55 protein-coding genes and 5 tRNA genes (2 of these 60 only partly in view) are annotated in these 57,671 nt (G+C 36.8%); 28 read left to right on the top strand and 32 right to left on the bottom strand.

Annotated elements, in window-relative coordinates:
* The 9 genes from CGC47_RS10025 to rpsA all read right to left on the bottom strand — a co-directional run.
* On the bottom strand, nt 1–102 hold the 5' portion of the coding sequence (locus tag CGC47_RS10025; protein WP_041999759.1) for an OmpA family protein. The gene continues 1,077 nt to the left of window position 1, outside the view; 102 of the gene's 1,179 nt are visible here — the first part of the coding sequence; the start codon lies at nt 100–102; its stop codon lies off the left edge, out of view.
* Between the two features lie 94 nt (nt 103–196).
* Nucleotides 197–487: a ribosome hibernation-promoting factor, HPF/YfiA family gene (gene hpf, locus CGC47_RS10020; protein WP_013996748.1), complete on the bottom strand. Its 291-nt coding sequence runs from the start codon at nt 485–487 to the stop codon at nt 197–199.
* A 30-nt stretch (nt 488–517) separates the two neighbouring features.
* A complete protein-coding gene (locus tag CGC47_RS10015; RefSeq protein WP_095900306.1) occupies nt 518–1,423 on the bottom strand; it encodes a tyrosine-type recombinase/integrase in 906 nt (301 codons plus the stop codon).
* Nucleotides 1,424–1,461: 38 nt separating this feature from the next.
* Nucleotides 1,462–1,593, bottom strand: a complete 132-nt coding sequence (locus CGC47_RS10955) for a hypothetical protein (RefSeq protein ID WP_255317779.1) — start codon at nt 1,591–1,593, stop codon at nt 1,462–1,464.
* Nucleotides 1,594–1,728: 135 nt separating this feature from the next.
* Nucleotides 1,729–2,445 (bottom strand): RluA family pseudouridine synthase, encoded by a 717-nt coding sequence (locus CGC47_RS10010; RefSeq protein ID WP_041999756.1) that lies wholly within the window; start codon nt 2,443–2,445, stop codon nt 1,729–1,731.
* Nucleotides 2,402–3,172, bottom strand: coding sequence for a YoaK family protein (locus CGC47_RS10005; RefSeq protein ID WP_013996745.1), 771 nt, complete (start codon nt 3,170–3,172; stop codon nt 2,402–2,404). The genes CGC47_RS10010 and CGC47_RS10005 overlap by 44 nt, the downstream gene beginning before the upstream one ends.
* A gap of 65 nt (nt 3,173–3,237) precedes the next feature.
* Nucleotides 3,238–4,056: a 3-methyl-2-oxobutanoate hydroxymethyltransferase gene (gene panB / locus CGC47_RS10000; protein WP_041913786.1), complete on the bottom strand. Its 819-nt coding sequence runs from the start codon at nt 4,054–4,056 to the stop codon at nt 3,238–3,240.
* 69 nt (nt 4,057–4,125) lie between these two features.
* Nucleotides 4,126–4,599, bottom strand: coding sequence for a DUF6495 family protein (locus CGC47_RS09995; RefSeq protein WP_041913785.1), 474 nt, complete (start codon nt 4,597–4,599; stop codon nt 4,126–4,128).
* A gap of 85 nt (nt 4,600–4,684) precedes the next feature.
* Nucleotides 4,685–6,442: a 30S ribosomal protein S1 gene (rpsA, locus tag CGC47_RS09990; RefSeq protein ID WP_041999753.1), complete on the bottom strand. Its 1,758-nt coding sequence runs from the start codon at nt 6,440–6,442 to the stop codon at nt 4,685–4,687.
* A 262-nt stretch (nt 6,443–6,704) separates the two neighbouring features.
* On the opposite strand from rpsA, the gene bshC reads away from it, so the two are divergent.
* Complete coding sequence (bshC, locus tag CGC47_RS09985) at nt 6,705–8,306, top strand: bacillithiol biosynthesis cysteine-adding enzyme BshC (RefSeq protein ID WP_041999750.1); 1,602 nt, start codon at nt 6,705–6,707, stop codon at nt 8,304–8,306.
* Between the two features lie 66 nt (nt 8,307–8,372).
* On the opposite strand, the gene CGC47_RS09980 is transcribed toward bshC, so the two are convergent.
* The 3 genes from CGC47_RS09980 to CGC47_RS09970 form a co-directional block, all read right to left on the bottom strand.
* Nucleotides 8,373–8,456, bottom strand: a tRNA-Leu gene (locus CGC47_RS09980).
* 50 nt (nt 8,457–8,506) lie between these two features.
* Nucleotides 8,507–8,579: transfer RNA gene (locus CGC47_RS09975), tRNA-Lys, on the bottom strand.
* 25 nt (nt 8,580–8,604) lie between these two features.
* Nucleotides 8,605–8,677 (bottom strand) — tRNA-Lys (locus CGC47_RS09970).
* A 126-nt stretch (nt 8,678–8,803) separates the two neighbouring features.
* On the opposite strand from CGC47_RS09970, the gene CGC47_RS09965 reads away from it, so the two are divergent.
* Nucleotides 8,804–9,322 (top strand): shikimate kinase, encoded by a 519-nt coding sequence (locus CGC47_RS09965; protein WP_095900305.1) that lies wholly within the window; start codon nt 8,804–8,806, stop codon nt 9,320–9,322.
* Nucleotides 9,323–9,380: 58 nt separating this feature from the next.
* Nucleotides 9,381–10,523: a 3,4-dihydroxy-2-butanone-4-phosphate synthase gene (ribB, locus tag CGC47_RS09960; RefSeq protein ID WP_042001519.1), complete on the top strand. Its 1,143-nt coding sequence runs from the start codon at nt 9,381–9,383 to the stop codon at nt 10,521–10,523.
* Between the two features lie 83 nt (nt 10,524–10,606).
* On the opposite strand, the gene CGC47_RS09955 is transcribed toward ribB, so the two are convergent.
* A complete protein-coding gene (locus CGC47_RS09955; protein ID WP_095900304.1) occupies nt 10,607–13,114 on the bottom strand; it encodes a DUF5686 and carboxypeptidase-like regulatory domain-containing protein in 2,508 nt (835 codons plus the stop codon).
* 99 nt (nt 13,115–13,213) lie between these two features.
* The gene (locus CGC47_RS09950) at nt 13,214–14,191 is read right to left on the bottom strand and encodes a pyruvate dehydrogenase complex E1 component subunit beta (RefSeq protein WP_041988164.1); all 978 of its coding nucleotides are present in this window, start codon (nt 14,189–14,191) and stop codon (nt 13,214–13,216) included.
* A 305-nt stretch (nt 14,192–14,496) separates the two neighbouring features.
* Between CGC47_RS09950 and CGC47_RS09945 the strand changes: the two genes are divergently transcribed.
* The 5 genes from CGC47_RS09945 to CGC47_RS09925 all read left to right on the top strand — a co-directional run bounded on the left by CGC47_RS09945 (nt 14,497) and on the right by CGC47_RS09925 (nt 19,126).
* Nucleotides 14,497–15,243 carry an electron transfer flavoprotein subunit beta/FixA family protein gene (locus tag CGC47_RS09945; protein WP_095900303.1) on the top strand — a complete coding sequence of 249 codons (747 nt, stop codon included), beginning with the start codon at nt 14,497–14,499 and terminating at the stop codon, nt 15,241–15,243.
* Nucleotides 15,244–15,258: 15 nt separating this feature from the next.
* Nucleotides 15,259–16,224, top strand: a complete 966-nt coding sequence (locus CGC47_RS09940; protein WP_042001516.1) for an electron transfer flavoprotein subunit alpha/FixB family protein — start codon at nt 15,259–15,261, stop codon at nt 16,222–16,224.
* A 12-nt stretch (nt 16,225–16,236) separates the two neighbouring features.
* Nucleotides 16,237–17,646 (top strand): 23S rRNA (uracil(1939)-C(5))-methyltransferase RlmD, encoded by a 1,410-nt coding sequence (gene rlmD, locus CGC47_RS09935; protein ID WP_041988172.1) that lies wholly within the window; start codon nt 16,237–16,239, stop codon nt 17,644–17,646.
* 249 nt (nt 17,647–17,895) lie between these two features.
* The gene (locus CGC47_RS09930) at nt 17,896–18,411 is read left to right on the top strand and encodes a DUF6452 family protein (RefSeq protein ID WP_042001513.1); all 516 of its coding nucleotides are present in this window, start codon (nt 17,896–17,898) and stop codon (nt 18,409–18,411) included.
* A complete protein-coding gene (locus CGC47_RS09925; protein WP_095900302.1) occupies nt 18,377–19,126 on the top strand; it encodes a DUF6048 family protein in 750 nt (249 codons plus the stop codon). The genes CGC47_RS09930 and CGC47_RS09925 overlap by 35 nt, the downstream gene beginning before the upstream one ends.
* 4 nt (nt 19,127–19,130) lie before the next feature.
* Here CGC47_RS09925 and CGC47_RS09920 read toward each other — a convergent pair whose 3' ends face one another.
* From CGC47_RS09920 to CGC47_RS09905, 4 genes are all read right to left on the bottom strand, one after another.
* A complete protein-coding gene (locus CGC47_RS09920; protein ID WP_013996720.1) occupies nt 19,131–19,361 on the bottom strand; it encodes a hypothetical protein in 231 nt (76 codons plus the stop codon).
* A gap of 10 nt (nt 19,362–19,371) precedes the next feature.
* Entirely contained in the window at nt 19,372–19,938 is a 567-nt protein-coding gene (locus CGC47_RS09915; protein WP_042001537.1) for a phosphatase PAP2 family protein, read from the bottom strand.
* A complete protein-coding gene (locus CGC47_RS09910; RefSeq protein ID WP_041988180.1) occupies nt 19,938–20,210 on the bottom strand; it encodes a Sec-independent protein translocase subunit TatA/TatB in 273 nt (90 codons plus the stop codon). Before CGC47_RS09910 ends, CGC47_RS09915 begins: the two co-directional genes overlap by 1 nt.
* Nucleotides 20,211–20,335: 125 nt before the next feature.
* Complete coding sequence (locus CGC47_RS09905; RefSeq protein ID WP_052456171.1) at nt 20,336–21,517, bottom strand: porin; 1,182 nt, start codon at nt 21,515–21,517, stop codon at nt 20,336–20,338.
* A gap of 161 nt (nt 21,518–21,678) precedes the next feature.
* Here CGC47_RS09905 and argS point away from each other — a divergent pair, with 161 nt between their 5' ends.
* The 8 genes from argS to ilvA all read left to right on the top strand — a co-directional run bounded on the left by argS (nt 21,679) and on the right by ilvA (nt 31,421).
* Nucleotides 21,679–23,466 (top strand): arginine--tRNA ligase, encoded by a 1,788-nt coding sequence (gene argS, locus CGC47_RS09900; protein ID WP_095900399.1) that lies wholly within the window; start codon nt 21,679–21,681, stop codon nt 23,464–23,466.
* A gap of 120 nt (nt 23,467–23,586) precedes the next feature.
* Nucleotides 23,587–23,659: transfer RNA gene (locus tag CGC47_RS09895), tRNA-Gly, on the top strand.
* 21 nt (nt 23,660–23,680) lie between these two features.
* A tRNA-Leu gene (locus CGC47_RS09890) sits at nt 23,681–23,766 on the top strand.
* A gap of 421 nt (nt 23,767–24,187) precedes the next feature.
* Nucleotides 24,188–25,870 (top strand): dihydroxy-acid dehydratase, encoded by a 1,683-nt coding sequence (ilvD, locus tag CGC47_RS09885; protein WP_042001507.1) that lies wholly within the window; start codon nt 24,188–24,190, stop codon nt 25,868–25,870.
* Between the two features lie 182 nt (nt 25,871–26,052).
* The gene (gene ilvB / locus CGC47_RS09880) at nt 26,053–27,735 is read left to right on the top strand and encodes a biosynthetic-type acetolactate synthase large subunit (protein WP_042001504.1); all 1,683 of its coding nucleotides are present in this window, start codon (nt 26,053–26,055) and stop codon (nt 27,733–27,735) included.
* Nucleotides 27,736–27,813: 78 nt separating this feature from the next.
* Nucleotides 27,814–28,353, top strand: a complete 540-nt coding sequence (gene ilvN, locus CGC47_RS09875) for an acetolactate synthase small subunit (RefSeq protein ID WP_042001501.1) — start codon at nt 27,814–27,816, stop codon at nt 28,351–28,353.
* Between the two features lie 154 nt (nt 28,354–28,507).
* The gene (gene ilvC / locus CGC47_RS09870) at nt 28,508–29,977 is read left to right on the top strand and encodes a ketol-acid reductoisomerase (RefSeq protein ID WP_042001498.1); all 1,470 of its coding nucleotides are present in this window, start codon (nt 28,508–28,510) and stop codon (nt 29,975–29,977) included.
* 184 nt (nt 29,978–30,161) lie between these two features.
* Nucleotides 30,162–31,421, top strand: coding sequence for a threonine ammonia-lyase IlvA (gene ilvA / locus CGC47_RS09865; protein ID WP_095900398.1), 1,260 nt, complete (start codon nt 30,162–30,164; stop codon nt 31,419–31,421).
* 41 nt (nt 31,422–31,462) lie between these two features.
* Here the strand turns inward: ilvA and CGC47_RS09860 are convergent, their stop codons facing one another.
* The 7 genes from CGC47_RS09860 to CGC47_RS09830 form a co-directional block, all read right to left on the bottom strand.
* Complete coding sequence (locus tag CGC47_RS09860; protein ID WP_042001496.1) at nt 31,463–32,716, bottom strand: M56 family metallopeptidase; 1,254 nt, start codon at nt 32,714–32,716, stop codon at nt 31,463–31,465.
* A gap of 32 nt (nt 32,717–32,748) precedes the next feature.
* A complete protein-coding gene (locus tag CGC47_RS09855; protein WP_018278204.1) occupies nt 32,749–33,120 on the bottom strand; it encodes a BlaI/MecI/CopY family transcriptional regulator in 372 nt (123 codons plus the stop codon).
* Nucleotides 33,121–33,380: 260 nt separating this feature from the next.
* Nucleotides 33,381–33,725 carry a DUF2853 family protein gene (locus CGC47_RS09850; protein ID WP_013996705.1) on the bottom strand — a complete coding sequence of 115 codons (345 nt, stop codon included), beginning with the start codon at nt 33,723–33,725 and terminating at the stop codon, nt 33,381–33,383.
* 38 nt (nt 33,726–33,763) lie between these two features.
* Nucleotides 33,764–35,437: a 2-succinyl-5-enolpyruvyl-6-hydroxy-3-cyclohexene-1-carboxylic-acid synthase gene (menD, locus tag CGC47_RS09845; RefSeq protein ID WP_095900301.1), complete on the bottom strand. Its 1,674-nt coding sequence runs from the start codon at nt 35,435–35,437 to the stop codon at nt 33,764–33,766.
* A gap of 136 nt (nt 35,438–35,573) precedes the next feature.
* Nucleotides 35,574–36,083: a DUF4252 domain-containing protein gene (locus tag CGC47_RS09840; RefSeq protein ID WP_013996703.1), complete on the bottom strand. Its 510-nt coding sequence runs from the start codon at nt 36,081–36,083 to the stop codon at nt 35,574–35,576.
* Between the two features lie 15 nt (nt 36,084–36,098).
* Nucleotides 36,099–36,560, bottom strand: coding sequence for a hypothetical protein (locus CGC47_RS09835; RefSeq protein ID WP_042001493.1), 462 nt, complete (start codon nt 36,558–36,560; stop codon nt 36,099–36,101).
* A 73-nt stretch (nt 36,561–36,633) separates the two neighbouring features.
* Complete coding sequence (locus CGC47_RS09830; RefSeq protein ID WP_042001490.1) at nt 36,634–37,137, bottom strand: RNA polymerase sigma factor; 504 nt, start codon at nt 37,135–37,137, stop codon at nt 36,634–36,636.
* A gap of 86 nt (nt 37,138–37,223) precedes the next feature.
* On the opposite strand from CGC47_RS09830, the gene CGC47_RS09825 reads away from it, so the two are divergent.
* Both CGC47_RS09825 and CGC47_RS09820 read left to right on the top strand, forming a co-directional pair.
* A complete protein-coding gene (locus CGC47_RS09825) occupies nt 37,224–38,729 on the top strand; it encodes a S41 family peptidase (RefSeq protein ID WP_042001488.1) in 1,506 nt (501 codons plus the stop codon).
* Nucleotides 38,730–38,936, top strand: a complete 207-nt coding sequence (locus tag CGC47_RS09820; RefSeq protein ID WP_042001485.1) for a DUF6095 family protein — start codon at nt 38,730–38,732, stop codon at nt 38,934–38,936. It begins immediately after the preceding gene.
* A gap of 201 nt (nt 38,937–39,137) precedes the next feature.
* Here CGC47_RS09820 and CGC47_RS09815 read toward each other — a convergent pair whose 3' ends face one another.
* The 4 genes from CGC47_RS09815 to CGC47_RS09800 all read right to left on the bottom strand — a co-directional run bounded on the left by CGC47_RS09815 (nt 39,138) and on the right by CGC47_RS09800 (nt 41,541).
* Nucleotides 39,138–39,335 carry a pepsin/retropepsin-like aspartic protease family protein gene (locus CGC47_RS09815; RefSeq protein WP_095900300.1) on the bottom strand — a complete coding sequence of 66 codons (198 nt, stop codon included), beginning with the start codon at nt 39,333–39,335 and terminating at the stop codon, nt 39,138–39,140.
* Between the two features lie 77 nt (nt 39,336–39,412).
* Nucleotides 39,413–39,904, bottom strand: a complete 492-nt coding sequence (locus CGC47_RS09810) for a DUF4252 domain-containing protein (protein WP_082025341.1) — start codon at nt 39,902–39,904, stop codon at nt 39,413–39,415.
* An 87-nt stretch (nt 39,905–39,991) separates the two neighbouring features.
* Entirely contained in the window at nt 39,992–40,645 is a 654-nt protein-coding gene (fsa, locus tag CGC47_RS09805) for a fructose-6-phosphate aldolase (protein ID WP_042001479.1), read from the bottom strand.
* 92 nt (nt 40,646–40,737) lie between these two features.
* Nucleotides 40,738–41,541, bottom strand: coding sequence for an SDR family oxidoreductase (locus CGC47_RS09800; RefSeq protein ID WP_042001476.1), 804 nt, complete (start codon nt 41,539–41,541; stop codon nt 40,738–40,740).
* Nucleotides 41,542–41,867: 326 nt separating this feature from the next.
* Between CGC47_RS09800 and CGC47_RS09790 the strand changes: the two genes are divergently transcribed.
* The 9 genes from CGC47_RS09790 (at nt 41,868) to CGC47_RS09750 (ending at nt 51,105) form a co-directional block, all read left to right on the top strand.
* A complete protein-coding gene (locus CGC47_RS09790) occupies nt 41,868–42,707 on the top strand; it encodes a 1,4-dihydroxy-2-naphthoyl-CoA synthase (protein WP_042001472.1) in 840 nt (279 codons plus the stop codon).
* Between the two features lie 18 nt (nt 42,708–42,725).
* On the top strand, nt 42,726–43,865 hold the full coding sequence (locus tag CGC47_RS09785) for a hypothetical protein (protein WP_042001470.1): 1,140 nt from the start codon (nt 42,726–42,728) through the stop codon (nt 43,863–43,865).
* 269 nt (nt 43,866–44,134) lie between these two features.
* A complete protein-coding gene (locus tag CGC47_RS09780) occupies nt 44,135–44,809 on the top strand; it encodes a hypothetical protein (protein ID WP_013996680.1) in 675 nt (224 codons plus the stop codon).
* Between the two features lie 108 nt (nt 44,810–44,917).
* On the top strand, nt 44,918–45,817 hold the full coding sequence (locus CGC47_RS09775) for a 1,4-dihydroxy-2-naphthoate polyprenyltransferase (protein WP_042001469.1): 900 nt from the start codon (nt 44,918–44,920) through the stop codon (nt 45,815–45,817).
* A 126-nt stretch (nt 45,818–45,943) separates the two neighbouring features.
* Entirely contained in the window at nt 45,944–46,621 is a 678-nt protein-coding gene (locus CGC47_RS09770) for a metal-dependent hydrolase (RefSeq protein ID WP_042001468.1), read from the top strand.
* 172 nt (nt 46,622–46,793) lie between these two features.
* Entirely contained in the window at nt 46,794–47,282 is a 489-nt protein-coding gene (locus tag CGC47_RS09765) for a SixA phosphatase family protein (RefSeq protein ID WP_013996677.1), read from the top strand.
* Nucleotides 47,279–49,390, top strand: coding sequence for a polyphosphate kinase 1 (gene ppk1 / locus CGC47_RS09760; protein WP_042001467.1), 2,112 nt, complete (start codon nt 47,279–47,281; stop codon nt 49,388–49,390). Before CGC47_RS09765 ends, ppk1 begins: the two co-directional genes overlap by 4 nt.
* On the top strand, nt 49,387–50,271 hold the full coding sequence (locus tag CGC47_RS09755; RefSeq protein WP_095900299.1) for a Ppx/GppA phosphatase family protein: 885 nt from the start codon (nt 49,387–49,389) through the stop codon (nt 50,269–50,271). The genes ppk1 and CGC47_RS09755 overlap by 4 nt, the downstream gene beginning before the upstream one ends.
* Before the next feature lie 240 nt (nt 50,272–50,511).
* Nucleotides 50,512–51,105 carry a hypothetical protein gene (locus tag CGC47_RS09750; protein WP_013996674.1) on the top strand — a complete coding sequence of 198 codons (594 nt, stop codon included), beginning with the start codon at nt 50,512–50,514 and terminating at the stop codon, nt 51,103–51,105.
* Nucleotides 51,106–51,402: 297 nt separating this feature from the next.
* On the opposite strand, the gene CGC47_RS09745 is transcribed toward CGC47_RS09750, so the two are convergent.
* Nucleotides 51,403–53,436 carry a protein-disulfide reductase DsbD family protein gene (locus CGC47_RS09745; RefSeq protein ID WP_095900298.1) on the bottom strand — a complete coding sequence of 678 codons (2,034 nt, stop codon included), beginning with the start codon at nt 53,434–53,436 and terminating at the stop codon, nt 51,403–51,405.
* 96 nt (nt 53,437–53,532) lie between these two features.
* Nucleotides 53,533–54,243, bottom strand: a complete 711-nt coding sequence (locus CGC47_RS09740; protein ID WP_041984899.1) for an AAA family ATPase — start codon at nt 54,241–54,243, stop codon at nt 53,533–53,535.
* A 126-nt stretch (nt 54,244–54,369) separates the two neighbouring features.
* Here CGC47_RS09740 and CGC47_RS09735 point away from each other — a divergent pair, with 126 nt between their 5' ends.
* On the top strand, nt 54,370–56,784 hold the full coding sequence (locus CGC47_RS09735) for an alpha-ketoacid dehydrogenase subunit alpha/beta (protein WP_095900397.1): 2,415 nt from the start codon (nt 54,370–54,372) through the stop codon (nt 56,782–56,784).
* 118 nt (nt 56,785–56,902) lie between these two features.
* On the opposite strand, the gene CGC47_RS09730 is transcribed toward CGC47_RS09735, so the two are convergent.
* On the bottom strand, nt 56,903–57,671 hold the 3' portion of the coding sequence (locus tag CGC47_RS09730) for a RagB/SusD family nutrient uptake outer membrane protein (RefSeq protein ID WP_042001464.1). The gene runs 542 nt beyond the window's last position; 769 of the gene's 1,311 nt are visible here — the last part of the coding sequence; its start codon lies off the right edge, out of view — the gene reads right to left on this strand; it ends in the stop codon at nt 56,903–56,905.

Genomic DNA, 57,671 nt, shown 5'->3' with positions numbered 1-57,671 from the left:
GTTTACTCCGCCTCCTAACTCTACTGTCCATTTGTTGTATTCTTGTGCTTGAGTTACTCCAAAAGCGGTAATTGCCACTAGGGCTAAAAAGTGTTTTTTCATACGTTTCCTTTTTTAATTTACTCTTTTTCTGTTAAAACTGGGGCTAATGTATAAAAAAACACTTTATCCTCAAAATTTTTTGCATTTAATTAACTTATTTCTTATCTTTATACTTAAGTAACATACGCTCTAAAGGAGTAATTGAAGAATCAATCCCTTCTTCAAAAGTTTTATATTGTTTTTTGACTACCAGCACCTCACCAGGCACGTGAATCTTTATTTCAACTATTTTATTTTCTTTAGCGCTAGTGTTTTCTAACTTTAAGTGTACATCGGCTTCAATGATGCGGTCATAAAAATTATCCAACTTGTCTAATTTCTTCTGAATAAAATCTACTAATTTTTGATCTACTGTAAAATCAACGGGGTGTACGTGAACTTTCATAATCTAATCTTTTATATATTAAACAATAATTTATAAATCATCTGTTTTATTAGCTCTGGGGTGAGCCATTGCATATTGTTGTTTTAGTTGCTTTAAACTACTATGGGTGTAAACCTGAGTTGCCGCTAAACTAGAATGCCCCAAAAATTCTTTAACCGTGTTCAAGTCAGCTCCCTCATCAAGCATATGAGTGGCAAATGAATGGCGTAAAATATGCGGACTTTTATCAACACGAGTTGTTACAGCACTAAAGTACGTATTTATTATCTTATATACAAGCGAAGGATATATTTTCTCTCCACTTTTAACTAAAAATAAATATTCAATATCATTTGTTTTAACAATTTGCTGCCTTTTTACTAAATATTTTTTTAGTGCATCAATTACTTGCGGAAGCATCGGTAAAATACGTTCTTTATTGCGTTTACCTAATACTTTTAATTGTCGATTTAGAAAATCAACATCTTGTAACTTTAACTGCATAAGTTCTGACCGACGAATTCCTGTGCCATAAAAAAGCTCAATGATGGCTCTGTTACGTACAGCTTCAAAATCATCATCTTCTTCAAATTGAGACAACACTTCTTGTATTTCTTCCTTAGTGAAAGGGAGCTTAACGTTTTTCTGTGTTTTTAAAGCCACTATTTTACGAAACGGATTTTCTGTAATTTGTTCCGATTTCTGCAAATACCCATAAAAGGTTTTTAACGCAGAAAGTTTTCTGTTGATTGTTTTAAAATTGATATGTTGTTGCGAAAGAAAAGCAATCCACGACTTAATCTGTTGTGTTTTTACCAAAAGTAGCCCTTCTTCTCTAAAAACTCCCTGGTACAAATATTCCTCAAAAGCGCGTATGTCTTTCTCATAGGCAATCGCCGTGTGCTGAGAATATTTCTTTTCAATCAACAAATAATTTATAAATGAACGGACTATCATTTTACCTGAGTTTAATAAACACTAGCGATATCATCTGCCTAAGGGGTTAGCCCTCCTTCAAGCATACCATCAGTACGTTCCTGAATTCCCCTATTTCGAAGGCTTCTTGTTTGGTACTGAGTAAATAATACGACCAGCATTACAAATAATAAAGATATTTTTCTTATCATTTTCAATTTTCTATCAACATTTGAAAACAATACGAAAATAATATCTACGAATGTAGCCTTTTAAAATTTATCTGACAAACATTTTAGCAATTTTAGGTAAAAAATAACAAGATACGCTGGTCTTTACTCCTTTTATTATAGTTCACCATTTAACTGGTTATACGTGGATTGCCACAAAACATCATTAGGAATAGGCGCCTGAATTTCAATGCGTTCCTTTTTTACTGGATGAATAAAAGACAACTTCCGAGCGTGTAAATGAATACTTCCATCAGAATTAGAGCGCTTAGCGCCATATTTCAAATCACCTTTAATGGTACACCCTTCTGCAGCCAATTGTGCCCGAATTTGATGATGCCTACCTGTCATCAACTGAATTTCAATCAAATGATAATTATTCATCTTTAGCAACAACCGATATTTTAGCAATGCTCTTTTACTATTTTTTATCTCCTTTTTGTGTGCTGTCGATTTATTTTTTTCGGTGTTTCGGGTCATCCAGTGTTGCAATTCTCCTTCTGTAGGCATAGGAACCCTATCGGTCATTGCCCAATAGGTTTTGGTAACCGATTCTTTTTCAGAAAAAAGCATATTAAGCCGAGAAAGTGCTTTAGAGGTCTTGGCGAAAACCACTATTCCAGTGGTTGGGCGGTCTAAACGATGTACTACTCCCAAAAAAACTTCACCAGATTTATGATATTTCTCTTTGAGATATTGCTTGACTATTTCACTTAAGGGCATATCGCCAGTTTTATCTCCTTGAACAATATCTCCGGCACGTTTGTTAATAACTATCAAATGATTATCTTCATACAGCACCTGCAGATTTTCTGTACTTGACTTTATTTTCATATTTTCTTTTTTTAGTCAGATATACAAAACGGAAATCATCATAAAACAATCCTAAAAGCAAAACCAAAATAGGAATAAGTAACGTTTTTAACTGCATCTGCATCTTTATGAAGAAAAAACCACCACTAAGTCCGCCTAAAAAGAAGAAAGCGATGATGAATAAACGTAATTTTATCCTTGACTTTACTTCTTTAAGCTGATTTTTTAAATCCGTCTTTTTCAAATAAATCCACTGAGAAAGTTCAATACCTAAATCGGTAAAAAGTCCCGTAAGATGCGTAGTTCTTACCACAGAATTAGAAATTTTAGTTACAAAAGAATTTTGTACTCCCATAGCAAAAAGTAACATACAGGCCGTGATATTTATAGGAAAATCTGAAATTAAAACATTAACTATCAAAGCACTAAATAACACAAAACACTCCACTAAGGTAGGAGCAACAAAAATATTATGCTTTTGGTAATAATTTGCTGTTTCTATCAACCACCCAGAAGTAAAAGAACCTATTAAAAAAGAAAAGATGTATAAGAAATAAATAGTCCCTTTCCAAAATTCCATAATGGAAACATCATAAACAAAGAGGGCAAAATGTCCAGTTACATTGGTTGTCAACTTCCCTAAGAACAAAAAGCCAACAACGTTGACAATCCCCGCTACAAACGACAATACCACAGCAATTTGTAAATTGTTCTTTGCAGTTCTGTTCTTTCCCTGATGTCGAAACATTCTCTTTGTTGAGTGTTAAAAAAGTTTCAAATTAGGAAAAGACCTAATCTGAAACTATGATAATTTTAATATGATTCTTCCTTACTTGGGAAATCTACGTTTTTAACATCCTCTACATAGCGTGATACCGAAGAGGTAATTTCCTCATACAAATTGGCATAACGTCTCAAAAAACGCGGATGAAATTCGTGGGTCATTCCGAGCATATCGTGAAGTACCAATACTTGTCCGTCCACGCCACTACCCGCACCAATTCCAATTACAGGAATGGTAAGACTTTCGGCTACTTCTTGAGCTAATTTTGCAGGTACCTTTTCCAAAACAATAGCAAAACATCCCAATTTTTGTAACAGAAGAGCGTCCTCTTTAAGTTTCTGAGCCTCTGCTTCTTCTTTAGCTCGAACCGTGTAGGTACCAAACTTATAAATAGATTGCGGAGTGAGCCCCAAATGCCCCATTACTGGAATTCCCGCTTTGATTATTCTTTTTACGCTATCTTTTATTTCTTTTCCACCTTCAAGTTTAAGAGCGTGTCCACCACTTTCTTTCATAATTCGGATGGCGGAACGAAGTGCTTGTTTCGAATCGGATTGATAAGTTCCGAAGGGTAAATCTACTACCACCAGCGCCCTTGAAGCCGCACGTACCACTGAAGCTGCGTGATAAATCATTTGTTCCAAGGTGATGGGTAAGGTAGTTTCGTGCCCTGCCATAACGTTACTCGCTGAATCGCCTACCAAAATAACATCTATTCCAGCGGCATCAATAATTTTTGCCAAAGTATAATCGTAAGCGGTAAGCATCGAAATTTTTTCACCACTTGCCTTCATTGTAACCAATGAATTAGTAGTCACCCTTTTATATTCTTTTTTTGCTACTGACATATTTTCATTTTTAAGCGACCAAAGGTAGTGAAAAATCACGTACATTCTGCCGTTTTTACAAATTTTAAGCTATTGTTTCAACATCTGGGAAAGACTTCGGAACAAATCTCCTTCACAAATAACCGCTCCTTGTAAAATGAGCTCAAAAATCTCCATATTACGCTCCTGCGAAAAAGCCTTATTGCCTTGATACATTTGGACTGATTCATCATTAAAATGACGTGTTAGCCACAGCATTCCTTCTAAGGTGGTTAAATCAACCTCTGGGTTTATCACCCTAACCGATAGCATCTGAATTTGCGTTTGTTCTACCTCAAAACAAAAAATGGACTGAGGTTCTATTTTTTCAAGAAATTTTACCTTTTGAAGACTTCTCTCCCAAACCAAATCACTAAATATATCTAACTCCTGTTCAGCTACTTCTGGCTTTTGTTCTTTTATTTGTTGCCATTCTTCAGCTGTGATTTGCTGTGCGGCTAAAAAACGAGCAAAATCGTGGTGCAGCGCCTCAAGTTGTTGTTTTGTTAATCGAGTATATTTCATCATTATACATAAAAAGGCAAAAAGGCCGTTGCTTCCCAGCGACAGCCTTTTCTCATTAAAACAAAAAATTATGAAAAAAACTAAATTACTTCCCTTTTTCCATTTTATCTTTCAACTCTTGAAGAATGTCCAAATCTCCTAAAGTTGATTTTTCAACCGTTGAATTTGAAGCAGTTGCTTCTTTTACAATTTTCTCTTCTTCTTCTCTGAAAATTGCTGTATGAGAAGCTACCACACGCTTAAATTCTTTGTTGAATTCGATAATTTTAAATTCAGCAGTATCTCCTTTACCTAATTTTTTACCGTCTTCTTTCTCTAAGTGACGTGTAGGAACAAAAGCTATTACATCTTCGTTGAACTCAACAGTTGCCCCTTTATCCACCATTTTAGAGATTTCTCCTGAATGAATAGTTCCTACGGCAAAAGCATCTTCATACTTATCCCAAGGATTTTCAGTAGTTTGCTTATGACCTAATGACAACTTACGTGATTCAACATCTAACTCTAAAACAACAACATCTAACTTGTCGCCTACGCTTACAAACTCAGACGGATGTTTGATTTTCTTAGTCCAAGACAGGTCAGAGATATAGATAAGTCCATCAATACCTTCTTCTAGCTCAACAAACACTCCGAAGTTAGTAAAGTTACGAACTACACCTACGTGTTTTGAACCTACTGGATATTTTGCAGTAATATCTGTCCAAGGATCTGGCGTTAATTGTTTGATTCCTAAAGACATTTTACGCTCTTCTCTATCTAAAGTAAGAATAACCGCCTCAACTTCATCTCCAATATTTACGAAATCTTGAGCTGAACGCAAGTGTGTACTCCAAGACATTTCTGAAACGTGAATCAATCCTTCAACTCCTTCAGCTACTTCAATGAACGCACCATAGTCTGCAATTACAACTACTTTTCCTTTTACTTTATCACCAACATTCAATTCAGCGCTTAAAGCTTCCCAAGGATGTTTTTGTAATTGTTTCAATCCTAATTGGATACGCGATTTATTATCATCGAAATCAAGGATAACCACGTTCAATTTTTGATCTAATTCTACCACTTCGCTCGGATGATTGATTCTTGACCAAGAAAGATCAGTGATGTGGATAAGTCCGTCCACACCTCCTAAATCAATGAATACTCCGTATGAAGTAATGTTTTTAACCACACCTTCCAATACTTGACCTTTTTCAAGCTGTCCGATGATTTCTTTTTTCTGCTCTTCAATATCCGCCTCAATAAGCGCTTTGTGAGATACCACCACATTTTTGAATTCGTGATTGATTTTAACCACTTTGAATTCCATAGTTTTATTCACAAATTGATCGTAGTCGCGAATAGGCTTAACATCAATTTGAGAACCTGGCAAGAATGCTTCAATACCGAATACATCAACAATCATACCTCCTTTGGTTCTGCATTTCACGAAACCATTTACAATTTCGCCATTTTCGTGAGCCGCATTTACACGATCCCACGCTTTTATAGTACGAGCCTTACGATGAGATAGTACCAACTGACCTGTTCTATCTTCACGAACATCAATTAATACCTCTACTTTATCCCCAACTTTTAAATTTGGGTTGTAACGGAACTCGTTAAGAGAAATAACCCCTTCTGACTTAGCATTGATATCGATAATCGCCTCTCTGTCAGTAATGTGAACCACTACACCTTCAACCACTTCATTGTCTTGTGTGTCAACAAAGTTAGTCTCAACTAATTGTTCAAATTCTTTAAGTTTCTCTTCTTCTACTTGGTCAATACCTTCCTGATATCGACTCCAGTTAAATTCTTTTAAAAACTCCTCAGGAGTAACTTGTTTTTGTTCAGCCATTTGCTGATTATTAAATTTGTATTCTTTCTGAAACCCAAGAGCTTAGCAAAGTTTCATCCAGAAGATTTTACATTAGTTATAAATCCTTTCTTGCTCTTTACTGCCTACAAAAGGTGGGCAATATTACAACTTTTTTTATATCTGGCAAAATTTTTAAAACAATAAATTTGTTTTTTAACATTCAGGAAACCACTTCTGAAATGTTTTTATTTTGTTTTTTATTTAATACTTTTGGCGTCATCAAAAAAGTAGCCGATTTATTATGACCACAACTCATATCCCTTTTGAAGAAATTCGCTTTTTTTCGTCATTTATTTCTGATTACATATTGGAAAAGAAAACATTGAGAAATTTATATCATCGTTTCCCTACCTTAGACAATTTTAAAAGTCAAATCAAAGAAAAACACGAAAATTATTCAAACGAACATCGTAAAGTTTTGGTTAGCGCCTTAGAAAAGCAATATCAAGGTATTCCGACCTCAAATGAAGTACTCGAAAATATAAATCTTTTAGCAAAAAGCAACACTTTTACCGTTACTACAGGACATCAATTAAGCCTTTTCACAGGTCCTTTGTACTTCATTTACAAGATAATATCTACCATTAACACGGCTAAACTTCTCTCACAAACTTATCCTGATTATCACTTTGTACCCGTTTATTGGGAAGCAACAGAAGACCACGATTTTGAAGAAATAAATCATTTTCATTTGGAAAATAAAAAAATCGTTTGGAATAGTAAACAAACGGGAATGACAGGGAATTTCAACACACAATCCCTAGAAAAAGTTTACTCTGTTTTAAAACAAGAGTTCGGTTTAGGTAAATACGCCGAAGAGCTGAATAGCTTATTCAAAAAAAGTTATTTAGAACATTCTTCATTGGCTTTAGCTACCCGATTTTTAGTAAATTCTCTTTTCAAAACGTATGGACTGGTGGTGGTTGACGGCAATTGCTCGGAGTTAAAAAATTTATTTGCACCTTATATGGAACGTGAGCTTTTTGAGAAAACAGCTCAAAAAAATGTAAGTCAAAGCGTTCAAGAAATACAAAATATTAACTCCTCTTACCCTATACAAGTTAATCCACGAGAAATCAACTTGTTTTATTTAACCCCCAATGGAAGAAACCGAATCGTAAATAATGAAAAGCACTTTGAAGTTTTAAACACTAACTTACAATTTACAGAGCTGGAAATCAGGAAAGAATTACAAGAATTCCCTGAACGATTCTCTCCCAACGTAATTATGCGTCCGCTTTATCAAGAAGTAATACTGCCCAATTTGTGTTATATCGGTGGAGGGGGAGAAATTGCTTATTGGTTACAGTTGAAACGCTTTTTCGAGGCAGAAAAAATTTCTTTTCCGATGTTGATGCTTCGTAACTCTGTACTAATAACTACACAAAAACAAACTAAAAAAATCAATAAATTAGGTATTCCAATTAAGGATTTCTTTTTAAAAAGAAATGATTTACAAAACAAAATAACTAAAAAATGGAGTGAATTTCCTATTGATTTTACTAAGCAAAAAACACAACTCCAAAAACAATTTGTCTATTTATATGAATTAGCAGAAAAAACAGACACAACTTTCTTAAATGCAGTTAAAGCTCAAGAAATTAAACAATTAAAAGGACTAAATCAGTTAGAGAAACGTTTACTAAAAGCCCAAAAAAGAAAATTCGAAGACGAGATTCGACGAGTAATTCAATTGCAAGAAGAACTCTTTCCAAATGGCTCATTACAGGAACGTTTCAATAATTTTTCACTTTTCTATCAAGAAGAAGGATATGACTTTATTGAAATGCTTATTAAAGAACTGAATCCGTTCGATTTTCGATTTTTAGTTATAAATCAATAATCTGAAAATTCAAAATAATTACAAAAAAATAACTCCTTGTTAAACAAGGAGTTATTTTTCATTCTGTGCCCACGACCGGATTCGAACCAGCACGTCTGTAAAGACACCACCCCCTCAAGATGGCGAGTCTACCAATTTCTCCACGTGGGCAAAATTCAAGGCTATACAAAAAAAGTTAAGCCTAAAAACTTAACTTCTTGTGACCTGGCTGGGGCTCGAACCCAGGACCCCAACATTAAAAGTGTTGTGCTCTACCAACTGAGCTACCAAGTCTAAAAAAATCTCAAAAACCTTAAAGTGACCTGGCTGGGGCTCGAACCCAGGACCCCAACATTAAAAGTGTTGTGCTCTACCAACTGAGCTACCAAGTCTCCATTCCTTAACTGAATGCGGGTGCAAATATAATACCTTTTATTTATTTTTCAACAAAAAAATCATATAAATTTGCACCTAAAAGAAAAAAAATAATCAACAAGCTATAAAACAATATTTTAGAAATGAAGATTTTTTTATTAGGATATATGGGAAGCGGAAAATCAACCTTAGCAAAGGCTTTATCTACACAAAAAAAACTCCCCTTTATTGATTTAGACCATTACATTGAGCAAAAAGAAGGACAATCCGTTACCGAAATTTTCAAAAAGAAAGGCGAAATTTATTTCCGAAAACAAGAAATTACCTATTTAAACGAACTTTTAAATTCGGAAAAAAGTTTTGTACTAGCCTTAGGTGGTGGTACGCCTTGTTATGGAACAAATATGCAAAATATCTTAAAGGCTTCAAAAAATGTATTTTACTTAAAATACCAGCCCCAAACTTTAGCCGAAAGATTAGAGTTTCAAAAGCAAAATCGTCCTTTAATCGCTCATCTAGGCAATGAAGAGTTGCTTGACTTTGTTCGAAAGCACCTCTTTGACAGAAATCCGTATTATAGCCAAGCCACACACATCATCACAATGGATAATTTAAGTGAAAAACAAGCCCTAGAAACCATACTCTCGTTAATTTCTGACTAACCTATTTTACATTCCTACTTATTTATATTACTTTTGCGAACCATTAAAGAAGTTTGATATGCAAATTGATAAAACAAAAGAAATACAGCTAAATACTATTGAAGAAGCTATTGAAGATATTCAAAAAGGAAAAGTAATTATTGTGGTTGATGATGAAAATCGGGAAAATGAAGGCGATTTTGTAGCCGCTGCTGAAAAAGCAACTCCTGAGATGATCAATTTTATGGTTACGCACGGACGAGGACTGGTTTGCGCTCCGCTTACCGAAAAACGATGTGCCGAGTTAGACTTACCAATGATGGTACAGAACAATACCGTATTGCACGAAACACAGTTTACCGTATCGGTGGACTTAAAAGGACAAGGCTGCACTACTGGAATTTCAACACACGACAGAGCCAAAACCATTCTCTCCTTGGTTGACCCTCAAACCAAGCCCTTCGATTTGGGGCGTCCGGGGCATATTTTTCCGCTTCGTGCCAAAGAAGGCGGAGTTTTACGTCGCACAGGGCATACCGAAGCCGCAGTAGATTTAGCTCGATTAGCTGGACTATATCCCGCAGGTATTTTGGTAGAAATTCTCAATGAAGATGGTTCTATGGCAAGACTTCCGCAACTGATGGAGGTGGCAAAAAAATTTGATTTGAAAATCATTTCCATAGAAGATTTGATTGCCTACCGAATGCGTAAAGACAGCCTCATTATTAAAAAAGAAGATTTTTACCTGCAAACCTCTTATGGCAAGTTTAGGCTTAGAGCCTACGAGCAAACCACTAACGGACAAATTCACTTGGCCTTTACCAAAGGAAGTTGGCAAACCGATGAACCTGTACTTACACGCGTTCACGCTTCTTTTATCAGCAACGATATTTTGGAAGTTTTAGCAAACCATAAAGACAATCCGCTGGAAAAAATCTTTAAGAAAATTAACGATGAAGGTAAAGGTGCCGTTATTGTAATCAACAAAGAGGGATATTCACAGAATTTGCTCAAACGAATTACTGAAATTAAGGTACGTCAAGAAAAAAATCCAATTTTAAAATCTGAAAATCAGAATGATACAAAAGATATTGGAATGGGCTCTCAAATACTACACGACTTGAATATCAGTAAATTACGCTTACTTACCAATTCCAAACCCTCAAACTATGTAGGAATGTCTGGCTACGGACTGGAAATTACAGAATACGTAAATTATTAAAAAACAATACATACAATAAAGCCCTTGAAAAAATTCAAGGGCTTTTTTTGTTCACACTAATAAATAGTAGCATCATTAAATCATTAAAAAGTAGGCAATATTCCTACACGAATACCAAATTTAGGATTTCGTACTCCATTTACGTCATTAAAATCATTACGCCACACAAAATCAACACGGATAAATCGGAAGTTTCCGACACCTATATTTTCTATACCAAAACCATATTCCCAATACAGGCGTTCAGGGGCGTTGTAATTTATGATGTTAGAGAAATTAGCAAGTCTGTTTTCATCGGAAAGCGTACCGTATGCAAATCGGGCAAAAGCTAAGCTACGCAACCCTGCTTTCTTAATAAAAGGTATTCGGTTAAATATAAATCCGTCAAAATGATGTTCAAAATATCCGTTTATGTAAGTATCTGTAATAAAATCATAATAATCCAGCAAAGCAAATGCTTGAGGCGTTAGTGTATATGCTTGATTAACAGGAGTGGGTGTAAGTACAGTAAGGGGTGCTGCTCCAAATATTTTCCCCGCTTTAAGTGTAGAACGCAGCGTACCTATCTTCCATATCGGGGTAGGACGACTTACCAATAACTGTACCTTGTCGTAATCAAACTGGCTTTTAATTACTCCTTGCGTACCTCTGGTATATTTTAGGCTGTAAGTGGAATACAACTTCGTACCGTAACGCTGTTCCACCCCAAAACCATAAACATTTCTCTTGGGGGTATAGGTAAAAATAAATCCAGATTGAAAATCACTATACTGATGAAGCACCTCAGCAGTAGGAGTTTTCTGGTAGGCAATAGAAAAATGCTCTGGAGCAGCTGGACGTGAATTCTGATATATTCCAAATAAAGAAAGTTCTAAATTTTTATGAGGATTATACGAAAAAACTCCTTGTATGCGCTGATTTTTAGTCAAGTAGTAATTCTTCCCTCGAGAAAGCATAAAATTAGAAGGATTTACAAAATTCAACTGGGCATCATTATGCTGTATGACTCCGCCTAATTGCAAATTATCATTCTGATAGGCGGCTCCTACAACTATACGAGGTTTGTGAAGCAATAAATATTTTGCGCTTACCCCATATTTGAAATCATTATCTTTTGTTCCGTAAGCGCCATAGAAATAGGAACGGAATCGGTCTTCAGTGGAGTTGAAAGTTCTAAAACCAGTACGGATACGAAGCCCTTCCACATCATTGGTTGTCAAGGTTTGCCAAAAAGCACCAAACTGTAAGTGTTTACCCATCGGGATATATCCTGAGCCGATAATATCAACAACATCACTCACTCGCCTAATTCTCTTATTATTACCTATTTCTTGTATCAAAGCGCGAGTTTTTAGTAAATTGACTGAAGTAAGCTCATTTTTCTTCCAATAGTCTTCATCTTTCTCATATTGAAAACGGCGTGTCTGCTCCTTTATCTGGTCATAAAAATTAGCATCTTTAGGTTGGTTTAGCAATACATCGGAAAATTCAGTGGTTCTCCGAATGTACATTCCTTTTTCGCTATCATCTTTACTGAAAACCGTAAAATCGCCTTCATTAATTTCACGATACGGAAGATAAACACTATCGTTTATGATTTTGAAATGTTTCTGAAAAAATAAATCACGCACCAAATTTACATTGGTCTTCGGGGTAGTTTTCATTTCTATTGTTTTGATAATAAAACTTTTACTATCTACCAAAAAACTTCCCTCCAAAGCCAAATCTTGGTCTTCTCTAGGAAAGAAATACACTTTGTAAAATTTTCTATTTTCTTCGATAATAGAATCATTTAAAACATAATGATATACTCCGTAGCCAAATTCCGAAAGCGGACTAATGAAAGGACGATTCAGTATAATATACGAATTTTCGTAGATGTTAAAATCATCGAAAGCGTTGCCGATGCGTTCCAATCCGTAACCATTTTGCACCACCCCCTGAGAACGTTCAGCATAGGTGTCAGTACGTGTTTTGTTTAATTCATTATTTCCGTACACAAACTCTATCTTTTCTTTCAAATACATTGGAACGGTAAATTTCTCTTTGTATTTTTTTTCAGAGAGTATTTTTCGGATAGTATCATAATCTTTCTGTAGCGCTCTTTTCAAAAACACGGTATCCAAATTATTGATTCCTAATTCTGTAATACTATGTTTTTTATACTGATAAGATAGGGTATTTTCTATTCCGTTTTTACTTTTGTTCTTCCAAATACCTTGCAGTATAGGGTATGCTGGATTTTCCTTTTTGGAAAGTGCTTTTTTGGGTTTTGCCACCACAATTACCTCACTAAGCTCCTCCCCTTCTGCAAGAATAATCACTAAATTAGATGTATTTGCTTGTTCCAATCGAATTTTTTTTGAGGCAAATCCTACAAAAGAAACCTCTACCTCACGATACCTTTTTTCAGCATACAACGAAAATTTCCCATCAATATCCGAATACGTTCCTATGGTAGAATTGACAAAAACAACATTAGCGAAAGAAACAGGATTTCCTTGTTCATCAATAATTTTACCCGAAACCACCGTTTGTGCAATTGTAAAAAAAGGCAACAGAAACAATATCAAAAAAATATTTTTTTTCATAAATTTTAGTTTTTTAAAAACACAGAAATGGTTCTTGAAGAAGGAATAACATCTTCAAAAACCATCACATAAAAAAATAAGAATTTGAAAAAATTTGAATTACTTATACATTACCTTTTTAACAGCCTTTATCACGTCATTGGCATTAGGTAACCATTCTTTGAGCAGTTCAGGAGAATACGGAGCTGGTGTATCAGCAGTAGTAATTCGTTGAATAGGCGCATCTAAGTAATCAAAAACATTCTCTTGTACTTGATATGTAATCTCAGAGGCTACACTTCCAAAAGGCCAAGCCTCTTCCAAAATAACCAAACGATTGGTTTTTCTCACTGACTTGAAAATAGCCTCGTGATCCATTGGACGTACCGTTCTAAGGTCTATAATTTCACATTCAATGCCTTCTTTAGCCAACTGATCGGCAGCGGCATAAGCTTCTTTTATAATTTTACCAAAAGAAACGATTGTAACATCTTTCCCTTCACGCTTAATGTCAGCTACTCCTAAAGGCAAAGTATATTCTCCTTCAGGTACTTCCCCTTTATCTCCGTACATCTGCTCAGACTCCATAAAGATGACAGGGTCATTATCTCGAATGGCTGATTTTAGCAAACCTTTGGCATCGTAAGGGTTAGAAGGTACAACTACTTTCAAACCTGGGCAATTAGCGTACCAACTCTCAAAAGCCTGAGAGTGTGTTGCTGCTAATTGTCCTGCCGAAGCTGTAGGACCTCTAAAAACGATAGGAATATTAAACTGCCCACCTGACATTTGACGCATTTTAGCGGCATTGTTGATAATTTGGTCAATCCCTACCAATGAAAAATTGAAAGTCATAAATTCAACAATAGGTCGGTTTCCGTTCATAGCAGCTCCTACCGAAATACCTGCAAATCCCAACTCGGAAATGGGCGTGTCAATCACACGTTTAGCACCAAATTCATCTAACATTCCTTTTGAGGCTTTATAAGCCCCGTTGTATTCGGCTACCTCCTCACCCATTAAGTAAATAGACTCATCACGACGCATTTCTTCACTCATCGCCTCGCAAATGGCTTCTCTAAATTGTATCGTTCTCATTATATACTATGATATTTTTTTTCTGATTTTCAAACCACAAAAATACAATATATTCTTGAATTGCACACAGCTTTTCCCAAATAAAAATTTTATTCGATTAAATATTCTCTATCAAATGAAACGACAGAAAAGCACACAAATCACTAATAAATAGCCTTTTAAAATCAAAATGATATTAGAAACATCCGTTGTCTTTTATTGATGATAAAAAATTAGGGTTGCATATTACTTTTTTTTTTTCGACTTTTACCTTGCCTAAGCAAGGTCTGTTTGTAGGCGTATAATCACTTCAAAATACACACAAAATGAAAATATTAGTTTGTATCAGTAATGTTCCAGACACCACTTCAAAAATTAATTTTACTCAAAATAATCAACAACTCGATGCCTCTGGTGTACAATTCGTCATCAATCCTAATGATGAATTTGGACTCACCAAAGCCCTTATGCTTAAAGAAAAACACGGTGCACAAGTAACGGTAATTCACGTGGGTGGAGCTGAAACAGAACCCACCCTAAGAAAAGCCCTTGCTATAGGAGCCGACGATGCTATCCGAATAAATACTCCCCCCGTCGATGGTTTCTTTGTGGCTTCACAAATCGCAAAAGTGGCATCAGAGAACCAATATGATCTCATCATTACAGGAAAAGAATCCTTGGATTATAACGGAGGTATGGTAGGAGGAATGATTGCCGCCTTACTGGATTATCCGTTTATTGATAAATGTATTTCACTGGAAATAAAGGATAATTCTGCCGATTTGGAACAAGAAATTGAAGGCGGAAAAGCCCTTCTTTCGGCAAAACTGCCTTTGGTTATTGCTGGACAAAAAGGATTAGTACACGAAAAAGACCTACGCATACCCAATATGCGCAGTATAATGACAGCTCGAACCAAACCCTTAAGCGTTTTAGAAGGGCAACCTCTCGAAAATCAAACACAAATCATTTCCTTTGAAAAACCTTCGGCAAAAAAACCTGTAACAATGATTCCTGCCGATGATTTAGACCAATTGGTAGATTTATTACATAACGAAGCCAAAGTTATCTAACCCAAAAACAACATTATGTCTATACTTGTATATCTTGATACTGAAAACGGAAGATTAAAAAAAAGTGCCTTTGAAGTCGCTTCTTATGCTAAAGCACTTGCAACAACACTTAATCAGAAAGTTACCGCAATCGCCTTTAATATAAATGATGTAACGTCACTGCAAAAGTACGGAGTAGATAAAGTGCTTTTAGTGAACGACCAAAAACTCGCTAATTTTACAGCAAAACCCTACGCTTTGACCTTACAACAAGCCGCTGAAAAAGAACAATCTTCGGTGGTTATCTTGAGTTCTTCCAACCAAGCTAAGTATTTAGCCCCAATATTAGCCGTGAAGTTACAAGCAGGTTTACTTTCAAATGTTATTTCCTTACCTGAAAGCGCTGAAAATTTCGACGTAAAGCGTAGCGTTTTTTCAAATAAAGGATATGCTTGGACAAGAATAAACACCCCTAAAAAGATTATTACCCTGGCTGCCAATGCTTTTCCTGTGGAAGAAAATCCTGCAACAACCTTGCAAACAGAGCACTTCTCCCCTGCTCTTTCTGAAGGCGATTTTAATATAATTGTAAAGAGTACTGAGCGCTCTGAAGGTAAAATTTCCATTGCAGATGCCTCCATAGTGGTTTCGGGAGGTAGAGGGTTAAAAGGACCTGAGCATTGGAAAATGATTGAAGAACTTGCGGAAGTTTTAGGAGGCGCAACGGCTTGTTCCAAACCCGTTTCTGACCTTGGTTGGCGTCCGCATAGCGAACACGTGGGGCAAACAGGGAAACCCGTGGCAGCCAATCTGTACATCGCTATCGGGATATTGGGTGCTATTCAGCACTTGGCTGGAGTAGAAGCCTCAAAGGTTAAACTGGTAATCAATAATGATGAGAATGCTCCTTTCTTTAAATCTGCCGATTATGGTGTGGTGGGTGATGCTTTTGAAATTGTTCCCAAACTCATCGAAAAAATTAAAAATTTGAAGCAAAGGTAGTATTTTTGCCCAATGAAAAAGAAAAATCAGAAGTTAGTATTTGAAAATATAGAAGTCATCGATGCTGGGGCAAAGGGCAAAAGTGTAGCCAAAGCTCCTGACGGACGGGTTATTTTCCTGTCAGATGCTGTTCCAGGTGACGTAGTTGATGTGCAAACTACCAAAAAAAGAAACGCTTATTACGAAGGATTTGTAACAAAACTTCACAAATCATCAGAAAGGCGTACCGAACCCGTTTGCGAACATTTCGGGTATTGTGGGGGATGTAAATGGCAAAATATGAGCTACGAACATCAACTTTTTTACAAACAAAAAGAGGTTGAAAATAATCTCAAACGCTTAGGAAAAATAGAACTCCCTGAAATACAACCTATTTTAGGCTCGGAAAAAATCTATTTTTACCGCAATAAAATGGAATTTTCCTTTTCGGATACGCGTTGGCTTACGCCTGAAGAGATAAAAGATTCAGAAAGTATTGACAATCGCAACGGCTTAGGTTTTCACATTTCAGGGGCTTGGGATAAAATTCTTGACGTTAAAAAATGCCATCTACAAGCCGATCCTTCCAACGCCATACGCTTGGCGGTAAAGCAGTTCGCTTTGAAACACGAAATGCCTTTCTATAGCCCTCGTAATCAGTCAGGTTTCTTACGTTCGATGATGATACGAACTGCTTCCACTGGTGAGCTTATGGTGGTTATTCAGTTCTTTGAGGAAAATAAAACTCAACGGGAGTTGCTGCTCGATTTTCTGTCAGAAAAATTCCCGCAAATTACATCGCTTCAATATATTATCAATGGAAAAGCAAACGATTCTATTTACGATCAAGAAATTATTTGCTACAAAGGACGCGATTATATCTATGAGGAAATGGAAGGTTTGCGGTTTAAAATCAATGCTAAGTCCTTCTATCAGACTAATTCCGAACAGGCTTATGAACTTTACAAAGTGGCTCGTGATTTTGCCCAGCTAACGGGAAATGAATTGGTGTACGACCTTTACACCGGAACGGGCACTATTGCTCAATTCGTAGCAAAGAAAGCCCGAAAAGTAGTTGGCGTAGAGGCAGTTCCAGAAGCTATTGAAGATGCTAAAGTCAATGCCCAGAACAATAATATTACGAACGTAAGTTTTTTTGTGGGAGATATGAAAAACGTTTTCAATGAAGCGTTTATAGCTGAAAATGGAGTACCTGACCTTATCATTACCGACCCACCTCGCGACGGAATGCACAAGGACGTGGTACAACAAATCCTCAACATTGCTCCGCCTAAAGTGGTGTATGTGAGTTGTAATTCCGCTACACAAGCACGTGATTTGGCGTTGATGGACGCAATGTACAAGGTCACCAAAGTGCAACCTGTCGATATGTTTCCGCAGACGCACCACGTAGAAAATGTAGTACTTTTGGAAAAACGATAAGAGCCGAAAATACGTTCCAAACAGAAACGTACGTACACTTTAAAAAAGATTGACGTGCGTTTTTTTAGATTCTTATTCTAAGGTAATCTTATCTCTTGAAGTAATTTATGGGATATGGAGGGAATAAAGCATATTGAGAAATGCAATTCTCAGTACTAGTTTTATTTATGTTAGAACCTAAAAGCTACTGTGCTAATGCCTTGTATCTGATTTATTATGTGTATATTTACACGCAAAATTTGGCTTTCAATGAAAAAAAAATGGATTATAAGGATAGGAGCTTCGGTACTTTTGCTGATTTTTTCGGTGATAACAGCCTGTGAACCTGATGATTTATGCGAACACAAGGTAACTACGCCTCAACTCATACTACGACTTAAAGATACGGACAAGCCTACCAAAACAAAAGCAGCCGAAAAGCTATTGGTTTATGGTAAAGACCAAAAACAAATTTTGAGTTTTACCACTACCGACTCGTTGGCGTTACCGTTAAAAATTTCCGAACCTCAAACCACTTATCTTTTGGTGAAAGACGCTACTTTTGACGCCAATAGCGGAACCATTACCTCAGGAGAAATCGCTATCATAACTTTTTCCTACCAACCCGAAGAACAGTTCGTTAGCAAAGGATGTGGCTTTAAGGTAGTATATCATAATCTGAAAGTTGCTGTGGAAGACCCCACGAGTGTTTGGATAAAATCAGTCCGTATAAATAAAACAGATATTGAAGATGAAAAAAAAGCTCAAGTTACTATATATCATTAATTTATTCTGTTTTGCTTGGGCTTCGGCTCAGCAAACCAGTACCGTTGAATCGGAAAAAAACACCTACAAACAGCGTTACGGACTTCGCGTTGGAGCGGATTTGAGTAAACCTATTATAGCTTTACTAGATAAAAAGTATTGGGGGGTAGAGCTAATGGGCGATTATCGTATCAATTATTCTTTCTATGCCGCTGCCGAAATTGGCTCGGAGAAAAAAACAACTCAAACCGACTTTTTCTCCTTTACTACCAATGGGCAATTTCTAAAAATGGGAGTCGATTATAATACTTATGGCAATTGGTACGGTATGGAAAATATGATTTTTGTAGGAGGACGCTATGCCTTTTCACGCTTCTCACAGCAACTTGACAGCTATCATATCTACAAAAATCATCAGTATTGGCAAGAAAATACACAGGGAACCAACACAAAATGGCTGGGTGAGTATAACGGAAGAACCGCACATTGGTTAGAGTTCATCATCGGGATGAAGGTCGAATTACTTCAGAATCTGTATGCAGGCACTAGCATTCGCTTGGGTTTTCGTTTAGGGCATACCCAAAAAGGAGGTTTTCCAAATTACTGGATTCCAGGGTTTAACCGCGTCTGGGAAGGAAGTCGTTTTGGAATGAATTTCAACTATGGTATTACCTATTTAGTACCTTTCTACAAAAAGGAAAAAAGCAAAAGTAAAGAGCAAAAAGCCCAAAAATAAGGTATTACAACTCTTTCACGCCTTTTATAAAAATCCATTTCATAAGCAATTTATCGCCATCAGCCGTATTTACTACAGCAAAGCGAGGTGCAATAAGCAAACTAACAATTCCTGATATAATGGCTGCATACAGATATTTTATCGGAAACAAGTAATGTATGCCCATACGCAAGCCAATAAAAATAACTACAAAGCAGATAAAATTCAGCAAAAAAGCTTTTGTTTTTATATTCATATGATTAAAATTATTTTTCCAAAGGAATCATTTTATATTTTTGGCAGTACCATCGGTAATAGAATAAGGCTGTACCCACCCCAACAAGCATACCTACAAAAATATCCGAAGGAAAGTGAACCCCCAAATACATACGGCTAAAAGCATAAGGCAAGGGCCACAAAAATACCCAAAACACCCAACGTTTCTTTTGTCGAAACAGCAAGAAAACTATGGTAGCCACCGAAAAACTATTACACGAATGCCCTGAAAAGAAACTATATCCGTCTGCAGGAATCAAAAAACGTAAGTGAGGAGCAATACTAGGGTCGCTCAAAGGACGTAATCGCATAACCAATTCTTTGGTGATAGTCACTAAAAGCAAGGTTGTTGCCAAAGTAAGCAAAATGAAAAACATATTTCTAAAAGCTTTCTTTCTTTTAAACCAATAGAAATTCAGTAGCAGAAGCAGTAAAAAAAAGGGAATCCAATGCGAGGTATGAGTTACGAAAAGCCAAAAAACATCGAATTTCTCACTTCCCGAATTGTTAATGGCAATGAGCCAACTCGTATCGTATTGTAATATCTTTTCAAGCATTATCTTTGTCGTTTGACCCTACCAGAGGCATCTTCCAAACCTTCTTTAACTTGATTGATTTCATTTTGGATATCTTCTACCACAGAAGTATCAATACCACTTTTCTCGGCACTTTTACGAATTTCGCTTTTAATATCATTAGTCGCATCACGTAATTGACGCATACCTTTGCCTAATCCTCTTGCAATTTCTGGTATTTTATCGGCACCAAAAATCATCAAAACGACAAAAACAATAAAAAATATTTCGGAAGTACTTATAAACAAAAACATAAACTTGCTGTGAAATCGGATGCAAACCTACACAAAAATTAAACATTTTAAAAGGAAAGAAGTGATAAAGCTCAAAAAGAAACACTTAAAAGTATCCCTTACTTAAGCGTTTCTTTGAGCAGTAATTATATTCCAATTTCAATTTGGAAACGAGCATACCAATCGTCCTTTTTGGAAGTGTTGATATAATCGTTTTTGGTAACTTCAAATTGTATTTTAAAGGCGTGCTCCCAAATATATTTGGTTACCCCAAAAGAGAATTGGTTGTGCTTAGGGGCAAACGCACGGATATCCTTATGCGGGGTATTGTGAGAAAATCGACCGATAAATTCCCAATTGGAAGGGAATACATAACTCAATTGTGCATCGTATCCGTTTCCTGCCTGTACATAGTTTTTTTCTGAGGCATTTATCAGCGGACTATCAGTAGAACGACTCATATAAGCGGACATAAAAGCCCAACCGTCATATTTAAGCATCGCATCTAAAAAAACAGAAGTTAGGTTACGTGCTTCCAAAAGTTTGCTACCTTGTTGCCCTCGGCTACGTACAGCTTTGTCATTATGGTGGAAAGTTCCTCCTAAATAAAGTCTAGGTTTTTCTTCGCGTTTGAGGTCGCCTTCAAAGAACTCTCCATTTTTTTTGAATTTACCCAGCGGATACAATTCTAAACGTGCCGTGTAAGCAAGTCCTTTAGTTTTTCCAACAAAATCACGCCCCTCACCAGTGGTCAGCGCAGTCTTTATATTGTAACCGAAAGCGTCTTCTTTTTGCCGAGAATAAAACACTTGGAAACCAAAATCACGGTCGATGTTATACGCCGCATTGTTGATAGAGCGGTCTGTAAGGTCAAGTCCGCCCGAGGAGTTATTGCGTTGGCGGTTTCCGGGAAGTTTGGTTTGCCCAAATCCGAAAGTCCATCGGTTATCAGGTTTATAAAAAACAATCGCATCACGAATCACGTGAAGGTTTTCTCCGTTTTTTAAAGTACCTACATCTTCTGGAGAAAAAGCTAGTTGTATGGTGTACATAAATTGCGGAGCTCCCACATAGCCGTCAAAACGCAAACGCAATCGGCGTACCTTTGCCTCGTACTGGCTATCTTCAATATGCAACCGATTTTGCATTCTGAATCGGGTATTTAATTGAAAAAGGCTATCTGGCGATGTGATTCCTACCCCTTTACCAAAATTGTAGTAAGGAAGGGCATCTTCATAAACAAATTTTTCTTTGATTTTCTTCTTCTCTTGTGATGTAGCTAATATGGGTGATAATGCTACTATTAATAACAATATTTTTTTTAACATAATGGTAAAATATATTTTATAAACGCACCAAAGATAAGCCAAATTAGTTACACAAAAAAATATTGCGCTTTACCAAAACGTACAATTTGCAACCAATGAGGAAAATCACAGATTTGATTTCATTTTTTTTGTACTTTTGCCATCATTTTTTTGGAATCATTATGCGAAATTTACAAGAAATACTAAAACAACATACACAAAAAGCAAGTGAACAAATTTTTGGAGTTTCACTTGAAAACATTGAACTTCAACAGACTAAAAAAGAGTTTGAAGGCGACATTACCATTGTAATTTTCCCGATGTTACGTCAGATTAAAGGAAATCCTGAACAAATTGGACAACAAATCGGGACTTTTCTGAAAGAAAATGTAAAAGAGGTAGAGAGCTTCAATGTAATCAAAGGATTTTTGAATTTAGTAATTTCGGATTCTTATTACATTGATTTTCTGAAAAGTATAGAAAACGAAACCCATTTTGGCTTGGCTAAGCCCAATTCCAAAAAGACCATAATGGTTGAATATTCATCACCTAACACCAACAAACCCTTGCACTTGGGGCATATTCGCAATAACTTGTTAGGATATTCAGTCGCCGAAATTCTAAAAGCAGCCGGACATAAAGTATATAAAACTCAGATAATCAACGACCGAGGGATACATATCTGTAAATCAATGATTGCTTGGCAACGTTTTGGCAATGGCGAAACGCCTGAAAATTCAGGACTTAAAGGTGATAAACTTGTCGGGAATTACTATGTAGCTTTCGACAAAGCGTATAAATCTGAAATTGAGCAACTTATTTCAGAAGGAAAAACCAAAGAAGAAGCTGAAAAACAAGCTCCTATATTTTTGGAAGCACAAGAAATGCTTCGAAAATGGGAAGCCGGAGAAGAGCAAGTTATTTCCCTTTGGAAAAAAATGAATCAATGGGTTTACAACGGATTTTCAACTACTTACAAAAATTTAGGCGTCGATTTCGATTCGTACTACTACGAAAGTGACACATATTTATTAGGAAAAGACATCATCGAAGAAGGCTTACAAAAAGGCGTTTTCTTCAAGAAAGAAGACGGCTCGGTTTGGTGTGATTTAACCACTGATGGTTTGGATGAAAAATTGGTACTTCGCTCCGATGGAACTTCCGTGTACATCACCCAAGATATTGGTACCGCAACCCAACGCGTAAAAGATTATCCTGACGTAAAAGGAATGGTTTATACCGTTGGAAATGAGCAAGATTACCATTTCAAGGTTTTGTTTTTAATTCTAAAAAAATTAGGTTTTGATTGGGCTGAAAATCTATATCATTTGAGCTACGGAATGGTAGATTTACCAAGCGGAAAGATGAAAAGTCGTGAAGGAACTGTGGTCGATGCCGACGATTTAATTGCCGAAATGGAGCAAACAGCTGAAGAAATTTCGCAAGAATTAGGCAAATTGGACGGATACGATGATAATCAGAAGAAGGAATTGTACCACACCATCGGTTTGGGAGCTTTGAAATACTATATTTTGAAAGTTGACCCCAAAAAACGTATTCTTTTTGACCCGAAAGAATCTATTGACTTCCAAGGAAATACAGGTCCTTTTGTACAATACACTTATGCCCGAATTAAATCTATCTTACGGAAATACAATGAAATAGAAATCTCAAAATCAGAAAGTCTTTCAATTTCAGAATTACACCCTAAGGAGAAAACGCTTCTTAAAAATATGGCACTTTTCCCCGAAGTGGTGCAAAACGCAGCAGATTCGTACAGCCCTGCGGTCGTTGTCAATTATGTGTATGATTTGGTAAAAGATTTCAATTCTTTCTATCAGAATGTATCCATTTTGGGAGAGGAAAATGTAGCAAAAAGAGAGTTTCGGGTGTCGCTTTGTAAAAAAATAAGTGAGATTATTGCATCGGCTTTTGCAATGCTCGGGATACAAGTTCCTGAGAGAATGTAAAATGCTTTTCAGATAGAAAAATATTTTTCAAAAAAAAGAGAAAATATTTGCCAAGTAAAAAAATGTTGTTATCTTTGCACTCGCAATCGGTTAGGGGTTGCTTTTGAAAAATATTGTTTTGCGAAAATAGCTCAGTTGGTAGAGCGCAACCTTGCCAAGGTTGAGGTCGCGGGTTCGAACCCCGTTTTTCGCTCTTTTATTGCCTTAATAAGGGGCTCGGATGGTGGAATCGGTAGACACGCTGGACTTAAAATCCAGTGGGCAGCAATGCCTGTGCGGGTTCAAGTCCCGCTCCGAGTACAACAAAAAAATCGTAATGCTTTCATTATGAAAGTGTTGCGATTTTTTTTATTCAAACACATTCCGACTTGCTTATTACCAGTAATTTATATTCTTTAATCGTATATATTCTCTCAATTAAAATTACAAAATATATAAATAAGTTATTCAAGTTTCAAATAGAATAAAAACAAAAAATCAATCCTTTTCAAAATTTATTTTCAACAACAGTTGGAGTTTTAATATATTTTATTACTTTTGTCACTCGAAAAGTTGAAGAAGTGACAAAAATATATTTTTATAGCATTATTAGCCTTATTATTATCATCAATAACACCTATTGATGCGAGGCTTCGTATATAAAAACACAGAAAACCTGCATCAGAAATTAGATGCAGGTTTTTTTATTTTTAAAATTTGATTCAGAAATCATCATCAAAATATGGAATTAAATAAATACAGCAAACAAGTCACACAAGACGATACGCAACCTGCAGCACAAGCAATGCTACACGCTTTGGGGCTGACCGATGACGACCTAAAAAAACCTTTAGTAGGCATCGCAAGTACGGGTTACGAGGGAAATCCTTGTAATATGCATCTAAATGATTTAGCTTTGAAAATTAAAGAGGGCGTACAGCAATCGGGTTCTGTAGGATTGATTTTCAACACTATAGGAGTTTCAGACGGAATCTCAATGGGTACTTACGGAATGCGTTACTCTTTGGTTTCGAGAGATATTATCGCTGATTCTATCGAAACAGTAATTCAAGCAATGTGTTACGATGCACTCGTTACAGTGGTGGGGTGCGACAAAAATATGCCGGGAGCTTTAATGGCAATGCTCAGACTAAATCGACCTTCAATTTTGGTGTATGGCGGAACAATTGCCGCAGGTTGCCATAACGGGAAAAAACTCGATGTAGTTTCCGCTTTCGAGGCGTGGGGACAAAAAGTAGCAGGAATTATTGATGAAAAAGAATATAAGGAAGTAATACACAAAGCTTGTCCGGGCGAAGGAGCTTGTGGCGGAATGTACACTGCCAACACAATGGCTTCGGCCATTGAAGCATTGGGAATGAGTTTGCCTTACAACTCTTCAACTCCTGCCTCAGGTGATGCCAAAAGACAAGAATGCCTCAAAGTGGGTAAAGCGTTGCGTTATCTGCAAGAAAACGACATCAAACCTCGCGATATTGTCACGCAAAAATCCATCGAAAATGCTTTCCGATTGGTGGTTGCCTTGGGAGGCTCTACCAATGCCGTATTGCACTTTTTAGCCATTGCAAAAGCAGCTCAAATCCCGATGACTATTGATGATTTTGCCAAGCTGAGCGATTCCACACCTTTTATCGCAGACCTTAAACCAAGCGGAAAGTACGTTATGGAAGATTTACACCACATTGGCGGAATTCCTGCTGTGATGAAATATTTACTCGAAAAAGGATTACTTCACGGTGATTGCCTTACAGTTACAGGTAAAACAATAGCTGAAAATCTTGCAGATGTACCATCACTTTCTGAAAACCAAAATATTATATATCCGTTAGAAAAACCAATTAAAGAAACAGGACATATTCGTATTCTCTATGGAAATTTAGCTACCGAAGGAGCTGTAGCAAAAATTACGGGTAAAGAAGGACTTTCGTTTACCGGAAAAGCTAAAGTATATGAAGGTGAATTTCTTGCTAATGAGGGAATTGCCAAAGGAGAAGTTACCGAAGGCACAGTCGTAGTTATTCGTTATGAAGGGCCAAAAGGTGGACCAGGAATGCCCGAAATGTTAAAACCTACTTCAGCAATTATGGGGGCAGGTTTAGGTAAAAAAGTAGCACTCATCACCGATGGTCGATTTTCAGGGGGTTCACACGGATTTGTAGTGGGACACATTTCGCCCGAAGCACAAAACGGTGGCAACATTGCATTGGTACAAGATGGTGATTTGATTACCATTGATGCTGTAAAAAACACTATTGATGTACATCTCACCGAAGAAGAATTAGCTCAAAGACGAGCCAATTTCAGCCTCAAACCACTAAAAGATACTGCCAAACGAGGGGTCCTTTACAAATACGCTCGTACGGTAAGTTCCGCCTCACAAGGTTGTGTTACCGATGAATTTTAGTAGAGAGCCTCAACTCATAATTAATCAGATGTAAATTAATCAACAAAATTTTTTCGTTATGTTATAAAAAGTATGATGATAATTTTTAATATCAGGCTGAACGAAATCGCTTATTTTCCGTATCATACTTTTCTATATTTTTAAAATAAATAATTCATTAAATATCAAATCTTTAAATAAATATGATAGGAGCAGAAGTTTTAATCAAATGTTTGTTAGCTGAAGGGGTCGATTTAGCTTTCGGTTACCCCGGCGGGGCGATAATGCCCGTTTATGACGAACTTTACAAATATCAAAATCAGTTGAAACACATCCTCACTCGCCACGAGCAAGGAGCTATCCACGCCGCACAAGGCTACGCAAGAGCTACAGGAAAAGTAGGTGTGGTTTTTGCCACATCAGGACCCGGAGCAACCAACATCATCACAGGAATTGCCGATGCCCAAATCGATTCCACGCCGTTGGTGTGCATCACAGGTCAGGTAGCAAAGCACCTCTTAGGAACAGATGCCTTTCAGGAAACAGACATCATCGGAATTTCTACCCCCGTAACCAAATGGAATTTCCAAATCACGGAAGTAGAAGAAATACCCGAAGCAATCGCCAAAGCCTTTTACATTGCCCGTTCGGGAAGACCCGGACCTGTACTTATCGACATCGTAAAAAGTGCTCAGTTCGACCAAGTTGCTCAGTTCGACTATAAGAAATGTACTCGAATGCGAAGCTATAATCCTGTACCTGAAATAGATGATTCAAAATTGGCTGAAGCCGCACAAATCATCAATCAAGCACAAAAACCCTATGTCGTTTTCGGACAAGGAATCATTTTAGGTCAAGCTGAAAACGAGCTAAAATCCTTTTTAGAAAAGACCGATATACCCGCAGCAGCGACCATTTTAGGACTTTCGGCATTGCCCACCGAACACCCCAATTATGTGGGAATGGTAGGTATGCACGGCAACTACGCTCCTAATGTAATGACCAATACGTGTGACGTACTCATCGCTTTGGGAATGCGTTTTGATGACCGCGTAACGGGCGATTTAAGCAGATACGCCAAACAAGCGAAGGTATTACATTTTGACATTGACCCTGCGGAAATCAACAAAAACGTAAAGGCTGATGTCGCCATATTGGGCAATGTAAAAGAGGCTTTACAGAAAATACTTCCGTTAGTAGAACAGAAAAAACATACAACGTGGCGAGAAGAATTCAAAAAATACGACAAAGAAGAATATGATTCCGTTATTAAAAACGAATTATATCCTGAAAAAGAGGGACTTACAATGGGAGAAGTTTTAGAATTGATAAATAAATGTTCTAATCACGAAGCGGTTATTGTTTCCGATGTGGGGCAACATCAGATGATGGCTTGTCGTTATGCGAAATTTAAAAATTCACGCAGTAAAATCACTTCGGGAGGATTGGGCACAATGGGATTTGCCTTACCGGCAGCCATCGGGGCAAAAATAGGAGTTCCTGAAAAACAAGTGGTTGCAGTAATTGGCGATGGTGGCTTTCAAATGACCATTCAAGAGTTAGGAACGATTTTTCAGTCGCAAATTCCTGTGAAAATTGTAGTTTTAAACAACGAATTTTTAGGAATGGTTCGTCAGTGGCAAGAACTATTTTTTGACCGTCGATATGCTTCTACCGAAATGATAAATCCTGATTTTATTAAAATTGCAGAAGGGTATCACATTCAATCGCGATTGGTTAGCAAACGCAGTGATTTGGAAGATGCTGTTAAAGAAATGCTCAATTTCGACAAGGCTTATTTCTTGGAAATTCGTGTCGAGAAAGAAAACAACGTTTTCCCGATGGTACCCACAGGAGCTTCAGTTTCGGAAGTGAGGCTGAAATAAAAAAGCAACAAAAGAAGTTCAATCAACAATAAAACCTTGAACCTGAAACTTTAAAACCTCAAACGTAAAATTGTAAATATGGAACAAAAAACATACACCATCACCATATATTCGGAAAATCAGCTTGGGCTACTCAACAGAGTGACGGGGATTTTCCTCAGAAGACATATTGATATGGAAAGCATCAATGTGTCAGCATCGGAAATTGACAATGTATTTCGGATGATTATTGTGACTCATACCACTCAAAAATGGGTAGAACATTTGGTTCAACAGATTGAAAAACAGATAGAAATCATCAAAGTATTTTATCATACCGATGAAGAAATCATTTCCCTTGAAAATTCGCTTTTCAAGATGCCAACGGCTTCCCTTTTTGATGAAGAAACTCCCATTCAAACTATAATTCAACGATATAATGCTAATATTGTTGCTGTTTATAAACATTTTTATGTAATTTCAAAAACAGGCTCACGAGAGTCCATCGCAGCACTTTATCAGGAGCTGAAACCTTACGGAATTATGCAATTTTCAGGCTCGGCACGAATTGCTATTTCAAAATCGGAAATGAAAGTATCTCCCTTGCTCAACAAATATGAGGTAGATAACCAAAAATAGTAGAGTATGATGTAAGAAAACAGTTTTTTCAAGTTGAGTAAAATCAAATCTTTAATTCCAAGAACTTTAATTTTATTCGGTTTGACACCAAAAGTTATCATCATATTTTTAAGAACACAATCCATATAAATCTTTAAATTAAATCGGAAGAACAATGAAAAATTATTTTAATACCCTAAATTTCAGAGAAAAATTAGCACAATTAGGCGTTTGCGAATTATTACAGAAAAGCGATTTCAGTCAAGGAGTTGAAGCCTTAAAAGGAAAAAAAATTGTTATCGTGGGAGCAGGGGCCCAAGGGCTTAATCAAGGGTTGAATATGCGTGATTCGGGTTTGAATGTTTCCTACGCTTTGCGTGAATGTGCCATCGCCGAAAAACGCCCTTCGTACACCAATACCGTCGCTAACGGCTTTCAAGTAGGCACTTTTGAAGAGCTTATTCCTACGGCAGATTTGGTATGTAATTTAACCCCCGACAAGCAACATACTTCCGTGATTAACAGAATTATGCCTTTGATGAAGCAAGGAGCGACTTTATCCTACTCACACGGATTCAACATCGTGGAGGAGGGTATCGAAATCCGTAAAGATATTACCGTGATTATGGTAGCTCCAAAATCGCCAGGTTCGGAAGTGCGTGAGGAATACAAACGTGGATTTGGTGTACCAACTTTGATTGCCGTTCATCCCGAAAACGACCCTGAGAACAAAGGTTTTGAGTGGGCAAAAGCCTACGCAGCAGCTTTAGGAAGTGACACTGCCGGAGTACTACGTTCATCGTTTGTGGCGGAAGTAAAATCGGATTTGATGGGCGAACAAACCATTCTGTGCGGACTTTTACAAACAGGTTCGATATTGGCTTTCAATAAGATGAAACGCGAAGGAGTTGCCCCTGAATACGCCGCCAAACTCATTCAATACGGTTGGGAATCCATTACCGAAGCCTTAAAACACGGCGGAATTACCAATATGATGAATCGTCTATCGAATCCTGCCAAAGTAAGAGCATTTGCCATTTCCGAAGATTTGAAAAAGATGATGCGTCCGCTCTTCGAAAAGCATATGGATGATATTTTAAGCGGACATTTTTCAAAAACGATGATGGAAGATTGGGCAAACAACGACAAAAACCTGCTTACGTGGCGTTCCGCTACGGCTGAAACCGGTTTTGAGAAAACTCCTACCACTACCGAAGCTATTGAAGAGCAAACCTATTTTGACTACGGAACATTATTGGTAGCGATGGTAAAATCGGGGGTGGAGTTGGCTTTTGAAGTAATGACCGAATCAGGCATAAAAGCCGAATCAGCATATTATGAATCACTACACGAATTGCCTCTGATTGCCAACACTATAGCTCGTAAAAAATTGTATGAAATGAATAAAACCATTTCCGACACCGCCGAATACGGCTGCTATTTGTTTGAACACGAATGCCGACCGCTCATTGCTGCCTATATCGACGGATTAGAAAACAATGTAATCGGGAGTCATTTCACTGTCTCAAACCAAATCGACAATATTGATTTAATTCAAGTGAACAAATCCATAGCCTCACACCCCATTGAAGTAATTGGAGCACATTTAAGGGCTTATATGACTGATATGAAGCGAATAAAATAGTTTAAATTTAATCATTTATTTTCATATTTATACTTTTGTCTTGAAACATAACAATAAAAAAATAGTACGTTACACCAAAAATTCAGAACTATAAATACGTCAATCATAAGAACAATTGTACCGAGAAAAAGATAAATGTTTCATCAAAGAAAAACAAAATAACTTAGGAAAATTAAGGAAATATATGGAGGTAACAACATACATACCACAAGTTCAAGAAGTACAAAAAGCAATGCTACGGATAAAATCTGTGATAAATACCACACCGCTTTCAAAAAGTGTGCGATTAAGCAATTTATTCGAAGCGGAAATTTATTTTAAAAGAGAAGATTTACAACAAGTACGTTCCTATAAAATTCGAGGAGCGTACAACAAAATCAGCTCCCTTTCCGAGCAAGACAAACAACAAGGAATCGTCTGTGCGAGTGCCGGAAATCACGCACAAGGTGTGGCACTTTCTTGCCAAATATTAAATATCAAAGGTGATATTTATATGCCTGTAACTACTCCACAACAAAAAATCGAACAAGTACAAATGTTTGGCGGAGAGAATGTTACCATAGTTTTGGAAGGTGACACTTTTGATGATTCCAACAATGCCGCAATAAAATTTGCAACAGAAAACGCAAAAACGTTCGTCCCTCCTTTTGACGATGAAAAAGTCATTGAAGGACAAGCCACTATCGGACTAGAAATTCTCGACCAAGCCAACGAACCGATTGATTATGTGTTTGTTCCCATAGGTGGTGGCGGACTTTCAGCAGGGCTTTCTTCCGTATTTAAAACGCTTTCTCCACAAACAAAAATCATTGGAGTTGAACCCTTAGGTGCCCCCTCAATGAAAGAAGCATTAAAAGCAGGAAAACCTGTGGAACTCACTGAAATCGACAAGTTTGTAGATGGTGCTTCGGTAAAGAAAGTGGGCAGTTTAAATTTTGAAATCTGTAATCGATTTTTAGATGATGTTGTACTTGTCCCCGAGGGGAAAGTATGTCAAACCATTTTGGATTTGTACAACCGCGATGCTATTGTGGTGGAACCTGCTGGGGCGTTATCAATTTCCGCTCTGGATTTCTATAAAGAAAAAATTAAGGGTAAAAAAGTGGTTTGTGTTATCAGCGGAAGCAATAATGACATCACTCGAACGGCAGAAATTAAGGAACGCGCCTTGCTTTATGCCAATTTAAAGCATTATTTCATCGTTCGATTTCCGCAACGTGCCGGTGCATTGAAAGAATTTGTGGTTGAAATCCTCGGAAAAACAGATGATATTACCTATTTTGAGTACTCCAAAAAGCATAATCGCGAAAACGGACCTGCCGTAGTAGGTATCGAACTCAAAAATGAGACTGACCTCCAACCACTTATCGACCGGATGAAACAACGCAACTTCTATGGGGATTACCTGAACAACAAACCCGATTTATTCCAGTTTTTAGTGTGATTTAATCAAAAGCCCGAAAAATTCGGGCTTTTGATTAATTATTATTTCGCTAATTTAAAATTTATTGGATAAAGGAACATTACTGCAGCATTTTTACCTTGGTGTTGTCCAGGAATAAGCTGAGGTAATGTTTCTATAAGACGCTTTGCTTCTTCTTGAAGCACTTTTTCACCACCACTCATTGATTTTATAGAAACTTTTCCATCTGTCCCAATACTAAAAAGGACGTTTACTCTACCTTGTAGATCTTTTTCAGCCGCCTCTTTCGGGTATTTGAAATTGCGAACTATGTGTGCATCTAATCCTTTTTTGAAGCATTCAAAACTTTCACTTTCAGAAACATTCTCACACTCCTTAAAGCGAGGTGCTTTATCCACTTTCATAAAAGGAATAGTGTCATTCACAACTTGATTGTTTGTAAGTTGAGCTTCAGCTACTGAATTTTTTGGAAGGTTTTCCGATAGATTGTTTTGCGGAGCATTACCTGCCGAAAGCATCAGCACTGAAACTGCCAATGTAGGGATTGCCAATAAGTATTTTGACATTCCTTTTGTCGATTTTTGTTTTTGTTGTAACATATTTAATCTTCGTTTAATAAGTTTGGGAACAGACCAATAACTGGTAAGTAAATCAATCTTCGTTCCCAAAGCTTGGTTAATAAGTGTTTGATAATAATAGTTTTGAAACTTAGGGTAGGTTTGCCTATCGGCTTCAAATTCGTGTGCTTCTACCAATCGTTTCTGATAGAAATACAACAACGGATTAAACCAAAAAACAATCTTCATCAGTTCCAAAAACAACAAATCAAGCGAGTGCCACTGGTTTTGATGCACTTTTTCGTGTTCAATAACACAAGTTTCTTCCGCTTGTTCTTTGCCTACATAAATGTTATTCATAAATGTAAAGGCTTGGGTCAAATCCTCTAATAGGAAAATACGAGTTCCGTTCAGAACCACCCGTTGTGAACGGTTCAATAGGCGGTTCAACCGTATTATTTTTATGATGAAAAGCAATCCGAAGCATACTGCCCCGATACCGTAAATCATTTCATACCAATTGATAGCATTCGTGTTGGAGGCTATAACCATATTTTCTGAAGTTGTATTGGCGTAGGCGACAAATTCTTCCAAACGGATAGCCGCTGTAATATTATCGTTTGCCAAAGAAATCGGGAAAAAAGGCAATGTTAATGAAAGTGCAATTCCCGATAGCAGGAAAAAGCGATTTATCCTAAAATAAGGCTCGTTTTTGAAAAACGCTTCGTAAAGCAATAAAAACAAAAGCTGTACGAACATCGTTTTAACTGAATATATTAAAAAGTTTTCCATCACTTTTCCTTTTTAAGTTTTTGTAATAGGTCTTCTACATCTTTTAAGTCGATGTCCTTTTTTTCAACAAAGAAAGAAAGCATTGATTTAAAAGAACCTTTAAAATAATTTTCAGCCAAGTCTTTAAGTGATTTGTGACTGTAAATTTCCTTCGATACTATTGGAAAATAGATAAATCCTCTACCTTGTGGCTCGTGACTGACAAATCCTTTATTTTCCAATATCCGAACCACTGTTGATACTGTGTTGTAGGCAGGTTTGGGGTCATTCAGCTGTGCAATGATATCATTGACTGTACCTTTACCCAATTGCCACAATACTTGCATAATTTCTTCTTCAGCTTTAGTAAGCGTTTTTATAGATTGAGACATTAACTTATTATTTTTATACGGCAAATATACAAACTATTTTTTTAGTTACAACTATTTTTTTAGTTTTATTGCATAAAAAAAATTGATTCTGTTTTTTTAGAATCAAATTTTATAGTTGTTAAAAATTCATTTACAATCACTTATGATTTATAAAGTAATTCATTTTATTCCTTATAGAATGTTTTTATTTTAAAGCTCAAAAAGCGTTTAGTTTAAAAAATCGGCTACCTTTTTAGGTAGCCGATTTTCTTTTTTGAATTCTATTTGTTGTATACGCTTTCTTTTTTGAAGTGTTTGGCTAATAAGTAGTACACCACCGCACGATATTTTGATTTGTTCGATTTGCCGTACTGCTCTAAAACACTTTCAATGGCTTTATCCAACTCAGGACTGTCTTTTAAACCTAATTTTTTAACTAAGAAATTTTGTTTGATACGGTCTAACTCTGATTGGTCAGACCCTGCAACAGTCGATGAATCAGCATTGTAAATGGATGGACCCAAACCAACAGTTACTTTGGTAAGAAATTCTAAATCTGGGGTTACGCCTACTTTTTCTTTTAAATCAGCAGCGTACTTTTCAATAAGTTCGTCTCTTTTGCTCATAATAGAATATTAAATTAAAATTAGACCATAAAGGTAGGCTATTTTTTCAGAAGCTGAAAGTATTCTAACAAAACTTTATCATTTTCAAGCCTTGGAGTTTGCACTTCTAACAACTTCGGACATAACGAAGGAGCGAAAAAATCAAACCATTTTGTATTGAAATCCTCAAAATTATCTGCCTTTTGATAATCCAATCCGTACATTTTACAAAGATGTTCAGCGGTAAGGGTGTGCGGGGTTTCAAAATAAGTCTCAAAATGCTTATCCGATTTATCACCAGGTAAAATTCTGAAAATACCTCCGCCTTGGTTGTTAATGAGTATAATACGAAAATCTTTACGGATGTATTTGTTCCACAACGCATTACTATCATAAAAGAAGCTCAAATCACCAGTAATAAGTAAGGTTTTTGCTTCTGCCCCTACCGAAGCACCTATGGCTGTAGAAATGCTTCCATCAATGCCACTAGTTCCGCGATTACAAAATACTTTCCAGCTGGGGTTGCATTTGAACAATTGTGCATATCGCACCGTAGAACTGTTACTAAGCTGAATGGTATAATCTTGCGGAATTTCTTCAAATATCTTCTTGTAAACCTTCATATCGGAATATGCGACATCACTCACATATTGCAAATGCTTTTTATGAATTAAATCATTGACTTTAAGCCATTGACTTTGATAATCGGAAGCAACCTTAGTCAGATTAGGAAACGTCCGTTGCCAAAAGAAGTTGATTTCAGCCTGAAAATGATGTGTTAAACAAAAATACGAATCATATCCTCGGTATAAATCAATATGATAGTGATATTTAGGTTGATATTTTCGTAAGAATTGTTTTATTTTTTTAGACACTACCAACCCTCCGAATGTCAGCAATAAATCGGGACGTAACTGCTCTTTCAGAGCTTCCGATTGCTCACAGAAAGTCAGCAACTTATCGATATACGGAATAAAATTTACGTGATGTAAATTAGAGGTCGTTTCAGTAAGCACCAATACCGAAGGGTCTTGCGCCAATTGGTTTATAAACGCTTGTTCCAAAGTATTGGGCGCTAATACCCCAACCAAAATCATTTTTTTAGGGCTATCGTTCCAAGCTTTTATAAAATCGGAGAGAGCAACATCGGGCAAATACGACTCTGGGGTTACGGGAGTAATCGACTCGAAATAAACCTCTTCTTCAGTAGTTAGATATAGCGGCTCTTCAAAAGGTACATTAATGTGCACAGGCAATTGCTGCTGAATCGCTGTATTTAATGCCCTGTTGAGCAGATAAACATTACTTTTTTCAGCGGTAATTGCCTCTGAAAGGTTAGCGCTATCTGCAATATGATTGGCAAATACATTTCGTTGGCGAATGGTTTGCCCATCACCAATGTCAATTTTATCCGAAGGACGGTCAGCCGAAATCACAACCAAAGGAATATTACTATAAAAAGCCTCACTAATGGCTGGATAGTAATTAAGCAATGCAGAACCTGAAGTACAAACTACAGCTACGGGCTGACGTATCTGCTGTGCAATTCCTAATGCAAAGAAAGCCGCACATCGTTCATCAACAATGCTGTAACAATTAAAAAACGGGTGATTTGAAAAACCTATGGTTAGTGGAGCATTACGCGAACCAGGCGATATTACTATGTTTTTTATATTTTTCGCCTTACACGCCTGAATGACATATTGTGCAAGAGCTATGGCAGGTTGTTTCATTCTTTAAACAGACTTAAATGTATTGCAAAAATATAACTTAATAATAACTTTTCTGATGTTTTGTACAAAAAAGAAACCTATCAGAACTTTTAAATTTCCGATAGGTTTTTTTAAATGAATTGAATTTTATGGCCTTCTATTTCTTTATACTTTTGAACTCCTCAGGAAGGTTCATATTCCCAGTTAATGCTCCTATTTTGTTAAGATCAATATCGCCTGTAAGGGTAAGTAGAACGGTTTGGGAGTCTGAACTATCCACAATAAACATCAATAATTCCGAAACGTGGTCGGCATCTCTACCTTGTTTTACATAAAACTTCACGTTTGAGTCTTTGTCTTTTACGCGCATTAGCTCAGAAAGCGAAGCTGTAGATAAATATTTTTTGACCTCATCACTCATTTTCTGCCCTACCGATTTATTAGAGGTTGTGAAAATTTTAAGCCCAGTAAGTTTGTTAGCTACATCCATAAATTCCTTAGCTTCAGGGTCTTTTGAGTCTATTTTTGAGAGCATCTGAAACATTTTTTGAGAAACCACTACGGTAGTTACCTCGCTATTATCTTCAAATTTATCAAATACGGATTGTGCTTGTGTACTAAAATATCCGAATAAAGCACTTACTAAAAAAATAAATTTTGTCTTCATAATCTATCCTATTTATTAAAATTTTTCTGTTTTTACAATTTTTTGAGTTGTTGTTTCAAATTCTTTCAAGTAAACAAGTTTATCAGCTCCTTTATTGTAATTCGATGAAACAATTTGCAAAGCTTGATACACTTGCTCATAAGCCAATTGTGCTTGATGCATTTGTTCTTGCTCTTTCCTATGAAACAAAAAACCTGCCAAAACTACAATTCCGCTAAAGGTTGCTGCCACAAGTGGAATACGCCAGCGAGAAAGGATCGGTTTTTGGAGCCTTAAATTCGGTATAACAGTCTGTTCTTGTGAGGCTTGTTCCATATAAGTAAAAAGCGGACGATACTGTTCCAATTCGGGGGAAACTGCTGCTGAAGTAAAATAGGCTTTCAGCTCTTTTTCTTCTTCCAATGAGGAGATTCCTTCGAAATATTTTTCAAGTTTAAGCCGAATTTCCTCTGTTTTTAGATTTTCTTTATTTGTCATCTTTCTTAATCTTTTCAATTTTTAAACTTCTCGATTCTTTCAATCTTTTTAATTTTTTGAATCTTTTAATCTTTCAAACCTTATAACAACCAACCATCTGCTCTCGAATGGACTTTCTTGCTCGTGATAGTATAACGCGTAAGGTAGCTTGTTTTATTCCAGTAATTTCTTCAATCTCTTCAAATTCATACTGTTCAATATCTCGCAACTGTATTATCATTCGTTGTTGTTCGGGTAATTGGTCAATCAGTTGTTTTACGAGGTTTACCATATCGTTAGTTTCCACCTGCTTTTGCAGTGAGTTCTCGCTTTTGGCATCGTACTGAAAGTGCGAAAGCGAAAGATTATCAGTGCTTTTAGCCTTGAGTTTATCAAAACACCAATTTTTGGTTAGCGTCATTGCAAAGGCTTCCAAATTTTTTATTTTGTGTTGATTTTGATGTTGTTGCCATAGTTTTAATAGTACTTCCTGCAAAGCATCTTGGGCTTCCTCGGTGGATATAAGCAATCGTTTTGCAAAACGAAAAATTTTATCTTGAAATGGAGCTACACTTTTTAAAAATACGCTTTGATTCATCTTTTTTAAATGTTTCTTCTATTAGCATAGACGAACGTATCGTTTTTTTGTTACATTTGTCAAGCAAAAATAATAAATAATGATTTATGAAACGATTTTTTTTACTTGGCACTTTGGCAGTTATGCTTTTTTCGTGCAAAGATGATTTTGATGACAACATAAAACCCACTGAAAAAAATGACAACCTTATAGTTCAAGATTTTATCTGGCAAGGGCTTAATACGTATTACCTTTGGCAGGAAAATGTTCCTGAATTAGCGGATAATCGCTTCGCAACTACCCTTTCTCAAACCCATTTAGGAAACCCAAAATATGCTACGTTTCTCAAAAATCATCCCGACCCCGAAAAATTCTTCTATTCCTTACTCCATCAATATAAAAAAATAGACCGATTCAGCTATATTGTTGATGATTATACCGAATTGGAGCGCGATTTTCAAGGGATTTCATTAAGTTCGGGAATGAATTTCGGACTAACCACATACGGCAGCAGCGATGGTGTTTTAGGATTTGTTCGTTACATACTCCCTAATTCCGATGCACAAGCTCAAGGCATTGAACGCGGTGATATTTTTATAGGCATTGACGGACAACCCTTAAACCTGAACAACTACCGAGCATTACTTTTTAACGATAAACCCTCAATGTCTTTTGAAGTTTATCGTATTGAAAGCCAAATTATTGAAAACAAACCCGTAAACAGAATCGTCCCTACGGGAAAAGTCGTTACCCTAAATAAAACAGAAATCAAAGAAAATCCCATACACAAACACCAAGTTATCACCTTAGCCAACGGAGAAAAAGTAGGCTATCTAATGTACAACCAATTCGTAGGGAGTGATGAGGCAAATCAAGCCTTAAACAATGTTTTTGGACAGTTTAAAAACGAAAACATACAGCATTTTATACTTGATTTACGCTACAATGGTGGAGGTTCGGTACAAACAGCAACTTACTTAGCCTCAATGATTACGGGGCAATTCACTGGAAAGGTTTTTGCCAAAGAGCGTTGGAACAAAAAACTACAAAAGGTTATGGAGGAAAGAAGATCTACCGATAATTTATTTACCGACAAAATCGTTTTGAATAATAACCATAGCGAAAGCATCAATAGCCTAAATCTGAATAAAATATATATTATCACTTCCAACGGAACAGCCTCTGCCAGTGAACTGATTATCAATGGGCTAAAACCTCATATCAAAGTAATACAAGTAGGCGATATTACCGTAGGAAAAAATCAAGGTTCAGTTACTCTTTACGATATTATTGATAAACAAGGAACTAGAAACCCCAAACACAAATGGGCAATGCAACCCTTAGTGTTAAAAATAGAAAACAGCTTAGGACAAGGCGATTATACCTCAGGAATTACTCCCGACATCTCAATTGAGGAAGATTTATCAAAAATGGGGCAGTTGGGACAAAGTAGCGATCCGCTACTCAAAAAAGTACTCGATCACCTCACGGGCAGTGGCAAACCTCAGCCTGAAATGCCTCAAATGCCCGTCAAACCCTTTGCCAATAGCAAATCGTTCAACCCTATTGCCAACGAAATGTACTTGGAGGTAAACCCTTTAAACACCAAATAAATGATACAACAAGGCATCAAAAAAGGGTTTCAACTTTTGGCTATCAGTTTGCCGTGCTTGTTTTTAGGTCCCGTAGTTATTCACTCGGCTTTTACCAACAAAGCACATCCCCTATTTATCCCCGTACTGCTCATAGGCATTGCCATTGCCTGCTTCGGAGCTATTATCGGGTTTAAAGGCATTCGGAAAATTGTTGAGAGCTTGTAAGCATTATATATAATAAATGAAAGAGCTGCCCCATAGTTTTCGGGCAGCCTTTTGTCAATTTTACTCGTGTCTCTCGTAAAGGCTTTCAAATATGCAATTTTCAGGAGATTGGTCTGACTTTGTTCAGAAATTCTCGGTCTAATGTGTTTTAAAAAATTAAATTTTTACTATTTGGTACATACAAGATAATCGAAAAAATCTTTAATCCTTCAAAATTATTAAGTCTTTTTTATTATCAATTTCAATTGAACCAAACTTCTCTAATGCAGATTGTCCCAAAAGTAATGGAGCTTCTTCATTATCAACAACCAAAGCTTGTAAATTATGTAAAGTTCGATTACCTATCTTCACCTCTCGTAAGAGCCTGACAAGAATACCCTCTTTTTTTAAAGATATCATCCTTTTTACATCACCCCCATAGTTTGGGGCTAACACTATTTGATACTTGTCACTTTCTACTTTTTACTTGATACCTGTCACTTCTGAAGTTGCAAAAGGCTTACTAATTGGCTAATTTCATCAATATGAACGCCTTGAGTAATTATACGAGTGATGGCAAATCGGTTTCTCTTTTCAACAAAAAATAGAATCACTTCCCGAATATTTTCATCAGTACCCATATACAAAACTTGTGTACTGATGTTTTTCTCATTAAATCGAACCAATTCGTTAAGATTCTGATTTTTAATCATTTGTTTTGCTTCGGAAAGTTCTTTTTCAAAGGTGATTTCGTCCTGACGCTCATACGATAATACATTGATTTTATCGACTCTTGTTAGAAAAGAAACCTTTTCTTGCTGGGTAGCTATAGCACCTAAAAAATCATTCGGATTCATCGTTAAATTAGTAAAATTAGGACGTTCCGATTTTTCTACCATATATCGTTGCAAACTTTGGTTTTGGCAAGAAATCCCCATAAACAAAAGTAGGAAAAGACTCATCAGTCTTACAAATTTTAATCGGTTCATTTTTATATTTTGATTTTAAAGTGAAGTACAAAAAGACAAACAACTCCCCAAAAAGGGAAGTTGCCTGCTTAATGGCTTAAAGTTATTTTAATTTCCTTTTTTGTAATCGGCTAAGAATTGTGCCAAGCCACTGTCGGTAAGTGGGTGTTTGAGCAATCCTAAAATAGCGGAAAGCGGACCTGTCATTACATCGGCACCGATTTTAGCACATTGCAAAACGTGCATCGTGTGGCGCACCGAAGCTGCCAAAATTTGGGTTTCAAAACCGTAATTATCGTAAATCAAACGAATATCTTCAATGAGTTGTAAGCCATCAGTGGAGATATCATCTAACCGACCAATAAAAGGCGACACATAAGTAGCCCCTGCCTTAGCAGCTAAAAGGGCTTGTCCAGCAGAAAAAACAAGCGTACAATTGGTACGTATTCCGTTGTCGGAAAAATATTTGATTGCCTTTACCCCGTCTTTAATCATCGGAACTTTAACCACAATTTGTGGGTGTAGTGCAGCCAACATCTCCCCTTCTTTAACGATGCCTTCAAAGTCGGTGGCAATAACCTCTGCCGATACATCACCATCCACGATGTTACAAATATCCACATAGTGTTTCAAAATGTTTTGCTCCCCAGTGATGCCTTCTTTTGCCATAAGGGAAGGATTGGTAGTAACTCCGTCCAAAACCCCCAAGTCTTGTGCTTCACGGATTTGATTTAGGTTTGCTGTGTCAATAAAGAATTTCATATATTACTGGTTTTTAGTTATTTTCAGTTTATATCTATCAGATATTAGTTTTATAGCATCTATTTTTTTTTATCTTTGAATTTTTTAATTTTTCAATCCAACTGATAATGATTCATCAACATTTTTTCGTACCATTTTGCGGGTAAAATCCGTTTGAGTATTACAGAAAATTTCTGGAGAAAACTTCCTTGTGAATAATGAACCTTGGGGTGTTTAGTTTCGATAATACGATGTATTTTCTTTGCCATTTCGATAGGATTCCCTCCCGAATCTACGTGTTGGTTCATCAAATCCAGTGATTTTTGATAAACTTCCCGATAGGGCGAATTGGCTTTTACCGGAGCGTGATATCTGCGCGAAGCGATATCTGTAGCATAATCACCAGGTGCGATTGTAGTTACGTGTATTCCCGTATTTTTCAGTTCCATACGCAACGCTTCGGAGATAAGCACTAAAGCCCCTTTACTTGCCGAGTACCCCCCTCGAAAAGGCAAACCCATATACCCTGCTATGGAGGTAATGTTAATGATAAGCCCTGATTTTTGATTTCGCATATAGGGAAGTACTGCCTGTATGACTCGTATGGCACCAAAGAGATTGGTCTGAAAAACGTTTTGCAAAGCTTCCTCAGGGAGTTCTTCAACCGCTCCGGTAATGCCCACCCCTGCATTATTGATTAACACATCTATACGTTTTTCTTGGGCGACAACACGTTGTACTGCTTCAATTACACACTGCCCATCACGTACATCCATACGGATTAACTTAAAGGGTAAATCTTCCTGCGCTACACTGCGTCCCGTTCCATAAACTACGTATCCGTTTTCAGATAGCCATTGTGCAGTAGCTCTGCCTATGCCTGAGGTTGCCCCCGTTATCAAAACAATTTTTGACATATTTGGTATTTTGTAACAGCAAATGTAATGATTTTTTCAAACAAAGCCTCACCCCCATTACTCTCATTTGGGTCAAACATACGAAAATAATCACCCTTAAATTCACTTATTTGCACCCTTTTTTGACTTTGAACGTTTAAAAAAACAGAAAATTTCTGTAAATTAAGTGCTTTAAACCACAAAGGGACATCGTTTTTTAGTGCTATGTGGTTACAATTAAAATCTCTTTAAAAGTACTATTTTGTGCATTTGACCTCTACGAAATGAGGCAAACTTGCTTATTATCCGTTTTTTTCGGTATTTTTGCTGTCTAATCAATATATTATATGGAAATAAATTGGCAAACTGTAAAAGAATACGAAGATATTACTTATAAAAAATGTAACGGCGTGGCAAGAATCGCCTTTAACCGACCAGAAGTACGTAACGCTTTCCGCCCGAAAACCACTTCTGAGCTTTACAACGCTTTCTATCACGTGTACGAAGATGCAAGTGTAGGCGTGGTAATCCTCACTGGGGAAGGTCCCAGCCCCAAAGATGGCGGACACGCATTTTGCAGTGGTGGCGACCAAAAAGCACGTGGGCATCAAGGTTATGTAGGCGAAGACGGCAGACACCGACTCAACATATTAGAAGTACAACGACTTATCCGATTTATGCCCAAAGTAGTCATCGCTGCCGTAAACGGATGGGCAGTAGGTGGCGGACACTCACTTCACGTAGTGTGTGACCTTACCTTAGCCAGTGAAGAACACGCCATTTTCAAACAAACCGATGCCGATGTTACCAGCTTTGACGGAGGCTATGGCTCAGCGTATTTGGCAAAAATGGTAGGACAGAAAAAAGCTCGTGAAATCTTCTTTTTAGGGCGAAATTACTCCGCACAGGAGGCGTTTGAAATGGGAATGGTCAATAAAGTAGTGCCTCACGCTCGTTTGGAAGAGGAAGCATATGAGTGGGCTCAAGAAATCCTTGCCAAATCGCCAACTTCTATCCGTATGCTGAAATTTGCGATGAACCTCACCGACGATGGAATGGTAGGGCAACAAGTGTTCGCTGGCGAAGCTACCCGCCTTGCCTATATGACCGACGAAGCCAAGGAAGGACGCAACGCATTTTTAGAGAAAAGAAAACCTGACTTTGGGGAGAATCAGTGGATTAGTTAAGATAAAAATCAGATACTTATGAATTATGCAAGTCTAACAAATTATATCAACAACATTGTTGCAAAAAAATTCAAAGATGCTTGGTGTGCAATTGACTCTATTCTTTTTGAACAAATGACAGAAAATGACTTGAAGATTGATTATTATAGTTCTTCTGATGAGACTATTATCGATTTAGGAGAGACATCTTGGTCTGATGATTGGTATTATAATACTAAAGGTAAAGGCTATTATCGTTTCAATTATGAATTAATCTACCAAGATTCTAAGGGTAAAACTTTTAAACGGGATAAAATATTATTCGTCGAAAAAGGAGAAAGAGGAGATATTATCCCCTATATTGCCCATAAAGAGGATATTATATTTTCTCTGATACCAAATGAATTTATCAATGAATTTCTTAATAGAAGAGAAAAAGAATACCAAATAGAGCTTTTACCTTACCCTAACTTTAATAATGTTTTTGTTCCTGAAACAAACCCTTTAGCTAAATACTGTTTTTTGCCTTTGATAACAATCAAAATTAAAAACCATAATGAAATAGGAGATAAAGTTTTTCATATCATTTCTATATGGGACACAGGGGACTATAACGAATGTCATTTCGGAGATTACAGGATTGATGTAGATGAAGTTCAGTTTGATATTGTTGAGGAAAAATTAGCTTATAAAGATGAGATTATTTTTCCCAACATTCAATATTTAGAAGAAGCATATAATATTATTTCACAAGAGTTTGAGAATAATTTGCAAGTTTATTTAAATCTGAAAAATGAAGATAGGGATGTTCAGATGGAAAAAGGTATCAATCTTATTTTAAATAAAATTCCAAATTTTGGAAATTCAGAGGCTACGTTTTATTTTGAAATGATATTATCCCACTTACTTGGTAAATACAGATATGAAAAATATAGAATCTTAAATTCAAATATTTCAAATATGTATGATGAAAAAGATTTTAATGAAAAAGGAAAAACGAGCTTTGTAGATAATTTGTTATTGAAACCTATTTTTGTACAAGGAGACCAAACACCTCCTAATTCTATCTTTATAGGGCAAATTTATGAAAACGATTATAATTATTTTAATTCTTCAGATGTTTTTTTATTCTTTGATAAAGAAAAAAATAGACAGATTTTAATCACTCAACGAACATAAGGCATAACTATTCATACTAAAATTTTTAAAAACAATTCGTATATCTTTTATAATAACTTACAACCAATAGAAATGCCAACAACCTCAAAAAACGAATCAGCAAGTCACAGAAATGAATTATCAACCTTGCTAAGTCATTTCTGCAACTTGATTTATGATTTCTGACACTTGACAACTCATTTCTGAAGCCCGATATATCATTTCTGCACCTTGCTAATCAAAATAATGGGGTACACATACAAAAAATAATCTTTTAAACATTATATATTATGGAAGAGAATACAAAACCTACGAAAAAAAGTCTTTACATCTCAACTGATGAAATGATTTCTAAAATGAGAATTGCTTTTTCTAATGCCAAATTACCCGAAATCTTACCTCAATTACAAACTTTGGGTTATACGGAAGAAAAACTCAACACTTATCTGCAAAAAGTAGCTGAGCTGGAACAACTAATGCAAAACCAGAAGAAAGAATATGCCGAGCAGTATGCCGAAACAGAAAAATTTAATCAAAAAAGACAGGAAATCGACGAACTTTACCGAAGACACATCGCCTTTTGTAAGATTCTTTTCAAAGGGAATGTAAAGGCTATTTCGGTATTGGAGCTCAATGCTGGACGTAAAAACGCCTATGCTTCTTGGCATCAGCAGGTGAGCAATTTCTATGGACAACTTTTGGGCAATTCGGACTTCTTGGCAAAAGTAGGTACTATCAACATCACACAAACCGACTTGGAGGCTCAAAAAACGGCTTTGCAGGAGCTATCTACCTTAAAAGAAAATCAGAAAAAAGAGGCTGGCGAAGCCCAAAAAGCTACTGAAATCCGCGATGAAGCGTTGGACAAACTTTACCCTAGCTATACCGAGCTGGTGGCGTATGCCAAAGTTCTCTTCCAAGACGACCAAATCCTGGAAGCATTGGGTATTGTGGTGAAAAGATAGATGATATAGAAAAAATTACAAGAAAGACTAAAAAAGAGAGGACATTCCCTCTTTAAACTTTATAAAAACGCAAACCAAACTTCAATAAAAATCAATTCCGTTGAGGATATGAAATTAAAAACTTTTATACAAGCGGCACGACTACGAACCTTGCCCCTTTCCGTTTCGGGTATTGTTATGGGGAGTGCTTTGGCTTACAGCCAAGACCTATTTCGTTCCGATATTTTTATATGGGCACTGACCACCACCATTTTGCTACAAGTTCTCTCCAATTTTGCCAATGACTATGGCGATGGAGTCAAAGGCACGGACAATCACAACCGCATCGGACCTCAACGTGCCTTGCAAAGTGGTAAAGTCACCCGAAGTGAAATGAAAACCGCCGTAGCAGTAACTGCCTTACTTGCCGTATTAGCCGCCGTCATTCTGATATATAAGGCTTTTGGCAGAGACCATATTATATACATTGTTGTTTTTATGCTTTTGGGAGTACTTTCCGTAGTGGCAGCGATTAAATATACGGTAGGCAAATCGGCTTATGGCTATCGAGGTTTGGGCGATGTGTTCGTATTTCTATTTTTCGGTTGGCTTAGCGTTTTAGGTTCGTACTTTTTGTACGTTCATCACTTGCCTTGGAAGGTGATTTTACCCGCCACAGCCATTGGCTTTTTGAGTGTTGCCGTACTGAATTTGAACAATATGCGTGACTATGAAAACGACAAAGCCGTAGGTAAAAATACGTTGGTGGTTAAAATCGGGATACAATGGGCGAAATACTACCATTATTACTTGGTGATTTTGGCAATGTTCCTGATGCTGACTTACTCCGTACTTCACCTTCACACACATTGGAAACTTTTATACTGGATTGCTTTTCTGCCTTTGATCGCTCATCTGATACGAGTAAAAAAGAATAAAGAACTCAAAGTTTTAGACAAAGAACTTAAAGTAGTAGCTTTAAGCACTTTTTTGCTTTCAGTGCTGTTTTTTATTGGACTATTGTTTTAGCCTTTTTATAAATAATCTTAAAACCAGGAAAGATTTTCGTTTTATTTAGAAATTTTTATCATAACCAAAGGCTTTTTTTAAATCTTTTTTTTCTTACTTTGACAAAAAATTAAAAATAATAGCACTATGGAAATCACCTATTACGGACATTCGTGCATCGGAATCAAAATTGGAGACCTGCATCTGTTGGTTGACCCCTTCATCAGTAGCAATCCACTTGCCAAACACATTGATGTTGAACAAGTAAAAGCGGACTATATCCTCATCACTCACGCTCATCAAGACCACGTAGCTGACGTGGAACGCATCGCAAAACGCACCCAAGCCCAAGTCATTTCTAACTTTGAAATCGTGGAATATTACGACGAATTAGGAATATCAGGGCACCCAATGAACTTTGGGGGCAGTTGGAAATTCCCTTTCGGAAAACTCAAAATGGTACACGCGGTACATTCCTCCACCTTTGCCGATAAAAAATCAGGAGGAAACCCAGGAGGCTTTATCTTACAAACCGAGGATAAAACCATTTATATCGCTGGGGATACTGCACTTCATTTCGATATGCAACTTATTCCTGTACGTTATAGGCTTGATTTGGCAGTATTGCCCATCGGAGATAATTTTACAATGGATATAGAAGATGCCCTTATGGCAGCCGAGTTTGTAAAATGTAATCGTGTTTTGGGTGTGCATTATGACACTTTTGGTTTTATAAAAATCGACCATCAAAATGCCATCAATCTCTTTAAAAACAAAGGGAAAGAGTTACTTTTGCCTCAAATAGGTGAATCCGTTTGTGTGTAGAAAATATGAATAAATTATTTTTTGTCAGCTTAAGCAAGGTGGTGAAATAGAATATGTAAGCTCAACCTTACAGTTATGAAATTTCAACTCAGCTAAGCTTGACACGAAAAACAAGAAACAGTAGGTAATTACCGCTTTCTTGTTTTTCCTTTTTATACTATCTGATAAAATTATGAAAGAAATTCATTTGGTAAGACACGCCAAATCCGATTGGGCTGGGCTACTGCCCGATATAAGTCGCCCCCTTTGCCAACGCGGTATTGATGACGCACTTCTGGTAAGCCAAACCCTTAAGAAAGACCATTTCCAAACACAAGCCATTTTTGCAAGTCCTTCAATACGAACCCAAAAAACAGCAGCTATTTTCATCAACGAATTGAATTTGAATCATCTGCCATTTTCAACAGAAACGGATTTGTATGATTTTTCAGGAGAAATGCTCATCAAAACTTTGCAAGATTTAGATCAAGCCTACGACAATGTACTCATTTTTGGGCATAACCACGCTGTAACCTATTTTGTAAATACACATACCGATCATTATTTTGAAAATATTCCTACTTGCGGTTACGTGCATCTGCGTTTTTCAGTAAGCCGTTGGAAAGATTTAGAAAAAGGCGTACTTTTACGAAAATTTTTTCCCAAAGAATTGACATTATGACCAAGACAAACAAAAATACATATATCAACAGAGAGCTAAGTTGGCTCAAATTCAACGCTCGTGTACTGCAAGAGGCGGCAGATAAAACGGTCCCCTTGCTGGAACGGGTACGTTTTGCTGGAATTTTTTCCAATAATTTAGATGAATTCTTCAAAGTACGTTACGCTACCGTAAAACGAATTGCTTTGGAAGGCGCCTCAGAAGGCGAACTCGGCACACACGCTAAGGAACTTCTGGAGGAAATCACCAAAGAAGTCATCGGTTTACAAGAAGAAAGTCTTCGTATTATCAATGCCATTACTAAAGAATTAGAAAAAGAAAATATTTTCATTGTTAATGAAAAGAACCTATTGGCAGAACACGAAGATTTTGTGAAAAATTATTTTCACAACAAAGTAAGCCCTGCTCTATTCACTATCATTCTCAACGACTTGGAGGACTTTCCTGAGCTTAAAGACGACGTGGCTTACCTCGCAGTAAAAATGACGCTAAAAGACGAACAAAAAACCTCTGGCATCCGACAATTCTTTTCTTCAGTAGCCTATAGGGAAAAAACACAATACGCTCTAATTGAGCTACCTACCACGTTAGACCGCTTTGTGGAATTGCCTCAAATTGAAAACAAACATTACATCATTATGATTGATGATATCATTCGTTTTTGTTTACATAAGATTTTCAATATTTTTCATTATGAGTCGATTACTGCGCATATGATTAAAATCACGCGTGATGCCGAATTGGATATCGATGATGATTTGAGCAAAAGTTTCGTAGAAAAAATTTCATCAAGTGTGGAAGGGCGTCGTCGTGGAGAGCCCGTGCGTTTGGTTTACGATAAAAACATTGGTAAGGATACTTTGCAATTTTTGTTCGATAAAATGCACATCGAAAAAACGGATAGCATCATTCCTGGTGGGCGTTATCACAATCGGCGCGATTATATGAATTTCCCTGGTATGGGACGTACCGACCTAATGTATGCCCCCTTACAGCCTCTACCCGTTGCAGGACTGAGTAGCGGAGGAAGCATCCTTCAAAAAATCGCCGAAAAAGACCATTTACAGTTTACCCCCTATCACACTTTTTCAAATATTATTTGGTTCTTGCGTGAAGCAGCGTTAGACCCAAAAGTAAAATCCGTTAAAATAACCATTTATCGTTTGGCTAAAAATTCTCAAGTAGTCAACTCACTAATCAATGCTGTTAAAAACGGGAAAAAAGTTACCGTACAAATTGAACTCCAAGCTCGATTCGACGAAGAATCAAATATTAAATATGCCGAACAACTCAAAGCCGAAGGCATCAAGGTTATTTTTGGCGTTCGCGGACTTAAAGTACATAGCAAAATATGTGTCATTGAGCGCGAAGAAGGCAAAGAAATCAAACGTTACGGATTTATAAGCACAGGAAATTTTAACGAATCTACGGCACGTATTTATACTGATTATACTTTATTCACCGCAAACCAAGACATTTTAAAAGAAGTAAATAAGGTATTCAATTTCTTTGAAACAACTTATAAAATTCAACGTTATAATCATTTAATCGTTTCACCTCACTATACCAAAACGGCATTTATCCACCTTATTGATAACGAGATAAAAAATGCAAAAGCTGGTAAAATAGCCTATATGAAGCTAAAAATGAATAGTTTGACCAGTTACAAAATGATTGATAAACTCTACGAAGCCAGTCGCGCTGGGGTGAAAATACAGATGATTGTACGAGGCATCTGCTGTTTAATTCCTGGAATTGAAGGAATGAGCGAAAATATTGAAGTTATAAGCATCGTGGATCGATTTTTGGAACACCCTCGATTGTATATTTTTGCCAACGGAGGCAGTCCGAAATTTTATATCTCTTCGGCAGATTGGATGACCCGAAACATCGAGTACCGTGTAGAGGTAAGTTGCCCTATTTATGATGAAGACATACAACAAGAATTGTGGGATACCTTTGAAATTGGGTGGACAGATAATGTAAAGGCACGTATCATTTCTGAAAAACAAAACAATGCTTACAAACGCAATCAAAAAACTAAAAATCGTTCACAATTAACCACTTATCAATATTATTTGAAGCAAAAAACGGATAAAACACTATGAAAATACGAAAATTAGGAGCTATCGACATCGGTTCAAATGGTGTAAGGCTACTGATAGCCAACGTTACGGAAATCGACGGAAAAAAGCCCGTATTTAGTAAAAGCAGTTTGGTACGTGTACCCATTCGTTTGGGGGCGGATGTTTTTCTGGACGGAAACATTTCTCCAGAGAACGCCACTCGCCTATCCGATTCGATGAAAGCTTTTGATTTATTGATGAAAGTCAATAAAGTAGAAAAGTATATGGCTTGTGCTACCTCGGCAATGCGGGAGGCAAAAAATGGTGAGACAATAGCCCAAGAAATTCGCAAAAAAACAGGAGTACAAATCCGTATCATTGGCGGAGCAGAAGAAGCAGCTATTATTGCTTCAACCGACTTAAAGGCAATGATTAAAGACGATAAAGACTATCTTTACATCGACGTTGGTGGCGGAAGCACCGAGTTTACCGTTTTCTCAAAAGGGCAAGTAATTGCCTCACGCTCCTTCCCTATTGGTACGGTACGTTTATTAGACAATAAAGTAAGTAATAAAACTTGGAAAGAAGTTGAAGCTTGGATAAAAGAAAACACCTCAAAACACGATAAATTAGAAGCTATCGGTTCAGGAGGAAACATCAATCGCATCTTTAAAGATTCAGGGAGAAAAAAAGATCAACCTCTCACTTACAAATTTTTACGCAATCACGCTAAATACTTATCTACGTTTTCGTATGAACAACGTGTGTATGATTTAGGTTACAATCCTGACCGTGCAGACGTTATCACTCACGCATTGAGCATCTACCTCAATGCTATGAAATGGAGTAAAGCCAAACGCATTCACGTTCCAAAAATTGGGCTTTCAGATGGTATTATCAAAACGCTATACGACCAAAAATAAACAGTTAAAAAATCTTTCCGACGCTCAATAGGGCTTCGGAAAGATTCAAAAAATGAGTTTTTATATCTCTTTAAAATATATTTTCTGTAAATTAACGTTCATTTATTTTTACAACTGTATGGCTTTTGTTAACTTTGCAGGAATGTTTAAGACCTTGAGGTCGGAATTTTAAGGTTACCCATTATGAGACACTCACACAATTTGTTAAGTTTTAAGATTGGTTTTCTTCTCAAAAAGGGGATGAAAAACAGCATCGGAGGTTTGTATCAACCTTCGTATGCAAAACACGAGGGCGATAGTGATTTTACTTGGGTAGCCGTAGAGGATTGTATCACCAACCTTTCAGAATTGGTAGCTTACTACGAGAGTCTGTTTTTAATGATTAAAAACTCGGGTGAATCCTTACCAAAAATGTGGATTCGCCCCTGTATAAATTATTTGGACGATGTCGTTTTTGACTTTTTCTGGTACGATAAACTAGATAGCATTGAGAAAATGAAAGATGCTGTTTATCACAGCAGCGATGGTTTTGTGTTTTACGACACCAACCAAGTTTGGCACTTTGAAATCAGTCAAATTAAAGGAAAATTATTTTTTTACGAATCCACTCAAGGATTTTTATTTTCACCTACCTTCAGTGACTTCAACGAAAAACTTTTATCTGTAAGACAGAAAATTGCTTTCGATGTAGATGATTCAGGATACATCAATGGTACTTGGGCTTGGGAAGAACGAAGTTTATTCTTAAAACAAATGCAAGAACAATTGGTTATAGCTAAAAAAGTAATCTTATACCTAACCCGACATTTCGGTCACGATTATTGGACGAAATAAGTTTTTCTTCATATTCTCAATTTCACAACACAATAATTATTAAGTAATAGATTAACTTTTAATCATATATTAAGAATTTTCGGTACCAATTTAAAAGTACGATGTATAAAAAATATGTTTTTGTTAGACTAAATCAAGTAGAAGCCTAACACTAAATATTCTTCAGACTTTTTAAACACTACCACCTTTTCATCATTTAAACGAGACTATCACACTTAGAATGATTCTTCTAGTATTCAAAAACACGGCTAAAAAGCCGTGTTTTTGAATATTATATAAGTTCCTTTAAAATAAAGACTATTTCTTATTAAAATTTCCTACCCCTGCTTTGAGCCATTGTAAGAATTCATCAGCATCAGGGGTATAACCTATTGGAGTGATCAGATTGCTTTCATCGTGATTCATAAGCACATAAAAAGGCTGTGAATTTGCTTTGTAACGCAAGGTCTGAAATTCACTCCATTTCTGACCGATGTATTTAATTTTACGTCCTGGACGTACCTTTGATTCAGTTACTTGATCGGCAGGTAACGGACGCTTATCATCAACATAAAGTGAAATAAAAACCACTTCGTTTTTCAAAATTTCTAAAATCTGAGGTTTAGGCCAAACATTCTGTTCCATTTTACGACAATTCACACAAGCCCAGCCAGTAAAATCAATGAGTACAGGTTTATTTACCTTTTTAGCATAATCAAGTCCTTGTTGATAATCTACAAAATGTAGAATGTTATTTGGCTCTAAAAGTGACGCCCCTTCAGGCAAATTGGCTTCATCGATTGCGCTTACGCCGCCTCCCATTTTGGTATATCCGACTCCGTAAGGCGACTCACTATAATGTTGTGGCGGTGGGAAGGCACTAATTAGGTTAAGTGGTGCTCCCCAAAGCCCTGGAATCATATAAATGGTAAAGGTAAGTGAAAGCAAACCTAAACTTAACCGCCCTACCGAAATATGTTGAATGGGTGAATCGTGAGGTAATCGAATTTTTCCAAACAAATAAAGTGCTAAAGTTCCGAAAACGGCAATCCAAATAGCTATAAATACTTCTCGTTCAAGAAAATGAAGTTGAAGTACTAAATCTGCTTGTGAAAGAAATTTAAACGCCAATGCTAACTCCAAAAATCCTAATACCACTTTTACGGTATTGAGCCAACCGCCCGATTTTGGTAAAGAATTGAGCCAACCTGGGAAAGCTGCAAAAAGAGCAAAAGGCAAAGCAATGGCTAATGAAAAACCAAACATTCCGATAATAGGAGCTATTCCTCCGCGAGAAGCCGCTTCAACAAGTAGCGTACCCACAATAGGTCCAGTACACGAAAAAGAAACGATGGCTAATGCTAAAGCCATAAAAAAGATACCTACCAGTCCGCTTCGATTGGCTTGAGCATCTACCTTTGTACTCCAAGAACTTGGCAAAGTAAGTTCAAAAGCTCCCAAAAACGAAGCCGCAAAAAACACCAATAGTATAAAGAAAATCAGATTAAACCACACATTACTTGCTAAAGCATTCAGTGCATCAGCACCGAAAATAGCAGTAACTCCCGTACCCAAAAGCACGTAAATCACAATGATAGAAACTCCATAAAATACGGCATTTTTTATTCCTTGTGCTTTTGATTTACTTTGTTTGGTAAAGTAACTTACGGTCATAGGAATCATCGGGAATACGCAAGGAGTTAAAAGTGCGGCAAATCCTGAGAGAAATGAAATGAAAAATATCGCCCAAAGTCCTTTTTTTGCCAAATCAGAATTACTTTCAGAAACTGATGGGGTTTCAATGGTTTTTTTATCAGTTTCTTTATGAGCCTCTGACGAAGTGTTTTGTGAGGTATCACCTGTTATTTGTGCCAAATCGTTTTGAGCATTTTGACTTCCTGCAAAAAATTCATCGAATGCAAAAACCAAATCAATAGTATCGGGGGGTAAACAAGTAGAATCATCACACACCATAAACTCAACGGTTCCTTTGATATTTTTTATAGGTTGAGACGTTTTAATCTTTTGTGTAAAAACCGCTTTTTCGGAAAAATAACCAATTTCCATATTGAACACATTGTCAAACTTGGTCATTACTTTTTCCTCAGAAACCTTACCTACAAGCTGATAATCAGGTGATTTTTCAAATTCAAAAGTAGTAGGTACCGGACCATTAGGTGGAATATTTTGCGCATACAAACGCCAACCACGCTCTATTTGAGCTGTTACAATAAGTGAAAATTCATTTTCGGCAGTTTTCTCAACTTTGGTTTGCCAAGACACAGGGTCGTGAATTTGAGCGTTGGAAAAAACAACAAACAATGTAAAAATAATGCTTAATAACTTTTTCATTTTTGTCGGAGTTATAAATTAGTGATTTTTCTTTTTAAGTGCTAAAAATGTATAAGTTTTTAAAATTAAAGGGTAAATGTAACGATTTTTTTTCTATTATAAAATACCTTTTTCTAAATCATCTATAATTTGCCTTTTCACTTGAGTATGCACATAGTCTTTTACCTCTGCATAAGAAACATCATATTTACGGGCTACTTTTCTGTATTTTTCAGGAAAGGGAGTAAGAATTTGGTCATAATAAATATCTAATTGATGGGGTGTAGGCATTTCAAATTTCAGTTTGAGTTGAAAACGCCTAAGTAAGGCAAAATCAATAAAATCAATATGATTGGTGGCGCAAATCAGTAAACTTTGCTTGGGAAAATAATCAAAAAGCTGTATGATGGTATTAACTAATCGGCGCATTTCCCCTACATCACGTTCGTCATCGGTACGGCTTTTGCCTATTTGGTCAAATTCGTCCAGAAAAAGTACGGCTTTTTCCCGTTGCGCTTTATCAAAAACAGCTTTGATATTTTTGGAAGTTTCACCAATGCGCGAATGAACAATATTACTCAAATTCAAAATATAAATAGGTCTATCTAATTTTTTTGCGAGTGCTTTAGCGGTGGTGGTCTTGCCACATCCAGAAGCCCCGTGAAGTAATATTTTATTGTCTACGTGTAGATTATATTTTTCCAAGTACTCTATATACTTATGCTCTTTAACGAGTTGTATCAGCGTTTCTTTATTGAATTCAGATAAATGAATATCTTCAAAATCAATATATTCCTTATCGTTAATAACAAAATCGGTGGTCATCATAGCTTTCTAAAAACAAAAAGATAATTCTAGAGGCAAAGATAATTTTTTTATTGTTTACAAAGGAAGTTGATTGGTAAGATGTTTTTTTTTTCTATCTTTGGAAACTATATTTTGAGATTTTTTATGATGAAGCAAGAAGACGATATTTTGAAGGATTTATCTTTTGAAGAATTTAAAAAAAATGTTCTGGAAGATTATAAAACGGCACTTATCAGTCGGGAATGTAGTCTTTTGGGGCGTCGGGAAGTGCTAACTGGAAAAGCCAAGTTCGGCATTTTTGGCGACGGAAAGGAAGTACCTCAATTGGCTATGGCAAGAGCTTTTCAAAATGGTGATTTTCGTAGCGGTTACTATCGCGACCAAACCTTTATGATGGCTATCGGTGCTTTTACCATTGAAAATTTCTTTGCTGGGCTGTATGCACATACTGATTTGGAGGCGGACCCCACCAGCGCTGGTCGGCAAATGGGGGGGCATTTTGCTACTCACAGTTTAGACCAACACGGAAATTGGAAAAATCTACTCAAGCAAAAGAATAGTAGCAGTGATATTTCGCCCACAGCAGGGCAAATGCCTCGTTTGTTGGGACTTGCACAAGCCTCTAAAATATATCGGGAAGTTCCTGAAACACAAAAAGAAGGATTTTCCGATAACGGAAATGAAGTCGCTTGGGGAACCATCGGTAACGCCAGTACCAGCGAGGGGCATTTCTTCGAAGCATTCAACGCCGCAGGAGTAATGCAAATCCCTATGGTTATTTCTGTTTGGGACGATGAGTACGGCATTTCCGTCCCTGCAAAATATCAAACCACCAAAGAGAATATTTCTGAAATTCTAAAAGGATTTCAACGAGACGAAAATAGTAAGGGATACGAAATTTTTACCGTAAATGGTTGGGACTACCCTGCTCTAATTCAAGTATATGAAAAAGCAGGTAACATCGCTCGTACCCAACACGTACCCGTACTTATTCACGTAAAGGAGCTTACCCAACCTCAAGGACACTCCACCTCAGGTTCTCACGAAAGGTACAAAAGTGCCGAGCGTTTGCAGTGGGAAAAAGAGTACGATTGTAATGCCAAAATGCGAGAATGGATTTTAGAGCAACATTTTGCTACTCCTGAACAATTAGAGACCTTAGAGAGCGAAGCTAAAAAAGCAGTCAGAGAAGGGAAAAAACGAGCTTGGGAAGCATACCTTAGTCCCATTTTGAATGAAAGAACACAACTCTGTGATATTTTAGATAATGCCGCACATCAGTCCTCTTCAAATCAAACTAAAATCAGTGAGATAAAAAGTAAATTGATGGCAGAAATAACGCCTTCACGAAAAGATATAGCGGGAGCTGCCCGTAAAGCGTTACGATTTATAAGCAGAGAAAATATCCCTGCGGTGATTTTACTACGCAATTGGCTTAATAAATACCTTGAAGAAACACAATTCAAATATAGTAGCTACTTGTATTTGGAGAATGACAAACGCCCAGAGCTCGTGCAAGAAATCAAACCTCAATATGAGGAAAATGACCAATGGGTGGACGGACGCATCGTACTGCGCGAAAATTTCGACTTCTTACTGAATAAATACCCTAATTTGCTTATCTTTGGGGAAGATGCAGGAAATATTGGCGATGTAAATCAAGGTCTGGAAGGATTACAAAAAAAATACGGTGAATTGCGCGTAGCTGATGCTGGTATCCGTGAGGCTACTATTATCGGACAAGGTATTGGTATGGCAATGAGAGGATTACGTCCTATTGCTGAAATTCAATATCTAGATTATATCTTGTATTGTACTCAAATTATGAGTGATGACCTCGCCACGCTACACTATCGTACTTTTGGCAGACAAGTCGCTCCGCTTATCGTACGTACACGAGGACATCGTTTAGAAGGTATCTGGCACGCAGGTTCGCATATGGGGGCCTTGTTGCATTTACTCAGAGGTGTACACATTTTAGTACCTCGTAATATGACTCAAGCCGCTGGTTTCTATAATACCCTTATGGAATGCGAACAACCCGCTTTGGTAGTAGAGTGCTTAAACGGCTATCGCTTAAAAGAAAAATTACCCGTGAATTTGGGCGAATTTAAAACTCCGGTTGGAGTGATTGAAACCTTACGAGAAGGTAATGACATTACGTTGGTTTCGTATGGCTCAACGCTCCGTATTGTAAACCAAGTGGCTGAAGAATTAAGCGAATTTGGCATTGAAGCAGAAGTTATTGATGTACAATCACTGATTCCGTTCGATTTGAATCACGATATTGTAAAAAGTATTGCAAAAACCAACCGCCTATTAGTCATTGACGAAGATGTGCCTGGAGGTGCCTCTGCCTACATCTTACAAAAGATTCTAGAAGAACAAAACGCATATCAATTTTTAGATAGTGCTCCGCAAACGCTTTCAGCAAAAGACCATCGCCCTGCTTATGCCTCTGACGGTGATTATTTCTCAAAGCCCAATGCTGAGGATATTTTTGAAAAAGTGTACGCCATTATGCACGAAGTTAATCCTAATAAATATCCGAAACTGCGATAGAATAAAAATTTATAAAAAAGCGCCCTTGTTTGATTTACAACAAGGGCGTTTTGAATTATACTTCTTGTATTATGAAATATCCTAAAAGATAAGAAATCTCTCAGTAGATACAATTAAGCTATAGCTTAGGATTATTCTCAATAGCTTCTTTTGGAAAAGGCAATGTATAGCGCGGGTCATTGGCTTTCAAAGTATATGTTTTTCCTTGGAAGGTATGAATTATTTCTTTTTGGTTAGCACGGCGCAAATCGAACCATCGGTGTCCTTCAAAAGCCAACTCTCTGGCACGTTCGTTGCGTATTTCTGCAATCAAATCGGTTGAAGTGAGTGCTTGTATTTGAGCTTCAATGGTTGGAAAATCAGCTGTTTTGTAACGTTTTTTAAGCAAAATCAACAATGTTTGCCGAGCCTTATTTTCATCTCCTAAAATAGCTAAAGCCTCTGCTTTGTTTAGGTATTGCTCTGCCGTACGAAATGAGCATTTGTATTGATCCCTTCCTGCTTTTTGTACCAAATGTTTTCCCGAATTTTCGGAAAAGTATAGGGCAAAACGCCAGTCTTTATTAGTATCGTACAAATCTACAAATTCATCAGCTACAAAAGAAGCGTTTTGTAATTGATTGGTAAAGGGGTTTTCTAAAGCCAACAAAGATTCTTCGCCATCAAAGGCAGAGGGCATCTGTTGTTTTTGGTTCAAATCAATAATAGCATCATTAATAGCAAGACTTTTGTCAGCAAATGCAATTGATTTTTCATATGCTCCCATATAAAGATACACTCTCGAAGCAAAAGCGTACAATGATGCTTTCGAAAAGCGATAGTTCAATCCTTTTTCCTGCTGGTCTACCTGCATCAATTGTTCAGAATGAGCAATATCCGACAAAATT

Origin of the sequence: Capnocytophaga canimorsus (genome assembly GCF_002302565.1) — a bacterium.
GTDB lineage: Bacteria > Bacteroidota > Bacteroidia > Flavobacteriales > Flavobacteriaceae > Capnocytophaga > Capnocytophaga canimorsus.
This window is presented reverse-complemented; position numbering and strand designations above follow the sequence as displayed.

Excerpts from the sequence above, each read along its gene's own strand:
- CGC47_RS09745 (WP_095900298.1), bottom strand. The coding sequence starts at position 53,436 with ATGAAAAAGTTATTAAGCATTATTTTTACATTGTTTGTTGTTTTTTCC.
- CGC47_RS10015 (WP_095900306.1), bottom strand. The coding sequence starts at position 1,423 with ATGATAGTCCGTTCATTTATAAATTATTTGTTGATTGAAAAGAAATAT.
- CGC47_RS09930 (WP_042001513.1), top strand. The coding sequence starts at position 17,896 with ATGAAAAAAAAATGGATTATAAGGATAGGAGCTTCGGTACTTTTGCTG.
- CGC47_RS09925 (WP_095900302.1), top strand. The coding sequence starts at position 18,377 with ATGAAAAAAAAGCTCAAGTTACTATATATCATTAATTTATTCTGTTTT.
- CGC47_RS09735 (WP_095900397.1), top strand. The coding sequence starts at position 54,370 with ATGAAGCAAGAAGACGATATTTTGAAGGATTTATCTTTTGAAGAATTT.
- CGC47_RS09810 (WP_082025341.1), bottom strand. The coding sequence starts at position 39,904 with ATGAACCGATTAAAATTTGTAAGACTGATGAGTCTTTTCCTACTTTTG.
- CGC47_RS09945 (WP_095900303.1), top strand. The coding sequence starts at position 14,497 with ATGAAAATATTAGTTTGTATCAGTAATGTTCCAGACACCACTTCAAAA.
- ilvD (WP_042001507.1), top strand. The coding sequence starts at position 24,188 with ATGGAATTAAATAAATACAGCAAACAAGTCACACAAGACGATACGCAA.
- CGC47_RS09835 (WP_042001493.1), bottom strand. The coding sequence starts at position 36,560 with ATGACAAATAAAGAAAATCTAAAAACAGAGGAAATTCGGCTTAAACTT.
- CGC47_RS09955 (WP_095900304.1), bottom strand. The coding sequence starts at position 13,114 with ATGAAAAAAAATATTTTTTTGATATTGTTTCTGTTGCCTTTTTTTACA.
- CGC47_RS09965 (WP_095900305.1), top strand. The coding sequence starts at position 8,804 with ATGAAGATTTTTTTATTAGGATATATGGGAAGCGGAAAATCAACCTTA.
- CGC47_RS09830 (WP_042001490.1), bottom strand. The coding sequence starts at position 37,137 with ATGAATCAAAGCGTATTTTTAAAAAGTGTAGCTCCATTTCAAGATAAA.
- panB (WP_041913786.1), bottom strand. The coding sequence starts at position 4,056 with ATGTCAGTAGCAAAAAAAGAATATAAAAGGGTGACTACTAATTCATTG.
- CGC47_RS09815 (WP_095900300.1), bottom strand. The coding sequence starts at position 39,335 with ATGATATCTTTAAAAAAAGAGGGTATTCTTGTCAGGCTCTTACGAGAG.
- CGC47_RS09775 (WP_042001469.1), top strand. The coding sequence starts at position 44,918 with ATGAAATTAAAAACTTTTATACAAGCGGCACGACTACGAACCTTGCCC.
- CGC47_RS09940 (WP_042001516.1), top strand. The coding sequence starts at position 15,259 with ATGTCTATACTTGTATATCTTGATACTGAAAACGGAAGATTAAAAAAA.
- CGC47_RS09995 (WP_041913785.1), bottom strand. The coding sequence starts at position 4,599 with ATGAAATATACTCGATTAACAAAACAACAACTTGAGGCGCTGCACCAC.
- CGC47_RS09785 (WP_042001470.1), top strand. The coding sequence starts at position 42,726 with ATGAATTATGCAAGTCTAACAAATTATATCAACAACATTGTTGCAAAA.
- CGC47_RS10010 (WP_041999756.1), bottom strand. The coding sequence starts at position 2,445 with ATGAAAATAAAGTCAAGTACAGAAAATCTGCAGGTGCTGTATGAAGAT.
- CGC47_RS10955 (WP_255317779.1), bottom strand. The coding sequence starts at position 1,593 with ATGATAAGAAAAATATCTTTATTATTTGTAATGCTGGTCGTATTATTT.
- CGC47_RS09820 (WP_042001485.1), top strand. The coding sequence starts at position 38,730 with ATGATACAACAAGGCATCAAAAAAGGGTTTCAACTTTTGGCTATCAGT.
- CGC47_RS09920 (WP_013996720.1), bottom strand. The coding sequence starts at position 19,361 with ATGAATATAAAAACAAAAGCTTTTTTGCTGAATTTTATCTGCTTTGTA.
- ribB (WP_042001519.1), top strand. The coding sequence starts at position 9,381 with ATGCAAATTGATAAAACAAAAGAAATACAGCTAAATACTATTGAAGAA.
- rlmD (WP_041988172.1), top strand. The coding sequence starts at position 16,237 with ATGAAAAAGAAAAATCAGAAGTTAGTATTTGAAAATATAGAAGTCATC.
- hpf (WP_013996748.1), bottom strand. The coding sequence starts at position 487 with ATGAAAGTTCACGTACACCCCGTTGATTTTACAGTAGATCAAAAATTA.
- fsa (WP_042001479.1), bottom strand. The coding sequence starts at position 40,645 with ATGAAATTCTTTATTGACACAGCAAACCTAAATCAAATCCGTGAAGCA.
- CGC47_RS09755 (WP_095900299.1), top strand. The coding sequence starts at position 49,387 with ATGAAAATACGAAAATTAGGAGCTATCGACATCGGTTCAAATGGTGTA.
- CGC47_RS09750 (WP_013996674.1), top strand. The coding sequence starts at position 50,512 with ATGAAAAACAGCATCGGAGGTTTGTATCAACCTTCGTATGCAAAACAC.
- rpsA (WP_041999753.1), bottom strand. The coding sequence starts at position 6,442 with ATGGCTGAACAAAAACAAGTTACTCCTGAGGAGTTTTTAAAAGAATTT.
- CGC47_RS09840 (WP_013996703.1), bottom strand. The coding sequence starts at position 36,083 with ATGAAGACAAAATTTATTTTTTTAGTAAGTGCTTTATTCGGATATTTT.
- CGC47_RS09790 (WP_042001472.1), top strand. The coding sequence starts at position 41,868 with ATGGAAATAAATTGGCAAACTGTAAAAGAATACGAAGATATTACTTAT.
- CGC47_RS09910 (WP_041988180.1), bottom strand. The coding sequence starts at position 20,210 with ATGTTTTTGTTTATAAGTACTTCCGAAATATTTTTTATTGTTTTTGTC.
- CGC47_RS09915 (WP_042001537.1), bottom strand. The coding sequence starts at position 19,938 with ATGCTTGAAAAGATATTACAATACGATACGAGTTGGCTCATTGCCATT.
- CGC47_RS09770 (WP_042001468.1), top strand. The coding sequence starts at position 45,944 with ATGGAAATCACCTATTACGGACATTCGTGCATCGGAATCAAAATTGGA.
- CGC47_RS09765 (WP_013996677.1), top strand. The coding sequence starts at position 46,794 with ATGAAAGAAATTCATTTGGTAAGACACGCCAAATCCGATTGGGCTGGG.
- CGC47_RS09905 (WP_052456171.1), bottom strand. The coding sequence starts at position 21,517 with ATGTTAAAAAAAATATTGTTATTAATAGTAGCATTATCACCCATATTA.
- ilvB (WP_042001504.1), top strand. The coding sequence starts at position 26,053 with ATGATAGGAGCAGAAGTTTTAATCAAATGTTTGTTAGCTGAAGGGGTC.
- CGC47_RS09800 (WP_042001476.1), bottom strand. The coding sequence starts at position 41,541 with ATGTCAAAAATTGTTTTGATAACGGGGGCAACCTCAGGCATAGGCAGA.
- ilvA (WP_095900398.1), top strand. The coding sequence starts at position 30,162 with ATGGAGGTAACAACATACATACCACAAGTTCAAGAAGTACAAAAAGCA.
- ppk1 (WP_042001467.1), top strand. The coding sequence starts at position 47,279 with ATGACCAAGACAAACAAAAATACATATATCAACAGAGAGCTAAGTTGG.
- CGC47_RS09860 (WP_042001496.1), bottom strand. The coding sequence starts at position 32,716 with ATGTTCGTACAGCTTTTGTTTTTATTGCTTTACGAAGCGTTTTTCAAA.
- menD (WP_095900301.1), bottom strand. The coding sequence starts at position 35,437 with ATGAAACAACCTGCCATAGCTCTTGCACAATATGTCATTCAGGCGTGT.
- CGC47_RS09855 (WP_018278204.1), bottom strand. The coding sequence starts at position 33,120 with ATGTCTCAATCTATAAAAACGCTTACTAAAGCTGAAGAAGAAATTATG.
- CGC47_RS09780 (WP_013996680.1), top strand. The coding sequence starts at position 44,135 with ATGGAAGAGAATACAAAACCTACGAAAAAAAGTCTTTACATCTCAACT.
- argS (WP_095900399.1), top strand. The coding sequence starts at position 21,679 with ATGCGAAATTTACAAGAAATACTAAAACAACATACACAAAAAGCAAGT.
- CGC47_RS09740 (WP_041984899.1), bottom strand. The coding sequence starts at position 54,243 with ATGATGACCACCGATTTTGTTATTAACGATAAGGAATATATTGATTTT.
- bshC (WP_041999750.1), top strand. The coding sequence starts at position 6,705 with ATGACCACAACTCATATCCCTTTTGAAGAAATTCGCTTTTTTTCGTCA.
- ilvC (WP_042001498.1), top strand. The coding sequence starts at position 28,508 with ATGAAAAATTATTTTAATACCCTAAATTTCAGAGAAAAATTAGCACAA.
- ilvN (WP_042001501.1), top strand. The coding sequence starts at position 27,814 with ATGGAACAAAAAACATACACCATCACCATATATTCGGAAAATCAGCTT.
- CGC47_RS09950 (WP_041988164.1), bottom strand. The coding sequence starts at position 14,191 with ATGAGAACGATACAATTTAGAGAAGCCATTTGCGAGGCGATGAGTGAA.
- CGC47_RS09825 (WP_042001488.1), top strand. The coding sequence starts at position 37,224 with ATGAAACGATTTTTTTTACTTGGCACTTTGGCAGTTATGCTTTTTTCG.
- CGC47_RS10005 (WP_013996745.1), bottom strand. The coding sequence starts at position 3,172 with ATGTTTCGACATCAGGGAAAGAACAGAACTGCAAAGAACAATTTACAA.
- CGC47_RS09850 (WP_013996705.1), bottom strand. The coding sequence starts at position 33,725 with ATGAGCAAAAGAGACGAACTTATTGAAAAGTACGCTGCTGATTTAAAA.